Origin of the sequence: Natronorubrum sediminis, assembly GCF_900108095.1 — an archaeon.
GTDB lineage: Archaea > Halobacteriota > Halobacteria > Halobacteriales > Natrialbaceae > Natronorubrum > Natronorubrum sediminis.
On the sequence record NZ_FNWL01000005.1, the window covers coordinates 57,672 to 115,342 of the forward strand.

Genomic DNA, 57,671 nt, shown 5'->3' on the forward strand with positions numbered 1-57,671 from the left:
TCGTCCTCTACTGTTTCGAGGACCTGATCGACGCGCTGAAGGCCGTTCCCGAGGCCCTCGAGTTCGATCCCAGCGCTGTCGAGTTGATGGACGACGAGGTGTTCAGACTCGCGCGCGAATCCGAGCAATTCTCCCGGTACGAGGAACCGATCCCCGACGAGACGAACGCGGCGTTGATGGTGGAGTACGATTCTGAACTCCACGACGATTTCACGGAAGCGATCGAACGGACGACCACCCACTTCGTCGATGACGGCGATGCGTTCGACGCGATCGAAGCGTACAGCGAGGACGATCAGGAGGACATCTGGAAGCTTCGGAAGGCAGCGATTCCGCTGTTGATGGGCCTCGAGGGCGATCCGAAGCCCTACCCGTTTATCGAGGACGCGACGGTTCCGCCGTCGGAACTCGCAGCGTACGTCGAGACGTTCATGGAGGTCCTCGACGACCACGAAACGTCGGCCGCTTACTTCGCCCACGCGGGCAGCGGGACGCTTCACATTCGACCGATCCTCAATCTCAAGGAAGACGACGGTATCCAGACGATGCAGTCGATCACCGAGGACGTGACCGACCTCGTTTTAGCGCACGAAGGGTCGTTTTCGGGCGAACACGGGGACGGGCTCGCGAGAACGGCGTTCAACCCGAAGATGTACGGCGAAGACCTCTGGAGTGCGTTTCAGGGCGTCAAATCGGCCTTCGACCCCGACTGGCGGATGAATCCGGGGAAGGTCGTCTACACCGACGACAATCCCACTGATATGCGAGAAAGCCTCCGGTACGGGGAGGGATACAGCTCGATCGAGCCACAGACGAAATTGGATTTCTCGGACGAGGGCGGGTTCTCGCACCTGGTCGAGTTGTGTAACGGCTGTGGCACCTGTCGCCAGACCGATGACGTGATGTGTCCCACGTACCGGGGGATGAAAGACGAGATTGCGACGACCCGTGGTCGCGCGAACATGCTTCGCGCCGCGATTTCCGGTGATCTTCCCGAGGAAGAGCTGTATTCGAAGCGCTTCCAGGAGGAAGTACTGGATCTCTGTGTCGGCTGTAAAGGCTGCAAAAACGACTGTCCGACCGGCGTCGACGTCGCGAAACTCAAAGCCGAGACGAAGTATCAGTATCACGAACGCGAAGGGATCGGGCTGCGAGAGCGGCTGTTCGGCAACATCGATACGCTCTCGAGACTCGGGAGCTCGGTCGCGCCGCTCACAAACGTCGGCCAGAAGATTCCAGGGAGCCGGCTGGTAATGGAGAAGGTAGCCGGGATTGCACCAGAACGCGAACTCCCCTCCTTCCAGCGGGAAACGCTCCAGAAATGGTACGCTAAACGCGGGTCGCGCGTGAGCGCGGCGGAAGCCGATCGAAAGGTGGTGTTGTTCCCCGATACGTATACGAATTACAGCTCCCCTCGAGCCGGAAAAGCCACCATCGCGGTACTCGAGTCCGCAGGCGTCCACGTCGACATACCGCGAGATATCGCCCCGAGTGCGCGCGCAGCGTACTCGGTGGGCATGCTCGACGCGGCCGAAGAGCGGGCCCGACAGAACGTCGACGTGTTTTCTGCGTACATAGAGGAGGGGTACGACATCGTCGCTATCGAACCGTCCGACGCCGTCGCGTTTCAGGACGAGTACCTCGATTTGCTACCCACAGCGGACGCGAAAACGGTTGCAACGCACGCCTACGGCATCAGTGAGTACCTGGATACCTACCGACTCGTCGAGCAATTACCGCTCGAGGAGACGGACGAGACGCTCTCCTACCACGGGCACTGCCACCAGAAGGCGACCGGAAAAGATCACCACGCCGTCGGCGTCCTCCGGCGTGCCGGCTACGAAGTCGACCCGATCGAGTCCAGTTGCTGTGGAATGGCCGGATCGTTCGGGTACGAAGCCGAACACTACGATCTCTCGAAAGCGATCGGTGAACGGCTCTACGAGAAATTAGACGAGAGTGGCGGCACCCCGGTCGCCCCAGGTGCATCCTGTCGGAGCCAGATACGCGATCGGGAGACTCGAGCGGAAACGCCCCCGCACCCGATCGAAAAGGTACACGAACGGCTCTCTTGAACGGACAGCGACCTCGGCGGGCAAGGAGCCGACAGTTCGAACGTTCACGGTGACGAATCGTCCGTCGGTACCCGGTAGAATTTTCTACACACATAATCAACCGCCAATATTTGACGATCACGACGAGAGTTCTGTCGGGAATCGTAATCTATCCTCGAGAAGATTCAGTAGAACGTTCAACAGAGCCGTACGAGCGTCGGTGCGTACACAACGTCGATACACGGACTAAGACAGTCGGACGGGGAGTCGTTCGATGACGAGCGACCGATAACCGGTTCGAGTGTCTCACCGTCGGCGAATCGCTCGAGCACGCCGTACTGGTGCTCAGCACTCTAAGAGAGTATAGACATCGTCAGAAGCAGAAAAAAGCGTTCGGAGGAACTGTTGCTTATTCCCTCGAGAATGCTGACACCGGCGCGTCGGCCAGAATACCACCGAGTCGCTACTACGAATTTGAGTGATTAGTTCTAATGGTCATTGCTGGATCGAGCGCGCGTTTTCGGACGTAGACAGCGTTGAAAACACACACCTCGCTCGGCCACCCGTCTCTGTACACCCTCACCCGACTCTGAACCCCACCTTCGGTAGTCGTATTTCCACCGTGATGAAATATGTGCGAAAAAAGCGGCTGGCGATGCTATCGGCCGGTGTACTCTCGACTCCGGCGATCCTCGAGCCCCGAACGAGCCGTTGTTATCGGAGTTCGATCTCCCCGCCGACCGGAGCCTCGAGCACCACCGTCTCCCCGGCCGTCATCGAATCGCCCACCTCAACGGCGACGTCCTCGAGTTCCACCGAAGGCGGAAACAGGACATCCACTCGACTGCCGAAGGCGATGTGGCCGATTCGGTCGCCTCGCTCGAGTTCGTCGTCGCGCTCGGCGTAGGGGTGAATGCGACGAGCGAACGCCCCCGCGATCATCGTCACCGTCGCGTCGCTCCCCGATTCGTCGAGTTGTGCGTGTGAGTCGGCGTCGCCAGAACGTGTCGATGTCGATGCGCTCGAACTCGAGTCACTGGCCGTCTCGAGGTCGGCGTCCGTCTCCAGTCGGATGTGGACGCGTTCGTTCCGATCCGACTCCTTCGAGAACGCCGGACGGTTCGCGCCGGAGACGTGTTCGACGTCGGTCACGGTCCCATCGAAGGGGGCTCGGACGACGTGGACGTGCCAGACGTTCATGAAGATGCCGAGGCGGACGCGCTCACCTTCCTCGCGGAGGACGGAGACATTGCCATCGGCCGGCGAGACGACGCCCGTCGGCGGTGGCGTCCGGTCAGGATCGCGAAAGAACGCGAGCGTCCCGACACCGACGGCGAGCGCGACGAGACTCGCACTCACGCTAATGAGAAACGCGAACGGCGCAGCGAGGAGGGGCACCAGCGCGTACTTCCAGGCACCCGGCGCGAAGTTCATACCGAAACCCACGCGGTCGATTCGTATGTCCGTTACGGAGACACGTCCCGACCCAGCGCAGAAAGCAGGAACCAGTCGGCGACCTCGAGTGGCGTCCGACCCCGCTGCTTACGCCTCCGTCGACGCTGGCGGGAGCGTGAACGAAAACGTCGCCCCATCGCCGAGTTCGGACTCTGCCCAGATTTTCCCACCGTGGCGTTCGACGATCCGCCGACAGAGTGCGAGTCCGATTCCCGTTCCGTCGAACTCGTCGCGGCTGTGGAGTCGCTGAAACACCCGAAAGATGCGGTCGGTGTCCGTTGTCTCCATGCCGATACCCTCGTCGTGAACCGACAGTTTCCACCGACTGCCATGACACTCGACATCGATGTGGATACGCGGCGGTGACTCGCCGCGGTACTCGATCGCATTCGAGAGCAAATTCTGAAACAGTTGCCGAAGCTGTCTCGGGTCTCCTCGGACCGCTGGCAGTGGCGTCGCCGTAATCTCGGCGTCGTGTTGGTCGATTTGTACCTGTAGATCTGTCAGAACATCCGCGAGAACGTCCTCGAGATCGACGGGTTCGAAGGGTTCTCCTTGCGAGTCGATGCGCGAGTACTCGAGGAGGCCGTCGATCATCTCGCGCATTCGATCCGCACCGTCGACGGCGTACTCGATGAACTCCGTCGCGTCCTCGTCGAGCGCGTCCGCGTAGCGTCGTTCGAGTAACTGGAGGTAACTCGAGACCATCCGCAACGGTTCCTGTAAGTCGTGACTCGCCGCGTACGCGAACTGCTCGAGGCGTTCGTTCGATTCCTCAAGATCCGCGACTGTTTCGCTGAGTCGGTGTTCGTAGCGTTGGCGCTCGATCGCGCTCGCGATGACCGTCGCGACGCTCTCGAGGAAGTCGACGTCGTGATTTGCAAACTCCTGTGGCGAGGACCCGTAGACGGTGAGAGCGCCCCACGGGTCGTCAAACCGACCGATTGTGACACCGACCCCGCTTTCGATATCAGCCGCTGCCAGCCCCGTCGAGTCGGTGAATCTGTCGTCCATCTCGAGGTGTTCGACGACGACAGGCTCGCGGGCCGTGACCGCTGCCGCCGTCAACGAGTCGGCGTCGTCCGTGGATTGCTGACTGCGTTCTGCGTCTATCAGCCGCTCAGAACAGCCGGTGTACGAGCGGACGGTAAACGGTTCGTCTGCGTTCCCCTCCTCGTGTTCGAAGATCGCACAGCAATCGACACCCAGCGCCGTCGCAATCAGGTCGCTCGCCTTCTCGAGGAGCGCGTCGATATCCGCGTTCTCAAGGGCGTGTCGGCCGAGATAGGAGACCGTCTCGAGTTGTGAGACCTTCGTCGTCAGCGTCTGTTCAGCCTCCTTTCGTGGTGAGATATCGCGAAAGAGGCCGACGAAGTAGCGATCACCGTCGTACGTGAAGTCGTTGAGCGACACGCCGAGTGGAACCTCGTGGCCCGCCGCGTGTTGTCCCGGCAGTTCGACGTACGTCCAGTTCAAGTGGCGTTCGCCCGTCTCGAGATAGCGCTTCAAGGCTTCGAGATGATCCGCTCGAAGCCGCGGCGGAATGATCGTGACTTTGCTCGAGCCGACCAGGTCGTCGGGTGAAAAGCCCAGGATCCGCTCGATGGCCGGGTTCGCGTACTGGATCGTGCTCTCCTCGTCGAGAACGATGATTCCGTCGGGGAGGGAACCGGCCAACGCTTCGAACGTGCGGCCGTACGTGAGCGAAGACGCCGAGACGGACCCGGCCGGTGTCGTAGGCCGATCGAGGATACCGACAATCTCCGCGGAAGAGTCATCAGCCACCGACGCGACGTGGAGTGTCGCCGAGAGCGACGTCCCGGAGTTAGTTCGAAGGGTGATCGTCGTCGAGACCGGGAGGTCACCATCGTCGACGATGGATTCGAACGTGGGTGTCTCGTCCTCGAGAAGGGTTGAAAACGGTTTCTCGAGGAGTGCTGTGCGACTGTATTCACTCACCGACGTGAAGCGTTCGTTGACGTCGATAATCCTGCCGTCGGCGTCGAGTCGGAAACTGGCCATATCGGCGGCCGTGAGAAGTGACGCCAACCCGGAGTCGCGAGAGAGATTTGAGTGGTCCGCGTGTCCGTCAGCTGGCGAAGAAGGCGGACCGGATTCCATTGTCAGGAACTAACGATTCATCGTAATAAGAACTGTGTTACTGGTCGAAATAACTGTCAGGGAGTACTAGTTACTATCGTGCCACCCGTCGAACGAAAAACGAAATCGTCGCACGTCCTAATCCCAAAACGCCTGCGTGCGGGCGTATTCGCGCTCTTTCGAGAGAATATCGCGATAGAACTCGCTTTCGTTTTCTCGCAATTTATTGATGATTCTCGCCGCGTTGTGAGGACCGACGCCTCGAGCGGCCATCGCGATGACGGCCTGTCTGCCGTGACTCTGGACGAGGCCGGCGCTTCGAAACGCCCGTTCGGTCATCGATTCCTGTTCCTCGTCTTTTTCGTTCGCACGCACGGCCTGGACGACCTCGTCTGCCCACGGATTGAGTGAGGCGATCCGCGTCGAACCACACTCCGGGCACGTCGGCTGATCCGACACGCGCCTCACTTTCGTCGTGACCTTCCAGTCGGTGCAGTGGGTACACAGGAGGATAATCCGGTCGTCCTGAATTCGTTCTTTGACCGTGTTGATGACGCTCGCATCCGCGTTCTCGGGTGCCAACAATTCCTTCCCACCGGACGACCGACCACCCTGTCCGATCGGCGTTCGGCCGCGGTAGGTGTCGACCTCGATCTCACCAGCCTGAATACCCCCGAGAACGGCACTCGCCCCCGCCGCATCCAGATCCTCGTGAAACACCTCTCGGAGCGACTCCTCGTACATCGGCGTCTCCTCGAGTGCGGCGAGTAGTCGGTCGTTCGAGAGACGGCCCGAACCGTTCCCTTGCCAGCGTTTGAGCGCGCCGAACTTCGCCGACACCTGCGCGAGCCGAAACGCGAGCGCGTCCGAGTTCTTCAGCCCGAGTTCGACGATGGTCTCGACGTGATCTGGGTCCGTCTCCTCGAGGAGTGATAGCACGTCACTCGTCGCGACCGAACTCGGAACCTCGAGTTCGATTCGATAGGGATCCGTCTCGAGGCCGACCGACGACCCCGCCTGCTGGCCCAGCAACGACGAGAGCACGCGGCCGAGCGTCTCGTTGACCGTGTGGCCGTAGGGTGCGTTCACCACGACGGTCCGTCCCTGGCGCTCGAGGACCAGCCGATCCGCCGTCGGCATCGGTGCTTCTGTCTCGATCTGGCGCTCGAGTTGCTCGCAGGCCTCCGTGAGCGTGTACGCATCGGCAGGGTAGCGACTCTCGAGTTCGCGGCCGACCGCGCTCGCGTCCGCACCACCCGATAACTGGGGTTCCGCAACGCCGCGAATCTCCCCGACTTCGCCCGCGACTGGAGCCGGGACGGGAATTTCCTGGCCGATCCAGGAGGGTACCTCGCCGGCGGGGTCTTCGATCGGACTGACCTTGACACGGGCCTCCTCGTCGTCGATCTCGGCAATTCGCCACATCTCCCCGCGCTGGATGAACACTTCGCCTGGCTGGGCGAAGTTGACGACGAAGCGCTCGTCGAGCGTTCCAATCTGGCTCCCCGAGGCGATGTCGTGGACCTCGTACGTCGCCTCGTCGGGGATCATCGAGAGGTTCGAGTAGACGTACTGCCAGGTGCCGCCGGTCGTCTCCAGTCGATCCGCCGACTCGTCGAACCAGACGATACGGTTTCGATGCAGTTCCGAGACGACCTCCCGGAGCGTCTCTACTGGAAGATCGCGGAACGGGTACGCCCGCGAGACCGTCTCGTAGGCGTCTTCGACGTGGATCGCGTCGCGACTCTGGACGATACCGGGAAGCTGGTTCGCGACCACGTCCAGGCTCCCGTCGTGGATCGCCGCCGGTTCGACCTCACCGTCTCGCGCCCGTCGAGCGATCGCCAGCGCTTCGAACGTGTCGTCGGGACGGGTCGTCACGATGGTCCCGCTCGAGACCTCGTCCTGTCGGTGGCCCGCGCGACCGATTCGCTGGAGCAAGCGCGCGACCTGCCGCGGACTTTTGTACTGGACGACGTGATCGACGCGGCCGACGTCGATGCCGAGTTCCATCGACGACGTACAGAGGAGACCGTCCAGTTCGCCCGCTTTGAACCGATCTTCGACGTCGATTCGGGCCTCCTTCGAGAGCGAGCCGTGGTGGACGCCGATCGGGAGGTCGAGTTCGGTGAACCTCGAGCCGAGTGCTTCGGCCGTCTGGCGCGTGTTGACGAACACGAGCGTCGACTCGTTTTCCGCGACGATATCGCGGATGAGACGAACGTGACTGGCCGTGTCCGCCTCGGTCATCAGTTCGCCCGCGAGTCGCTCGTCCTCGTCGGTAATTTTGGGCTGGCGAACGGTCACGTCGACGTTGCTCCCCACGTCGATTTCGCGGATCTCGCAGGGACGACCGCCGGTGAGGAAGTGTCCGACCTCCCCAGGGTCACCGACCGTCGCCGAGAGGCCGATCCGCTGGACGCCCGACGCGAGGTCTTCGAGGCGTTCGAGGCCGACGGCGAGTTGTGCGCCCCGTTTCGAGGCGGCGAGTTCGTGAACCTCGTCGATGACGACGTGAGAAACGTCGGCGAGAGCCTCCCGAAGTCGCTCTCCCGTCAACATCGCCTGCAACGTCTCCGGCGTCGTCACGAGCACGTCCGGCGGGTTTTTGGCCTGTTTCCCCCGTTGGTACTGGGTCGTGTCGCCGTGGCGAACGTCCACCTCGAGACCGAGGTACTCGCCCCACCACTCGAGGCGTTCGCGCATGTCACGGTTGAGCGCTCGCAGCGGCGTGACGTACAACACTCCGAAGCCCTCGGGTGGGCCATCGTCCGCGAGGAGGTGATCGAAGACGGGCAACATGGCAGTCTCGGTCTTGCCACTCCCCGTTGGCGCGATCACGAGCGTGTGCTCGCCGGCCGACAACGGCGGAATAGCCACTCGCTGTGGTGCCGTCGGCGTCGAAAAGCCGCGTTCGGAAAGCGCCCCCCGAACCGTCTCCCCGAGGTGCGTAAACGCCGCAACGTCGCCCTCACTCATCTTTTCCGGGTTAGGGGCGAGAGCCGCATAAGCGACACGTTCTACGCTCACGTTCACTCGAAACACTCGACTCGTGAATCCCAGTTTCCACTCGCAGATCCCGATTGTGACGGATGAAACACTCCTCGCGAACCTCGATTGTGACGCGTGAAACACTCTCGAGAAGGCTGGTAGGAACTCATTATATTCTGGTATCCGTGTCATATAAAAATCGGTGACTATCGCTTGTTGAGGAGATGACACAGGAGAGCCACCGATGGACACATCGGCTCGGACAGGCACTAAGACGGCGCGAACAGGGATGGAGACAGCGCGAGCAGGGATTGAGACGGTGCGAGCAGGGACTAAGACGGCTCGAACAGGCACTGAGATGGGCAGCGTCGGCGCCTCACTCGAGCAGTCAGCGGCGTCGGCCGGATCAGACCACCGGAGGACGGTAGCGATGCATCGAGGCATTGCAGTCCTCGCCTTCACGCTGACCGGACTCGTCTTCATCGGCGTCGTCGGCCTCGCGGCCCCCGGCGGAATCGGTGCCGATAGCGCCACGATCACCGCGTCTGCGAGTACCATCGAATCCGACGTGAGCGAGGCGAACGGCTCCGTCTCCGAGGACGCCTACGTCGAACCGGCACCCGAAGAGGGCGAATTGTACTACGAGGCGGGCGACGACGACTGGGTGAGTTACATCAACCCGCGTGACGAGTACCGCTCGCCGTATCTCGGCGACGGCTCCGGAAAGATCGGCGTGACGTTACTCAACGAAGCCGGCGAGCCGATCGTCGGCGAAAGCGTTCCAGACACGACGGTCACCATCGAGACCGGTGAGAAACTGGACTGGCACTCCGAAGCCAACCCCGTGACCGTCCAGTACCCGCTCACGGATCACTACGACCGACCGCTCGATAGCGACCAGTTCGGAACGACCGACGACCTCGTCCAGGGCGACGGCTACATGGACACCCACAGCATCGAGATGCACGGCCTCGAGGAGAACGCGACGATCGAGTACGGCGAGGTCCAGATCGAAGGCGAACACGCCGACAAGATAGACGTCGTCGGCTACATCGAACAGCCAAACGAGGCGTGGGACACCGACGTCGACGCAATCGAAGACGCAGAATCCTACGAGGAAGTCGGCGGCGAGTGGACGTACACCCCAGACGGCTCACACGGACAGGTCGTCGTCGTCTTACAACTCGATGGCGACGAAACCGGCGTCGACGGTGTGGAAAACGATCACAGTGGCACACCAGTCGTCAGCGAAACGGGCAGTGCTGAGGGCAGTAGCGACGACGGTGACGAAAGCGACGATAGCGCCGATGGGGAGCGTGACGATGGCGAAAGCGATGACGGTGACGACACCGACGATGCCGACGTGATCCCCGGCTTCGGCGTTCCGGCGGTGATCGTCGCACTCGCGCTCGTCGCACTCGCGCTCACTCGACGTCAGTCGGGATGATCGCCTGCGGGCGACGGTCGGCACGAAATCGTCACGCAACCGCTGCGTGAACATTCACAACCAGTGAAGCTTTGTCACTTCGCTCGAGAGAAATACCCGATGACAGCCGCCAACGAGGACGAACCCCGCGTTCCGATCGTCTGCGCTGAGTGTGAGACGACCTCCCGTATTCCCCTCTCAGACGTTGCCGAGACGGTCGAGCGGCACAACGAACAGTTACACGGTGGGAACGACGTTGCAACCGTCGACCCTGATATCGTCGACACCATTGCCGACCTCGTTGCAACTGATCTCGGATTACTCGAGGACGCCGAGTAACCGACCGTTTACGAGTTATATCGACGACTCGGACCGCTAGCTGCTGTGCTATCGCCACCGAGACAGCCTCACAGTCGGTTCCGTACTGTGTAATCTATTGTCAGCATATCGACTGGCGGTGCTGAGTCCGTTTGTCAGCGAGAACGTGGAACAATTCGTCGAGGAATGTTTGGTCGTGTTCCGGATCAGCGTCCGTCACGAGCCCAAATCCGTCGGATGCTACGACACCCACTTCCGCGCGGAACTCCTCGAGGACACCGAGAACGAATTCCTCCGGAGTTTTGAGGACTCGTTCCCCTGAGACGCTGTGTAGATGCGAAACTCCATCGGTGAATTACCGAATTTTGCTTGCATCAGTCACATTTCTGTCAGTATGGGGTCTAACCCATCTGATGCTCAGACAAGTATCTGTGAACGAGAAGCAACGACTTCTCACCTAGACAGTATCGCCCAGTTGATAGTAGTTTCAGGTTACCAGTAATAAGAGCACATATTACGAATATGTGACATGCAGAGAGACAGATATGGTTGGTATTTCAGGCCAAACGACGGCGACAGACGCCGAAGCCGAGTCGTTCCGGAAATCCCTAGATCCGTTGACCCATATGGATCGGTACGAGGCCACAGTAATGCTCAATTCGAGCGAATACTCCCTCGGGGTGACCGCATACCCGGAGTATCCAACCGCCATATACGAGAACGAAACGTACTGGGTCTATCTCGAGGGACGGATTTACGACGAGGGGAAGGTCGAACGTAATCACGATGGCGAAAACAAAATTACCCCCGAGAAGGGACACGATGGTGCTGATTCTGGGGACGAACACGGCTTACTGTCACTCGCCGAAACCGTATTCGAGCACGGTGACAACGAACGAGTCGAAGACTGGGTGACCGAGACTGATGGTGAGTTTCTCCTCGTCGCATACGAGAAGGACTCCGGACGACTCGCGTTGCTCAATGACGCTCTTGGGCGACTTCCCGTCTATTATGCTCAAGACGGTGGTACGTTCGTATTCTCTCGGGAGTTACGATACCTCGTCAGTGAATTCGGGGATTCGTTCGATCAGATGGGGATCGCACAGTGCCTACTGCTTGGTCACACACTGGGTGAGCGAACACTCCTCGAGGGAGTCAACCGGATGAGACCGGCGAGCCTGCTCGTTTTTGACCCCGACCACGGCCTGACGACGGAGACGACGGTACAGACGTTCGCGTTCGACGAGAGCGAACACGCAGACCGATCTGCAGAACGAAACGCCACCGAACTAGTGTCGTTGTTCGAACGTGCGTGTCGACAGCGATCGAGTTCGAAGGGAACTGATGTCGTCTCGCTTAGTGGCGGTCTTGACTCCCGTTCCGTGCTTGCCGGCTATCAGATTGAGGAGCAGTCTCCGGTCGCTGCGACGATGGAATCGTCGGAATACGTTCCACAATCCGACGTCGAGATCGCTCAGGTGATTGCTGAGGAGTTCGACGTCGAGTGGCAAACCTATCAGGTGTCCCATCCAGTGGGGAGAGACCTCGAGACCCTCATCAAAACAAAGAATGGACAAGTAGGACTTCTGACATCATTTATCCTCGGATTCTTCCGAAAAATCCGCGAGGAGTACGGGTCCTCGCTTTCGTACATTACCGGTGACGGCGGTGACATGGTCCTCCCAGATTTGACCCCTGCTCGTTCGCTGACGATGGACGAACTCGTTGATCAGGTGATCCAACAGTACGGTATCTTCCCGATCGAAGACGTCGCGGAGATCATCGGCCTTTCCGAGTCAGCGATCCGCGATAGCATTCGCAGTCGTTTCGAGGAGTACCCAGAAACGGACCCTAACGCCCTATATGTTCACTTTCGTATCTACGAACGCGCAGTCAACTTCCTCTTTGAGGGTGAGGACCGAAATCGGTTCTTCTTCTGGAGTACAACTCCCTTCTACTCGCTGCCATTTTTCACATATGCAATGAACTGCCCATCCGAACAAAAAGTGCAGTACAGCCTATATCGGACGTTCCTCACGGAACTGTCACCCGAAGCAGCCCGGATTCGCCATCCAAACTACCGCGCTCCGGTCGCGTCCTCGAGACACGCGATGGTGGCCATGATCGATGACCTCCTCTCGCGATATCCTCGACTCATGGAGTCCATAAAACCGGTCATCAAATCGGTCAACGACCTCGATACGGAGGCGTCACTCCAGCCGGATACCATCGAATGTATCCGATCTCAGGTCAACCAGTGTGGAGCAGTTAGTGACGTCTTCTCATCTGAAGATGTGCATCAATTCCTCGACTCGCACGCGGATTACGGACGAGTTTCGATTTACCGGATCTTCGCACTGACATCGTTCATCGACGATATCAACTCGAATCAGCCCGTCCTTAACACATATCGAAATAACACGTTCGTCTGAATTACACTTCGTCGCTCGAGTTCGTTTTAGCGGCCGAGTAGTGGTGAAGAGCGTCAATTGAACAGCTGGTGCCGTGAGTATCCAGTCACGATTATCAGTATGTTACTAGCTGAGGACAGTATTGAAATCAGTAGATAACAAAGATCGAACCACTAGTTAAGACAGTTGATGATTGGACAAGACGGACAGAATCAGTTGTTTCAGCCAACAACACAGGCTAGCATTCGATTCTGGATTGCATCACAGTTGGTGGAGGTGAAGCGATGAAAACAGTTATTCTTGGCTTTGATGGCCTTGATATGCGGTACCTCGACCGCTTTGCCCCCTCACTTCCAAACTTTTCTGCCCTCCGTGATCGTGGCGTGGAAGCGCCCCTTACGTCGACCCATCCACCGTGGACCGGGAGCGCCTGGCCCTCGATGTATACCGGGACTGACCCGAGCCACCACGGCGTGTACGGCTTCTTCGACTACGACGGCTATCCAGACGAGGGAACACTTGTTTCACGGCACGATGTTCACCAACCGGCGCTCTGGGATTACCTATCAAACGAAGGAGAGACATCAATAGTGGTCAATGTTCCAATTACACATCCTGCAGATCCGATCAATGGTGTCCTCCTACCCGGGTATCTCGCCGTCGAAGATGAACCCGGCCATCCAGCCGACATCCGAACAGAGTTGGATAACAGCCTCGGCGAGGAGTATACGATCTACTCCCGCAACGAAATCAGTGAGCACTCTGAAGAGAAATTCGCGGGCTATCTCGACCAAATCGATCTACGCCGACGAGCAAGCCGACAGTTACTCCAAGAGCATGACTGGAAATTGGCCGTGTTGCAAGTCCAGAAGACCGACGCAGTCTTCCACAATTTCACGTCGGATGACAAATTCCGGCAGGTGTACGAGGCAGCCGACCAGATGCTCGGGGACGTCCTCGAGACGGTCGACGACGACGTAACCGTAATCGTCTGTTCGGATCACGGCATCGGACCTGTCGACGGGTATAAAATCCACGTGAACGAGATTCTCCGAAAGCACGGTTACGTCGAGACCGCCGAAGTGACTGATCGACCGACACTTTCGACCGAAAAAGCATCGCTGACCGAGACAGGAGCGACAAACGGAGAAGACGGTAGCGAAACGCAGGACGCTCCGACGGCGCTCAACCGAGCACTGCTCGCCACTCAGCGAACACTCGAGCAAATCGGCATCGAGCCAAAAGACGTCTACGCGGTCGCCGAACGAATGGGGATCGAACAAAAACTCATCCGACACATACCGGACTCATTACGGGAGGCAGTAGGCAAGGGTGTCGACTGGAGCCAGTCACGCGCATACTGTCCCGATGGAACACGAATGGGCATCCGGGTCAACCTCGAGGGCCGCGAACCGAACGGAGTCGTCCCACAGTCGGAGTACGAAGCAGTCCGCACCGACCTAATTGAGATCCTTCAGGGACTCGAGACACCCGACGGAGAGCCAGCCTTCGACTTCGTCTGTCGGCGCGAAGCGGTATATGACGGCCCGTTCACCGAGGACGCACCAGATATACTCTTCCTACCGACAGAGATGAAACACCAGGTCTCGGCAACGTTATACGGCCGTACATTCATCTCTGTCGACAGTTTTGATCACAAACGTGATGGGACGTTCATCGGTGCTGGACCGGCCATTTCTGGCCCATCGCCGTCGCGGCTCTCACTGACTGATGTTGCCCCAATTACGATGGCCACCCTGGGCTGGTCGGTTCCGGAGACAATGACCGGGAGTGTCCCCGATGGGCTCGTTTCCGATCTTCTAGAGCCTGTTCGAGTAGACTACAGCGAACCAAGCTACGCCAGCGGAACCACAAGCGTTGCTGATCCGACAGCCAGCGACAACAAAGTTACTGACCGACTCGAGGATCTCGGGTACCTCTAATGGCTGACCGGGAGCGCGAACTGTCGACACTGCTTTCGAGTGCGATCCTCGTTATGGCTGGTGGGATCATCGGGTCGGCAGCAAAACTGGGCGAGCGAGTCGTTATCGGTCGACTGCTCACTCCCGACGCCTATGGAGAGGTGAGTATTGGGTTAGCGTTTTTCACATTTACGATAACACTCGCTTTGGTCGGGTGCACACAGGGTGTCTCCCGGTTTATTCCGCGGTACGACAGTCTCGAGGATCGCCGTGGTCTATTGGTGAGTGGAATGGCCATCACCACGGTGCTGTCGCTTGTGTTTGCCATTGGGATGTTCATCGGTGCTGGATGGCTTTCAGCGATGTTTTTCGAGACTGAGGCAGCGGTCGTATTCATCCAGGTGCTTGCAGTGACACTCCCATTCGCTGTCGGCTTCCGAATGCTCATTGCGGCTATTCGAGGCTGCGAGAACACGCTATACCGGACAATTGTGAACGATCTCGTTGATCCGGGGCTTCGCATTGGCCTGATCGGCGGCTTGCTTCTCGCGGGGATGGGCATCGTTGCAGCCGGTATTGCCTACCTCATTGCTGCAATTGTGGCGTTTCTCGTCGCACTCGTATTCCTTCACCGACTCATGCCGCTGTTCGGAGCCTACCGAACGCATACCAGAGAGCTCTTTATATTCTCCGCTCCGCTGGCTGTTTCGACGGTCATCGGCACGCTGCTTACCCAGACTGACACGCTCATGCTCGGCCATTTTCGCAGCTCCTACGAAGTCGGGATGTACAATGCCGCCTACCCGCTTGCTGGGGGATTGCTCGTCGTACTGTCGGCCTTCGGATTTCTCTACTTGCCGATCATCTCGCGCCTCGATTCTGAGGGCGAGCGCGGCGCCGTAAACGACATCTACGCGACGACGACGAAGTGGGTATACATCATCACGTTCCCAGCCTTTCTCCTGTTCGTGGTCTTCCCGGAAGGAGTGATTCATACCTTCTTCGGGCAGAATTACACCGACGCTGCAACAGCGTTACCGATCCTTGCACTCGGCTTCTTCGCCAGCGCTACCGTCGGTCGCGACAGAGAGACACTCTCTGCACTTGGGTCGACTTCCTGGATTGCGATCGGGAACATCGTCGGACTCGTAGTGAACGTCGTTATCAATCTCGTCTTGATCCCTCGCTACGGCTTCATCGGTGCCAGTATCGCCTCAGTCATCTCGTTGCTTGGGGTTCACGCCGTGATCTGCGGAGTGCTTGCGATTCAGTACGATATCACCCCGCTCTCGCCGGAATCGACGCGGACGTTTCTCTCCCTTCCCCTCGTACTACTCCCCGCGGGTGCAATCGTTTCACCGTGGATTTCGATTTCGATGGTAACGGTGTTACCCTTCCTTGTCGTGACCGGGCTGTGCTCGATAGCAGTCGTTGGTCTCGTAGACGCGTTCGAAGCTGACGACATCGTTATCATAGACCTCATCGAAGACGCAGCTGGCTTCTCGATTCCGCTCGTTCGACGATGGATCCCCGACTCGAATACGGAAACAGGCTTGTCAGCCGATTAAATAGGTTGGTCGTTATCGATTGGATCTACAACCGGTGACGATCTCGAAAGTTGATCACGGGATTGCGTCGTTGTAATAATCACGAGACTGCGTCGTTGTAATATGGTTGATGGTAGCTGACGAGGCGTTTTGCGTCTCGTTCACACACCAGAAATCGAAGATTTACCGAGAACGTCCACAGAAGCGCCGAGCGTCTGTACTGGTTGCACAAGAGCGACGCACTTGTGAACGCTGTGTCCCCTCCCTGTTCGCTTCGCTCGCTGAGGATAGCGCGGGCCCGACGGTCCCGTCGACTGGCGAACAGCGGAGTCGTGAGCAGAAGGGGTCTGGACGCCTCAATTCAGATAATCCGATCGTACGACACTGAAACACGTCGAAACGTACAGCCTGCTAACGATATGGTTAGTATAACTAACCGGATTTCCCGACTACGGATACGGCATGTCTCAATCAAACTACTCGAGTATGCGTATCGGCTGTCCGGAATGTGAGGCAAGCGTCAGTGCGTCCGTGCCCCCGGGGCCGGGGATTCACCAGGAGCAATCCTCGAACCGACTCCAGGGAACTGAAACGGTGTGTCGAAACTGCGGGCACGAACTCGAACTGTATTACTACTAACTCGACGGTACCGATGTACTCCATCGACGGTGTCGGTTTGCTTCGCCGATGGTGTCGGTTTGCTTCGCCAATGATGTCAGTTTGCTTCGCCAATGATGTCGGTTCGCCTCGAGGATGGCGTTAAAATATCCACGAAAGTCGTTGTGTCCGTCCTATCAATGAAGTGAACGAGGTGGGTGGAAGGCGAGCCACGATGTTATAACCCTCCACTCGCAATAGCTTGTAATGGCTCCAGACAGCAAGAGTGAGGATAAGCGGGTCGATATTCTCTTAGTCGAACCCAACCCAGGCGATACACGGCTCTTCACGGAATCCTTCAAAGACGCAAAACTGAAAAACGAACTCTACACCGTATCCGACGGTGACGATGCACTCGATATGATTACTCAGCGTGGGGCGTATGCAGAAACCCCACAGCCAGATCTCATCCTACTCGAGCCGAAGTTGCCCGGAAAAAACGGGATGGACGTGTTGTCCGAGTTGAACAACGAGTCAGCACTCGAGGGGATTCCTGTCGTCGTGCTCACGAGTTCGGACATGGGCGAAGATATCGTCAAGTCTCACGAACTCGATGCAGATCAGTACCTGCAAAAACCGGTCGAGCCAGAAGACTTCATTCGATTCGTACAAGAAATTGAGGATCTGTGGTTTGCGATCGTCCAAGAGACACCGGCTGAAAACTAAACGTTCGCTGAGGAGTATATTCTCTCGAAGGCTGGCGGGAAGAGTGTATTCTCTCGGAGGGTCGCGTTCCTCGAAGAGAGTTCGTCTCCAGAACCGATCTGAGTGATTTCTCGTGCAGAATTTTCACCTGAACGCGTTCGATGATGCTATCGGAAAGGAGGGCAAAAATAGTGGGGAGGGAAAGACCGGATACCCACACCGAGTTTCCGGTGAAATAGAGGTTGTGAACAGAGGTGGAAAACAGAGAGTCTCCGGACTACTGCTAAAGTGAATGAGCATCCGAGAGGTAATTGGTTGGCAAGATTCCCTCGAGATACTGAAAGTAGTCGTTCCTTACCACACCACGTTTCCGGTGAAAACGGGAGGGGAGCGGATATTGATGGGGTTCAGTGTGTGAAGTTTAGTGCGCGCACACACCGGGTTTCCGGTGAAATGGGTGAGTTGGTGAGGGAGAGATGTGGGTTTTAGGTGGGCTGTGGATTTTGGGTGGGTGTGGATTTTGGGTGGGTGTGGGTTTTACCTGGGATATGAGCTTTGCGTAAGATGTGAGTTGCACGGACGATGTGAGTTGCACGGACGATATGAGTTTTGCGTGAGGTTCTGCGTAAATCAAACGAAAAGTAAGCGTATCTACCGTTTTGCAAATCACGACGAGGTCACGACGAGGTCACGACGATATCGCGACGAGTCCAATCGATGAGTGACCGAACACAGGCACACCACGTTTCCGGTGAATGAGGGCGGAGACCCCATACCGAGACTACCACTCGCAGTCACACTTCTTTATCTTCTCTATATAGACTGTCCCATATATATAAGTAGCTATAGCCTAAATAGTCCACTGATTAGAAAAATAGAAACAGCATGACAAGCTGTTTCAGCTTTCGCTTTCATCGGAAACATCGTTTTCATCGGAAATGTTGTATCCGTCTGTGCATACTCCTCCTCTATCGTCGGTCACTGGATTGGATTTGGTCATTCCCTTACTTGAGTCACGTAATTATTGCCGACTCGAATTACGCAATTTTGGAGTGCTATTGGGCATTTGCCGGCGATCTCGGTCGCGGCGCTAGCCCGGGGCTTCCTCACCCTCACACCACGTTTCCGGTAAACTCACACCCCCGCTTCAACTGCACCCCTCCCCCCTCTCACCCCATTTCACCGGAAACCCGGTGTGCGCGCCCTCACTATTCAACAATCTTACACACCTTCACCCGTCAATCACTCGATCGGCGTGTACTCCGGTAAAACAGCCGTTTCTCGCAATCGGATGGTAATGAGTCCAAACAGTAAAGACATTTCACCGGAAACGTGGTGTCTATACCTATGTCGAGTTCCGGCGACGATCTCTTCACCCGTGACGACCCGATTTTCGAGAACAAAGAGTTACTCGAGATCAACCATTTGCCCGAGGAAGGACGTATCGTCGGGCGGGACGACGAGATCGCCGAACTCGCGAACGCTGTCAACCCGGCTATCTTCGGTCAGAGTCCGAGCAATCTCCTCATTTATGGCAAGACGGGGACCGGAAAGTCCCTCTGTGCGAAACACATCTCCGAACGACTCGTCCGCGTCGCGAAAGAAGAAGGGGTCACCGCGGAGTTCGCCTACGTCGATTGTGCTCAAGACAGCACGGAGACCCAGGCCGTTCAAACGATTGCTCACTCGCTGAACGACTCTTCGATTACCGACATCAAAATCCCGGATAAGGGGTTGAGCACGTCGACGTACTACAAACGACTCTGGCAGGTTCTCGACACCCAATACGAGGTCGTGCTCATCATCCTCGACGAGGTCGACAAACTCGACGACGACGACATTCTTATGCAACTCTCGCGCGCGGGCGAGGCTGGAAAACTCGAGTCCTGCAAAATCGGTGTGATTGGCATCAGTAACAAGATCAAGTACAAAGACCGGATGGACGAACGCGTCAAATCCAGTCTCTGTGAACGCGAGTTCGTCTTTCCACCGTACGATGCGAATCAGCTTCGAGACATCATGCAGGCTCGCAGCGACTCGTTCAAAGACGGCATTCTCGACGCCTCCGTGATCCCGCGGGCAGCGGCCCTCGCGGCTCGAGAGCACGGAGATGCGCGGAAAGCGATCGACATTCTCCGGTACGCTGGTGAGATCGCACAGTCCAACGGCAGTGAAACGGTTCGCGAGGAGTTCGTCGTCCAGGCGCGTGAACGGGCCGAAACGGATCGCTTTCGCGAGCTCATCCGTGGTTCGACCCCTCACTCACGGTACGTCCTGCAGGCACTCGCGGTGCTCTCGATTAATTCGCCGGACGAGGGTGGCTTTCGAACGACGCGAATTTTCGACGTATACGAGGAGGTATGCCGTCAGGAGGGGTCTGACACGCTCTCGTTGCGACGCGTTCGCGACCTGCTGAAAGAACACGCGTTCCTCGATATCATCGAACAAACCCGACAGAGCGGCGGGAGTGCCGAAGGAAGCTACACCGAACATCAGCTACTCGAGGACCCTGACGTTGTCCAGAAGGTGCTCGTCGAGACCGACGAAGCGTACAACAACGGACAATAATCCCAGTGAGAGACGCGGCCGACAATTTCACCGGGATACGTCGCCAGTTTCCCACCCTCGAGGAGAGTCGTTCAGGCGTTCGGCACCGGTTTCGGTGACGACGACGAGGTCCTCGATTCGGACGCCAAACTTTCCGTCGAGATAGATGCCGGGTTCGATGCTGTGAACCATCCCTGGCTCGAGTTCGCGATCGTTCCCGCCGACGATGTACGGCGGTTCGTGGACCTCGAGACCGACGCCGTGGCCGGTTCGGTGGGTGAAGGCGTCTCCGTAGCCGGCGTGTTCGATCACCGACCGCGCTGTCTCGTCGACAGCCGAAGCGGTGACTCCCGGTTCGACGGCTTCGACAGCGGCTTGCTGTGCCTTCTGGACGATCTCGTGGACTCGTTTGTACTCCTCGGTCGGTTCGCCGGGCACGATCGTTCGGGTCTGGTCGCCGGGGTATCGACCCGTTCCACCCTCGAGTTCTGCGTCGACGAACGCGCCGAAGTCCAGCACGATCGGCTCGCCGCGTTCGATCTCGTGATCGCTGCTGTGGTGGTGTGGTTGCGCCCCGTTCGCCCCGGCCGCGACGATGGTCGAAAATGCCGGCTTGCCGGCTCCTTTCGCTTCGAGTAACGCTTCGATTTCGCTGGCGAGATCCGATTCGGTCGTTCCGATCAATTCCTCGCCGCGCGAGCGGATCTCGAGCGAGACGCGATCTGCGATCGCCCCGGCACGGCGGAGTGCCTCGAGTTCGACGTCGTCCTTTTGGATGCGTTGAGACTCGAGGACGTCGCTCGCGAGGCCGAACGTCGCGTCGGGGGCGCACGCGCGAAGATCCTGACTGAGGGTGGCCCACATTCGATCGTCGACGAGAATCGAGGCGTCGCCGGGTGTACGATTGTCGTTGTTTGCGCGATCGTCGCCGTCGATCTCTGTAATCGTCTCCGTACTCGTCTCCCCAAATTCGAGACCCTCGCGGGTCTCGAACGTCTCGAGGACAGTCCGAATCAACTCCAGGGGATCCTCGTCGTCGTCCCAAGTTCGGACCTCGAGCGGTGGCTCGTCGATCGGAAGGGTCGCAAGTTGCTGTTCGTACATCTTCGGAGCGACGAGAGCTGGCGTACCGATTCGTGGCACGAACAACAATAGATGGCGTTCGGAGGGCGATTCCTCGAAGCCGGTGAGATAGGTGAGATTCGGGCTCGGGAAACAGACGAGGAGGTCGGTAGCACTTCGCTCGAGCCTGCGTCGGCAGTTCGTGAGTCGCCGTTCGAACATCGAAGCCATAGTTCCGGATTCGGTTGAGACTGGAAAGAACGTTTGGACTGCGTGAGGGATGAGACCGGAAAGAACGTTTGAACTGCGTGAGTGCTGTGGTGTTCACACTGTATTCGACTCGAATGTGTTTGCACAGTCGGTTCAGACACGTGACTGTACAGTCTGGCGAATTTGCCTCGTAGCCGATAGCATTAGACGCCCATGCGGATGCAGGCCACGAATCAACCAGCGACGAAGCGCTGTATCTTCAGCGAATGCGATTTACCGACGAGCGATCCCCGTCGACGAAACCGACGAGTGGACAGCATCGATCCGACGGAGAGCGTCGGTCGACCGACGAGACAGGAGCGACCAATGCCACGCGAGACGAGGACGTGCCGTCATCGACGGACGACGAATCGGTCTGTCCCGATTCGTTGATCGTCGTCTCGAATCGACAACCGTACCGACACGAGTTCGAGACGGACGCCGACGAAGCGAATGTGGATACGTCCGAGACGGACGCCGAAGAAGCGAACGCGGATACGAGCGCAGCAGATGCGGACACGACCGAAAACAAAACGAACACCGAATCTGGACCAGCTCATAGCCCGATCGAAGTCGACGAACCGACGGGTGGGCTAACGGCTGGACTCGACCCCGTCTTGCAAAACGCGGAAGGAACGTGGATTGCTTGGGGCGACGGCGGTGCCGACTTCGAAGTCGCGGACGACGACCACTGTGTCTCAGTCCCACCGGACGACGAATCGTACACGCTTCGCCGAATCGACCTCTCGTCGGAGGCGGTCGAATCGTATTACTACGGCTTCAGTAACCGTGTGCTCTGGCCGCTCTGTCACGGTTTCACTGATCTCATCGACAATCGCTCGAGCGATTTCGAGTGGTATCGATCGGTCAACGAACGATTCGCTGACGCTGTCGGTGAGCACGCGAGTGGCGAGTCGGTCGTGTGGCTTCAGGACTATCACTTCGCACTCGCACCGCGAATGATTCGGGAGTCGACGCCGAGTTCGACGACGGTCGCGCAGTTCTGGCACATTCCGTGGCCGTCGGCGTCGACGTTTCGGGCGTGTCCGAACGGTCGACAACTTCTCGAGGGGCTGCTCGGAAACGATCTGCTCGGATTTCACGTCGATCGATACGCCGAGCAGTTCCTGGCGTGCGCCGAGCGATACGTACCGGACGCCGAGGTCGACCGCTCTCGCGGAACGGTTCACTACGCCGGCCACACGACTCGCGTCGTCGCGACACCGATGGGGGTCGACGCGGAGTCGTACGGCGAAGCGGCTCAGTCGGTCTCGGCGAGCGATCTGACGACGGTTCTCGATCGATACGACATTCCGAACGAGAACTACATCGCCCTCGGAGTCGACCGACTCGACTACTCGAAGGGCATTCCAGAACGACTCGCGGCGATCGAACGGTTCCTCGAGGAAAACCCCTCCTGGCACGGCGAGTTTACGTTCGTCCAGTCGGCCTCGCTCTCGCGGACGGACATTCCGGCGTACGAACGCCACAACGAAGGGGTTCGCGAGGAGGTCTCTCGCATCAACGAGCGATTCGGGACGGACGAGTGGCAACCGATCGTCTACACCGAAGACTACCTCTCGACGACCGACCTCTGTGCCCTCTATCGGCGGGCGGATCTGTTGGTCGTGAGTTCGATCGTCGACGGAATGAACCTCGTCGCCCAGGAGTACGTCGCAGCGAGCGTCGATTGTGACGGTTCGTTGCTGTTGAGCGATCAAACTGGTGCACACGAGACGCTCGGTTCGCAGGCGCTCACGATCGATCCGACCGACCCAGACGACGTCGTCGAGGCACTCGAGCGTGCCGTCTCGATGGTCCCACAGGAACGCCGACGTCGAATGAGCGCACTACGCGATCAGGTGTTCGGGACGGACCTCGAGTGGTGGATGGACGCTCAGTTCGGCTGGATGTCACGAATCCACGCAGACGGAGCGTCGCCGCCGGCAGATTCGAAGGACGATTCACCACCGTCTGACTCGGGTGGCGACGCCGATTCGGAGTCGACCTCCGAATCTGATTCGAGCACCGATCTCTCCGAATACACCTACACTGCGTAATCGATGACAGCTGAGTTACCACCACAGCCACTCGCTGAGCGACGTGAGCACATCCGCTCGAAACTCGCCGGCGCTGCTCACGTGTTGTGTTGTCTCGATTTCGACGGGACGCTCGCGCCCATCGTCGAGAATCCCGACGCCGCGACACCGATCCCGGCCGCCACGAGCGCACTCGAGGACCTCGTCGCTGCTCCGGCCGTATCGACGGCGATCGTGAGCGGTCGCGCTCTGTCCGACGTTCGAACGCGGATCGATGGCCCGGCCGCGTACGCCGGAAACCACGGTCTCGAACTCGGTCGAGACGGGTCCGTTGCGATTCACCCGGTAGCTCGCAAACGCGCTGCCCAGATCGACCGCGTCTGCCACACGCTCGAGACGGTTCTCGATTCGGTACCGAACGCCCGCGTCGAGAACAAACGACTGACCGGGACCGTCCATCTCAGATCCGTCCCGTCCGCTGGGCACCCGGTGGTCGAACGACAGACGAGGGCCGTCGTCGATGCACTTGGAGCCGATTCACTCGAGATTTCGCCCGGCAGAAAAATCCTCGAAATCGGTCCCGCGATTCCGTGGGGGAAAGGAAACGCCGTCGCCTTGCTCGACGCCGAAATGCCGCCAGAAACGGTCCCGCTGTACATCGGCGACGACGTGACCGACGAGTCGGCGTTTCGTGCCGTCGAACCGGAGGGGATCGGTGTTCGCGTCGGCGAGACAAGACCGTCCGCCGCGTCGGCTTCCGTCGACTCACCCGACGAGGTGGCGTCGTTTCTCGAGTGGCTCGGTTCGAGCGCACTCGAGGAACTCGATCGACCCGCTCGAGGACCGAACGTGCCGCCACGGTCGACGCGATCAGCGCCGGCCACCGTCGCCTCTCGCCTCGAGTGATCGTTCGCCGGTACCCGGAACGATCCGATTGCGCCAGTCGAAACTGCAACGCTCGAATTGAGTCCGCGTTCACTCAATTTGCCGAACTGTCGCGTTTGAGAACCTCTTCTCCTTTCGAGATTATTGGTTGTAGAACCCACTGCTCACGAAGTCGAAAGTATTAGTTACAACTGGAAATATGGTGGCGCACGAGAGTGAACGATAGTGAAATTGCGCCAGCCAACTGACTTTCTGATCCTCGGATCACTCGAGGAGACGGGCCGAAACGTCGCGACGAATCTCGCGTCGCATACGGGGAAGAGCCGGAAAAATATAAACACCAGATTGCCGGTGTTAGCCGATTACGGCCTCGTTCGAAAGATTGGCCCGGCCGAACGCTCCGGTCTCTACGAAATTACGTCGGCAGGCGAGTCGGCGCTCGCCTACCGCGACCAGTACGACGAAACCGACGACTTCGAATCGCTCATCTCGGGTCCGTCTGCGACGGCCACCCGACGTGGTGAGACACGAACGACCATCGTACGGAACGAAACCGATAGCGACACCGACGAGTAGCCAGTTCTTGCGGGCCGGGTGGAACGCCGTTGTTCACGCTAGCGAGTAGCGCCGAGACCGCCGTTGCCCGTCTCGAGTTCGGATCGTGCACACGAAGAAAACGAGAGTTGCAGTTTTCGACTCGAGCCAGTGGGATCTGGATGGGTCGTTCCACACTGTGAGTGCTCACCGATGTAGGCTGGCGACCAGGCGTAACTGCTGAGCATCGGCGTGGCGACGATTGCGTCGTGTTCGTCGACACGATACGAGAGGCCGTGTTCGTGTCCCAACCCGAGTGCGTGTCCGACTTCGTGAATTAGAACCTGCATCGTTCGCGTCGCGTCTTCGTCGGGGACGACCCACTGCTCGGTGGCTTCGGTCGCCGATCCACCGAGTTCCTCGACCGACTCGAGCGCTGCGATGTGTCTGGCGCCGCCGACCGACGCCACGTTCGAGAATCCGTAGCCGGTCGGGGCTTCCTGCATTTGCCCGTCGGTGACGAGCAAATTGACGTCCGCGACCGACGAGGATCCGTTCGGACTGACTCTCCCGGCGACGAGTCGTGCCGGCCACTCACCGCGTCTGGTCACTTGGCCGCCGTCTTCGGTCGAGACGTCGACGGTTCCACCGTGTGAGACCTCGAGCGTCCAATACTCGAACGCGAGAACGACTTCGAGAAATTCACGGACCCGCCTCGAGACGCCACGATACTCGGCTGCTTGCACAGAGAGCCAGAACCGCACCTCGAGCGCGCCCGTCGGTTGTCGGGTCGTGTAGGCGAGGGTACCAGTCGAGAGGATCGCACCCGCCGATCCGAGAAACAGACGCCGATTCACGATCGCTGAGAGACAGGGTCACTCCCAGTTCGTGTTGGTTCACATGTGTCGTTATTACGGTCGTCTGCGGGTGGGTGGAAGGAACAGGGGGTGGCGAAAATTGAGAACGCTCACTCTGGAAGCGGAACTCGCGTATCGACGAGCTGCGCCCCGTCTCTCGAAATTCGAATCTCGATCCACGGCGGGGGATGTGAGACGACTCTTACCAGCAGCAGGTTTCCCTCACGCGTTTCAACCAGTCGCCGCGCTGGATTTCGTTGTCTGAGACAGGGCGTCCAGCAACCAGAATGGAGATTTCGCTCGAGTTGACGTTCGGTGTAGTAGTTTCCGTTCGACCCAGCGTACACACGTCCGAAGGACGATTCGCTCATCGCGGACTCCCGCACCATTCCCGGCTTCCATCTGGCCCAGAATTTCTCGTAACAGAGATTGTCATTTTCCCGCGATAGTCGACTCGAGACACCCGTATCTACGCTGGGGTGTACATAGCCGCCATTTATCAAGTCGCCTCCGCCGCGTTCGCATTCGCCGGCCGGATCGAAGCCGCAGGTTCGGGTCGAGTTACGGATTCGGGTCAAGTTACGGGGTCGGATCGACGTTGCTGTTCGGGCTTCCTTCATGCTCGAGGGTCGATAATCGAGGATGGACACACCGTATTTCCGGTGAAGACGGCAGGTTCTGCGTCGTGCTGGAGCAATTGCAGCGGTGTGGTAACGGCTGTGGGTGTGATGTAATGTGGTAACGACTGCGGGTGTGGTGTGGTGACGTCCGTGGGCGTGTCTCAGTCGACGCCACCTGCGGTTTCGAAGAATTCGGCGAGCACCGTCTGGAGCCCTTTTCTGAGGTGTTGGTGCATCGTCGGGGGAGAGACGTCCATCGCTTCGGCGATTTCCTCGCCGGTGCTTTCGCGAGGCCAATCGAAAAAGCCGCTGTAGTAGGCCAGGCGCAACGTCGTGAGTTGTCGGTCCGTGAGTTGATCGAGGATGCGATTCCGACGCTCGGCGGCCGTTTGGACCGAGCGATCGACTTCACGTCTGGCGACCAGTTCGGTATTTTCGTAGATTACGGTGAGCGCATCTGCGATCTCTCGAACGTCCGCATTCTGTGAGATTTCGATGACGCAGGTTCCAACGCCGTCTTCGACGGTTACGTCTCGTATCGTCGCACCGTGATTCGCAAGTGCTCGGACACCCGACTCGGTAAGTCGAATCTCGAGCGTGCAGTTGTCTCCACCGTCGTGAATGAGTCTGGAGCGTTCGATCGAGTGGTGGTCGTCCGCGGCTTCGAGTACGGTCTCGCCGCTGATGCCGTCTATCGTCACGTACTGGACAGTGCGCCCGCTCGAGGTCGTGCCGGCCCACTCGAGTGAGCACGTACAGTCGTACGATTCCGAGAGGTCGAACGAGAACGTGTTGCCACCATCGATCTGAAACTCGAGTTCGACGACGGTATCGGCGAACAGTAGCTGTCGGTTTTTGACGGCCATGATCGTGAATCCGATCGTTTCGCCGAGTAACACGAACGCGGCGAGTTCGTCGTTGGTGAACGCCTCGTCGCGTCTCGATAGCACCGTCAGGACGCCGTAGCTCGACTCGTTGTGAGTGACGGGAACGGTTATTGCCGAGTTGACGTCGTCTTCACGAGCACTCTGGCGTAGTGGCTCGGGGACCGAGTCGTTCGATTGCATGTCGGTGACGGTGTGAATGCTCTCCGTCTGAATTGCTTGCTGGCCGATCCACTCGGGGCCGGTCGTGAGTTCGCTTCGTGTCTCGAGGACCGATTCTGCACTACCGGAGCCGGTTCGATACGAGAGTGATCCATCACCCGCCCGTTCGGCGATCCACGACCCACAGTACAGTTCGGAATCGACGAGGTGGGCACAGACATCGCGTTCGATCGTGTCTCGCGAGGGCGCTTCGACTAACGTGTCGATTACCTGCCCCACGACGGTGCTGATTCGACTGATCGTCTCGAGTTGGTCCTGTCGGGATCGCAGTTCCCGTTCACGACGCACCCGTTCAGTGACATCTCTGGCGAGCCAAATGACGGCTCGTTGCTCTTCGATCCGTTCGTCGATCGGGACCACTCGTGCTTCGTAGCGACGCTCTCCCTGGTGCGTTCGTGCTGGATACTCGATGGTTCGGATGTCACCGCTCTCGAGTGTGTCCTGTAAACACTGACCGAGTCGTTCGGCCGTCTCCTCTGGAAAGACATCATCGAGGCTGGACCCGACTAACTCTTCGGGAGGGACGGAGTACAACGCTGCAGCGTCCTCGTGGATCTTCGCTTCGAGATACGTCTGGTCTTCACTGATGACGAACGCCTCGTCGGGGAGTTCGTTCGCGAGAATTCGGTGGTAGTGGTCTTCGAGTGACCGGTCTCCATATGCCGTTTCGACGGCGTCGAGAAGCAACTCGAGTGGATCCTCGTCTGCGTCGGCTGGAATGTACTCGGTTGCGTTCGCTCGCAAAGCGGTAACTGCGTGTGCTTCGTTTTGGCATTCCGGGACGACGACCGTCGGAATAGTTGGTGCAACTCGCTGGCAACGCTCGAGGATCGATGCGGTCTCAGAGGGAGTGACGTGTTCGAGGACGAATGCGAGGACGGTGTCGTCTGTGTCGCCCCTATCCTCGTCCTCGACCTCGACCCCCTCCCTGTTCGGCGAACTGAATTCGACCTCTGGAGTGAGAGTCGACTCGAGTGCCGACGACGGGGTCGTCACTCGAACGCTGTAGGGGGTCTTCTCCCGGAGTCGAGACTGCAACGAACTCGACTGGGTCGTCGTCACGTGGATGATCGATCCGACTCGATTCTCGTCGGGCATGTACTATCAGCTATGTTCGCGGTTACTCGGCCGGTGCCGCCTTTCTGAGCAAATGGTGCATCAGAATAAAAGCCTACTGGTCCATACTCTCTCCAACACCGACACTGCTGGTGAATTTTCGCCCGGCGGTAGCTAACAGTATGTATGGTCGATATGTGACAACTACTCTTGTCTGAAGTGGTGTATAAATCCCAGGTGACACGATCTCGTCATCTCCCCCGTGGTGTGTTACGTGACGCACCGTCTCCGCATTCTACACCGTTCCACTTCTCACACATTCCACACTGTGTACAATGTGTGACGGTAGATCGGCCGCCTGAGTGCCAGGGACGACACTCGCGACTCCCTGCAGTGAACCCCCTTCTCCACAGTCAAAATATCGTTTCTCGGGTCCGAATCGGTGCGAGCACGTAGCTGGTCGTACTCACGGCAAGTACCTCGAACTCGAGGTGTTGTTCCAAGTGGCGACCGTCCCCGCTAAAACCGGTGTCGGATCGTGGTGTGGCGGCGTCGCCGCCGAACTACAGTTCGCCCTGTTCTTTGAGGTCCTCGATGATGTCGTCGACGAACGACTCGGCGTCGTCGTACGGGAATTCACCGCCCGAGGTCTTCGTGTTCAGTTCCATCGCAGTCATCGAGAAATCTCCCGACTCGAATTTCGTCCCTGGGCCGTTCGGCAGGGCCGGGACGAGGTCCATTGGACTCGAGATTGGGTAATCAGCTTCTTCGAATGCATCGACCATTTGCTCGCGGATTTCGGATTCGTCTGCCATTGCGCATGGTAGTAGCTCCTGATAAATAATAAATTTGCAGGTAGTTCTTTCCAGCTCACCCGGTGTTGTATTACGGGTAACACATTCGGGAGCCAGAGATCGGAGTAGCGCTTCGAATTCGACGATCGTTACTGTTGAAGGTGGATCGTTACTGTTGGAGGGGGTAGAGTCACTGTCAGAGGGACAGAGCCGCTGTCAGAGGGGATAGAGCCACTGTTGGTGGGGTAGAGCGTGCTCGACCGCTCTTGGGTTACCGATCGAACGGTTCGCCGAGTGCCTCGAGGTCGATGTGTTCTTCCACGAGTGTCGCAGCCTGGCCGTAAGGTGTCGACCCGTTCGTGCCAGCCGAATCTCCACCGGATTCGTCGTCGGCAGCCATCCTCATCTGCCGGTCGATACCGGCGTCCTCGGCCACCGCCGAAAGGAATGCCGATCGAACCGACTCGTTGTCGAAGAGACCGTGGAGATACGTGCCGAGAACCGATCCCTGCGCGGCACTCGAGTCGCCGATCGGTTGGCCCACGGGTGCTGTTACGCGCGTCCGTCCGGCGTGGATCTCGTACCCCAATGCCGGCCCGTCGACGCCGTCGAGAAGCCTTGATCCGTCGCCGTCGACGGTGAGAGCCGTTTGCTCGAGGTGTTTTCCCGCCTCGAATTCAGTCTCGACTGGAAGTAGCCCGAACCCGTCGACGACGTCGGCCGTCCCGGTGCCCTCGAGCGATGCGTTCGTGATCCGTTCGCCGAGCATTTGGTAGCCCCCACAGAGACCGACGATCGGCCCGTCGAAACGCTCGAGTGCGACTCCGAATTCCACGTCGTGGAGTCTGTGAAGGTCGTCGACGGTATTTTTCGACCCTGGCAACACGACGGCGTCGGCGTCTGCGAGTTCGTCCTCGACTGCACGCTCCTCGAGCGGCACGAACGCGACGGAAACGCCCGGTTCGTCGGCCAGCGCCTCGAGGTCCGTCGCGTTGGAAATCCGGGGAAGGCGAGGGACAGCGACTCTGAGCCGTCGGTCCGCCGGAACGCCGTCGTCGTCGCCGAGCAAACCGCGTTCGTCCGTCGCTGGAAGCCCGACGCTGTCTTCTTCTGGCAGGCCCGGATCGTCGTAAGGAACGACGCCCAAAATTGGCACGCCGGTTTTCGCTTCGATTTCCTCGATTCCGGGCTCGAGCAGCGATGGATCGCCTCTGAATTTGGTGATGACCGCGCCGACGACCCGCTCGCGAAGCGAGTCGGGCAGGAGTTCGATGGTGCCATAGAGGCTGGCGAACGCCCCGCCGCGTTCGATGTCGACGAGCAGGAGAATATCGGCGTCGGCAAACTGCGCCGTCTCGACGTTCGCGAGGTCGCGATCGTGGAGATTGATCTCGCCGATGCTCCCAGCTCCTTCCGCGATCACGACCTCGTGTTCGCTCGCGAGGCGGCGATAGGAGCGTTCGGCCGCGGCGCGCGCGTCTTCCCAGTAGTCGTCGTAGTAGGTGCCGGCCGGGACGTGCTCGTGGGCCACCCCCTGTACGACGAGTTGACTTTCGCCGTCGCCGCGAGGTTTGAGCAACACCGGGTTGCAGTCCGTCGTGGGCGTCATCCGGGCCGCTCGAGCCTGAACGAATTGCGAAACGCCGATCTCTCCCCACTGGTCACGCTGAGCCTGCGTTCCACCCTGTCCCTGCTGGCCCTGCTGTTCCCGCTGTGGCTGCTGTCTCTGCTGTGGCTGCTGTTCTCGTTGTCCCTGCTGTGACTGCTGGCCCTGCTGTGTCTCGACGGGCCGACTAGCGGTCTCGTCCGACGCGCCTTCGGCTCGAACGACGACGCGGGCGTTGTTGCTCATGTTCTGTCCCTTGAAGGGGGCGACCGAGACGCCTCGATCGGCGAGCAATCGACAGAGACCGGCGGCGATTGTAGACTTGCCGACGTGGCTCGCCGTCCCGGCGACGAGAAGGGTTCGTGACATCCGCGTGGACGATACTCACCCGTGATGTGGTATCGTCCTATCGGTTCCGCTCGAGCGAGCCTCGTTTAGGACCTCGAAATGTCGTTTCGATCTCGACGTATCGTTGGGGCCTCGCCCCACCGATCACTCCTCGTTCTATTCGTCGTATTCGTCGTATTCGTCGTCAGCGTCGGGTTCCGGCGGCTGTCCGTCTTCGAACTCGAGTCGCTCGCCGTCGTGTGGTTCGATGTGGCTCAGAATGTCGTGTGGGACGTAGCCGATGTTGTACCCTTCTTCGTTGTGGAGGACGACGCCCTGTTCGTACTCTCGAAAGTCGAAGCAGTTGATCTCCTCGTAGGTGTTACCTGGTTTGTAGACAACCTTCATACGGAACAGATCATCAGTTTGGCTCGTTTCGATACGGCTTGCAGGTGAAGGCAGCTTTCGAACGCGAGCGACCGACGTCGGTCGATTCAACCCGTACGCGCGGCCTCACTCGCCGACTCGAGTCCGTTTCTCCCATCGCGGTCCGGCGCGACTCGAGAGCATGATACCGACTGCGCCGAACCCGACGCCCGCGACTCCCAACACGAGCGCGACGGATCCAGTCGGCGGAACGACGACGAACCCGGCGACGAGTGTCGGGACGAGCGCGATGCCGACGCCGAGGGTAAACAGCGAGAAGCGAACGGCGTCGAAGAGGAACTCGTTCGGATCGAAGCCGGCGATATAGACCGTCAGGCCGTAGTAGTACAGCGCGTAGCCTGCGAGCAAAATCGAACCGACGACGGCGTCGACGAGCGTCGCGTCGAACCAGAGTACGGCCGCGAGGTACGGCACGGCGACGGTCGGCGCGCCGACGACGACGAACGCGATTCGCTTCGCCCGGAACACGTCCGAGATCGAGACGGGGTAGGCGAGGTACGCCTCGAGCGAGTCGAACTGGGTTAGCCAGTTGTAGGTCGTAAAGGCCGTCAGTCCGAGCACGCCGCCGAAGAAGATACCGGGTGCGGGGGCGATGCCGGTGATCGAGTCGACGACGCCGACGAGCGCGGCGACGAGCGCGAGGAGGATGGTCGCCGAGACGAACGGCTTCGCGACGCCGCCGGACGACCGGGCCAGGTCGAGCAGCGTCTTCGAGACGAGCGCCCGCGTGTTGTCGGCGCGCAACGGCAACGCGTCGCTTAGGCGTGCGAACCGATCACCGGCGGTTCTCGAGGGCCGTCCGTAGGTCGGATCGTACAGCGCGAGCGAACCGACGCTGACGAGGACGACACCCGCGGCGAGACCGCCGGCACCGAGCAGCGTGCCCTCGAGTGGCACGAACACGTTCCAGACGGTACCACTGAGTCCACCGGCCCAGAGACCGACGACGCCGAGGATCCCAGCGCCGCCGATCGCCCACGTCGGCACGCCCTGCGTTCGAACGGCGATCATCGCGACGGTCAGGGCCATGCCGGCCGCAAACGTGAGCGTGAGCGAGAGCCACATCGCGGCCACGGCGAGGGGCGCTTCGCCGGGAGTACCGACCAGCACGGCGTTGCTGAGCGCCATCGGCAGCACGAACGCGACCGCGTAGAACAATCCGTCTTTGAGGAGGAAGATGCCGAGCAGTCGTCGCCGCGAAAGAGGAAGCGTCGTCGACGTCGATAACACGAGCGAGAGCCGTCCGAACACGTTCTCGAGCATGTCCGAACCGGCGAAGCCGGCGGTCCCGCTGTAGAGCCCGAAGCCGAGTGCGAGCACGTGGAGGCCGGTGACGACCGTCCCGGCTGCGGTGCCCGTCTCGAGTAGCGCGATCGTCGCACTGACGGCGAGAACGCCGATGACGGCCGGAAAGAGCGCGAAGCGCCAGCCGCCAAACAGCTGGGTGTGGAGTCGCCACTCCTCCCTGAGAAGCGTCGCGAACAGTCGCCACGCGGTCGTTCCGCGTCGGGAGGTCGCCTCGCGTCGGGCGATCTGCTGCTGTGGGGGTCCCGTCATCTTTTGGCGGGCGCTTCGAGTCCCTCGAGCGACGGTGCGTCGCGAACGTCCTCGCCCTCGACGCGCTCGAGGAAGACGTCCAGGAGCGAGTCGTCGCCGAGTGGCTCGCAGTCAACGCTGTCAGCGCTCGAATCGCCCTCGAGCGAGCGTTCGGTGACGATGCGGCCGTCGGTGACGATGCCGACGCGCGTGCAGATTTCTTCCGCGACGTCGATGTTGTGCGTCGAGACGAAGACGGCGTTGTCGCCGGCCGCGTAGGAGACGAGGAACCGTTTGACCTGTTCCTGGACGAGTGGATCGAGATTCGCGAGGGGTTCGTCGATGAAGACGACGTCGGGTTCGTGGAGGAACGCCTGCGAGATCATCACCTTCTGTTGTTGCCCCCGCGAGAGGTCCGTGTGGAGCGTGTCGAGTTTGCTCTCGAACCCGAGTCGCTCGGCCCAGCGAGCCGTTTGTTCGGCGACTCTGTCGGGCTCGAGTCCGCGCACGTCGCCGACGAACTCGAGGAACTCCCGTGGCGTCAGGAAACTCGGCGGGGAGCCCTGTTCGGGGAGGATGCCGACCCGGTGTCGGGTTTCGATCGGTTCTGCAGTGGGGTCGGTTCCGAGCACGCTGACCGTCCCCGAATCCGGCTGAATCTGGCCCGTGAGCACGCGAATTGTCGTCGTCTTTCCGGCCCCGTTTGGTCCGAGAAAGCCGTAGAGTTCGCCCCGCTCGACGGCGAACGCCATTTCGTCTACCGCATCGACAGTTCCGTAGGACTTCGCCAACCCGTCGACCTGTATCACACTCATCGATTTTCCGAACATTCGCCACGGCTGGTAATAATTGTGCTGGCATGGGATTCTCCGACGATCGATCCCTCGATATCCCCCGAAGCGTCGGCACGGGTCGTCTCTCGAGTCTGCACTCAGCCTGTAAGCAACATGACCGGGAGCATGATCACGACGCCGAGGACGACGCCGACCAGTAACTCTCGGCGACCGTTTCCGGGCAGATCCTCGCCGTAGGCGAGCCCCTCCGGGAAGATGTCGTGGAGCACGAGGTAGATCATCGCCCCCGCGGCGAATCCGAAGCCGAACGGCAAGAAATCCCGCGCGACGGTGACGAAGACGTACGCGATTCCCGCTGCGACGGGTTGGGGGAGACTCGAGAAGACGGCCCAGCCGAAGAGCTTCCAGTTGGGGAGACCGTAGCTGTGTAAGGGAATCGCGACGGCGAGGCCTTCGGGGATGTTCTGGATCGAAATCGCGACCGTGATAAAGACGGCGAGGCCCGGCACGGCGAGTCCGGCGAGGACGAGGTCGCCGTCGACCCCCAGATCGGCGAACGCGACACCGAGGGCGACGCCCTCCGGAAAGCTGTGAACTGTTAACACGCCGACGATGAGGACGAGCTTTTTGAAGTCGGCGTCAGGCATGTCTCGTGGTTCGAACTCGTGATTCGCGATAACTCGATCGGCGACGATGACGAGGCCGATGCCGACGGCGAGGCCAGCACCGACCTGCACGAGCGATCCCTCCTCGAGACCTTCGACGACGAAGCCGAACAGCGACGCGAACAGCATGATACCGCCCGCGAGTCCCCAGAGAACGACGGTCACCCTGTCGCTGATCTCGTCGACGACGAAAAACGGGAGCGTTCCGACTCCACAGACGACAGCCGTGAAGAGCCCTGCAACGATAACAAGTCCAATGCCTTCGACGGCCATGTAACAGTGTATCGGAGTAGCGTCGCTTCAGTCGCGGGATAATCTCTCCATTCCCCCTCACACGTGGGGACTTCCTCTCATACGTAGGGAAGGCCGTGCGTGTGAGGTGTCGACCGGCCTGTCTATCTGACGACCGTCACCGGTACCGGCGAGCGACGAACGACTTGCTCGGCGACGCTCCCCAGGAGAACGCGAGAGACGCCGGAACGGCCGTGGCTACCGATCACAATCTGGTCGACAGCCTCCTCCTCGGCGAACTCGACGATACGTCTCGCCGGAGTGCCCCGGACGGTTTCGGTCGAAATCGTCGCGTCGCGCTCCTCGGCGACCGACCGAGCGCTTTCGAGGAGGTTCTCGGCGTTTTCCTCTTCTAACTCGAGCACTCGTTCGATGTTGTACGCTGCGTCGCCGCCGTACATCGACGCCGAGGGGTTGACGACGTTCAGCGCGGTGATTTCAGCGTCCGGAAACATCGTTACGGCGTGCTCGAGCGCGTCCTGTGCCGGTTCGGAGTCGTCCATCGGAACCAAGAGGTGCATGGACGAACATTCGGTCAGCAACCGTATATATGGTGGGTGAAGTTCCCACTCCGGTAGAGGGAGATGCGGGATAGCAGAGGGGGAGATGCGGAGTACTCGAGCGCCATACCCGGACACTGAGCCACCGACTGGGCACCGCGAATTGAAAGGAGTGCCTAAAACTCGGTCCCCTGTCGTGCACGCTGGCCGTCGTCGATCGGGTGTTTCACCTTTCTGACGTTGGTGACCAGATCGGCGCGCTCCGTCAGGTAGGTTGGTTCGCTGTGGCTTCCGGAGAGGACGAGCTCGAGGCCGTCCGGCTTCGCGTCGAGCAGGTCGTGGACGTCCGCCTCGCTGAGCAGGTCACGGTCGACGGCGTAGAGAATTTCGTCTAAAATCAGCATGTGAGCACCCGTTTCGGGTGGTGCGTCGAGGTCGAGTGGTTCGGAGAGATCCGCTTCGGTCGCCCCCTCGAGCAACTCGAGGGCACGCTCGAAGCCGGCTCGAGCCTCTCGTTCGTGGTCTGCTTCATCGCTGCCGTCGGCCATTCCGTGCCAGCCGTAGTGACCGAGGTTCTCGTAGCTGATGCCGGGCAGGGCCTCGATGGCGTTATACTCGCCGCGGACGGCCTCGACGCTCGAGGCGCCGCCTTTCATGAACTGAAGGACGTGAACTCGATAACCGTGTCCGGCGGCGCGGACACCCATACCGAGTGTGGCCGTCGTCTTTCCTTTGCCGTCGCCCCACCAGACTTGCACGAGGCCGAACTCGTCGGGTGCGTCGGGTTCGATCGATTCAGCTTCGGGTGTTCGCCCCTGGCCCGGCGTCTGGTCGATCACCGAATCAGCAGACTGTTCGTCGCTCATAGTCGGACAGTTGCGTCCAGTGTATTTGTAGGTGGCCACATCGTCATACTGGCAAACACGTTGACAATTCGAACACGCCTGCTGGCGCTACCGACCAAACGAATCTTAGGGCTTCGATCCTAACGTGCTCGCAGTAAATGTCACTCGAGTACTCCGCGTCCGGCGAGACACCCGACACCGAGCGGGTTATCGGCGTCCTCGACGACGCCGACTGCCGGGCGATCATCGCGATACTCGAGGAGCCAAAGACAGCCTCCGAGATTGCAGACGAAGCCGAGTTGCCGCTCTCGACGGCGTATCGAAAATTGGATCGGTTGACAGATGCCGAGTTGGTGAGCGAAACGGCTGGCGTGCGACGTGGTCGCCACCAGACGGCGCGGTACGTGGCGACGTTCGACCGAATCGCGATCACGCTCGACGACGATCGGGAGTTCCGCGTCGACGTCGAACACTCGAGGGCCCACTCGCTCGGTCTCTGGTCGACGCTCACGCAGGTGTTCTGAGGAATTTGGGTTCCAGGAGATACCGTTCTCTCGCTTACCGATTCGACGCCTGGTCGTCGGCCTCCTCGACGTCGGGTTCGGGTTCGATCTCCGTCGCCGATGCCGCTGGCTCTGCGTCGCCCATATCTTCGCCTTCTTTGATCGCCTGTGCTTCCTCTTCCATCGCCTCGACGTCGATTTCGGTCTCTTCGATCTCGCCGACGATTTCGGCGATGTCGTTGAGCCCGATCAGTTCGCGCGTCTCCTCGTCGAACTCGAGACTCTCGAGTTCTGTGCCGGCCTCCTGGACGTCGCTGCCCGCGAGGTGCTTGCCGTAGCGCCCGAGCATCGACGACAGCTCCTGTGGCAAGACGAACGTCGTGGACTCGCTGGCTCCGATCTCTTCGAGGGTCTGCATACCCTGGTCGATGATCGCGCGTTCGCCCATCGATTCGGCGGACCGTGCGCGAAGCACGGTCGAGATCGAGTCACCCTGGGCTTCGAGGATCTGGCTCTGTTTTTCACCCTGTGCGCGGATGATCTCACTCTGTTTGTCACCTTCCGCCTTTTCGACGGCGCTGCGGCGTTCACCCTGTGCCTCGAGGATCATCGCCCGTCGGCGTCGCTCGGCGGAGGTCTGTTCTTCCATCGCGCCTTTGACGCCCTGGGACGGCGTCACTTCGCGGACCTCGACGCTCTCGACGCGGATCCCCCACTCGTCGGTGGGTTCGTCGAGTTCCTGCCGGATTCGCTCGTTGATTCGTTCGCGGCGACTGAGCGTGTCGTCGAGTTCCATGTCCCCAATGACTGCACGCAGGGTCGTCTGTGAGAGATTCGAGACGGCTCGTTTGTAGTCGTCGACCTCGAGGAACGCGCGTTTCGCGTCCATCACTCTGATGTAGACGACGGCGTCAGCCGTGACGGGCGAGTTGTCGCGCGTAATTGCCTCTTGACTGGGGACGTCGATCGTCTGCGTTCGCATATCGAACGTATGCACTCGCGAGACGAACGGCGGGACGATGTTCAATCCCGGCTCGAGCAACTTTCTGTACTCTCCGAAAACCGTCAGCGCACCCCGGTTGTACGCGTCGACGATCTCGACCATCTGCCAGATGGTGATGACGACGAGTGCGAGCACGAGTGAGCCACCGACGAACAGCGGGTCCTCGAGTTGGAGGGGTGTGAGTGCCAGCACGTTCATTGTCGTACCCAGGGCTGGCAGCCCAATAACCATTGGGTTGCGTTATCGTGTATGCCACCGTCTAGGTGAGGGTTGCCATCGAATCTTTCTACGGTTCTTTTTGCATGGAACATCGTTATAGTCCTACGAAGGGGCCATACTGTGGAGGGACAGACTATGAGCAGTGACTTGCCTAACCCAGAAGACGTAGAGGTAGACGACCTACGGAACCTAATCGAAAACCTTCCCGAAGAGAAAAGGCAGGAGTTATTCTCACAACTCGATATTGGCAACATAGACGATCTTGGTGGAGGAGATATTGGACTCTAACGTAGCCAATGACGTGTTCGATACGACATCTGATTTTGGAATAGCACACTCATCATCTGGAGATACTATTCATATTTATCTATCGAGTGATGTGATTGTTCACATTTGTCTAAATAACGATTTCAAAATGACAAATCGGCACTTTGATTGGGGAGTCATTATAAAAGGCGTCTATGATAGACCTTCTGATACTCCAGTCTGGAGTTCCAACAAGTGGTAGCGAGTTCGTAGATCAGTACGGACCGGCCCTCATCAGTGCAGCAACAACCGTACTGTTGTTCGTTCTGATGTTTGCTATAACGTATTATCTCGGCAAAAAGGTACTCGTCAGAGCAACAGAACAATCGCTCCAATCACGTGGGCTGAAAACGGGGCTTGTCAGCCTTGCAGTCAGTGTTGTCAGTACGCTGGTCTTAGTTGCAGCGATCGCAGTAGCGGCCACCGTCGCCGGCTTCGGTGCCATTTTGACTGCCTTTGCGACACTCGCTGGTGCGTTAGCACTCGGACTCAGTTTCGCTGCACAGGATTTAATCAGCAACTTTGTTTCTGGTGTCTTCATTATCAAAGACGAACCATTCAAAGTAGGCGACTGGATCGAGTGGGACGGAAACGAGGGAATCGTCAAAAAGATCAACCTCCGTGTGACACAGGTTGAGACGTTCGATAACGAACTCGTGACGGTTCCAAACAACCAACTCGCTACGTCCGTCGTTACGAATCCCGTTGCCAACGAGACGCTTCGTGTCTCCTGTGACTTCGGAATTAGCTACGATGACGATATCACAACCGCACGTGGAGCGGTCATCGATACGGCTTCGAGTATCGAGGGTGTTCTTGCTGATCCCGAACCTGCAGCCCCAGTCACAGAATTGGGTGATTCAGCTGTTGTGCTTACTGGTCGTGTGTGGATCGAGCCTCGCAAACACAGCGCTGCCGCAATCGAAGCTGCGTTTCGTGAAGCAGTAAAGCAGCGCTTCGATGCTGAAGGAATTGATATGCCGTACGCTCATACGACTCTCACTGGTGGTATCGAACTCGAGACGAATCAAGAAGCCAGCGTGGTCAGTTCCTCCACAGAGTAGCTTTCACCTGATACTGTATTGGGGTTCGTCTCTGCGTACGAACGCTCTCACGGACGAACGCGGACGGGCCATTAGACCAGCAGCTGAATATCGGATTCGGCCATATGCTGTAACGCGGTGGCCGCACCGACGCCCGTCGTGACGCCGTCGTAGAAGTCCTCCTCGTCGTAGTCCATCAGTTCGATCGTCATCTGGCACGCCTGAAGGTCGACGCCGCTCTCGAGTGAGAGGTCGATGAGTTCCTCGATGGTGGCCGTGCCGTTCTCGTCGATCTTTTTTTCCATCATTCGCGTGGCCATGCGGTCCATGCCGGGAATCGCGGCGAGCGCGTTCGGAACCGGCATGTTCGGGTTGCCGACGGCACTCAGTTTGAGGTTCTTCGATTTCTCCTCGTGGAGAATGTCGAGTCCCCAGAACGTGTGGAAGACGATGACCTCCCAGCCGAACGCGGCGGCCGTGCTCCCGAGGATCAACGGCGGGTACGCCATATCGAAACTTCCCTGCGTGGCGACGATGACCATCTTCTTCTGTCCGTCACCGTCGTCTCTGTCGGCCATCGACGCCTCGAGTTCGTCGACTCGTTCGCGAAGTTCCGCTAACTCGGCGGGGTCGAGCTCTGCGCCGGTCTCGGTCTCGTCGGTCGTCGTCACCGGTTCGTCCGTACTCATGTTACGGTGCCTTCTCGACGTAGTGGATGTAGAGGTCTCCGTCCTCGACCTGCTCGAGGAGTTCGACTCCGTCGGTGCCGTCGGCCCAGCCCTGAATGTCGCTCATGCTGCCCGAATCGGTTGACAGTACCTCGAGAACAGCGCCGCCCTCGAGATCGTCGATCGCTTGTTTGGTTTTGACGATGGGCATTGGGCACGACTGTCCTTTCACGTCGAGCGTCTCCGTGGTCTCGTATTCTGAACTCATGGGTTGTTTCTCTGCTCTGTATTGGAGCTACTACACAATATTGCGGCCGACCATAAAAGGATGTCGCTATTGCACAGTGAACAATCATCTGTGTCCGGTTGGATATCCCCTGGCTTGCCAAATTGCGCTTCTTATGGCTCTGATTGTACACTATACCGATTTGCGATCCCAAGGGTATTGTGCAATAGGTGGGATACCTTGCAAACTCTTAAGTGCTCGCGGACGGTACTCTGTCGTGAACAACATGGACGATATGGACTTTCCAGTGGCGGATGTCGACGTCGAATCGGTGACGGCATCCGAGCTCAAAGGGCGCATCGACGCGGGTGAGGACGTAACGCTTCTCGACGCTCGAATGGAGTCGGACTACGAGGAGTGGCGCATCGACGGCGAGACAGTTTCGTCGATTAACGTCCCATACTTCCACTTTTTGGACGAAGAGGTCGACGACGAGATTCTTGCACGAGTTCCGGACGACCGTGAAATCACGGTCCTCTGTGCGAAAGGCGGCGCCAGCGAATTCGTCGCCGGTTCGCTCAAAGAAGCAGGCTACGACGTCAACCACCTCGAGGAGGGGATGAACGGCTGGGCGCGCATCTACGAGGCCGTCGAGGTCGAACGCTACGACGGCGCGGGGACGCTCTATCAGTACCAGCGTCCCTCCTCGGGTTGTCTCGGCTACTTCGTCCACGACGGCGACGAAGCGGCCGTCATCGACCCGCTGCGCGCGTTTACCGACCGCTATCTCGAGGACGCCGACGACCTCGACGTCGACCTGAAATACGCGATCGACACGCACATCCACGCGGATCACATCTCGGGTGTTCGAAACCTCGCCGAGGAGGGCGTCGAGGGCGTCATTCCCGCGGCCGCAGCCGACCGCGGCGTCACCTACGCCGACGACGTGACGGTGACCAACGACGGCGACGAGTTCCAGGTCGGCGACGCCACCATCGAGACGGTTTACACGCCCGGTCACACGTCCGGGATGACCTCGTATCTGATCGACGACTCGCTGCTCGCGACCGGCGACGGCCTGTTCGTCGAGAGCGTCGCCCGCCCCGACCTCGAAGAGGGTGACGAGGGCGCCGAAGACGCCGCCAAACAGCTCTACGAGTCCCTGCAGGAGCGCGTGCTTTCGCTGCCCGACGAAACGCTCGTCGGCGGCGCTCACTTCAGCGACGCGGCCGCTCCCGCCGAAGACGGCACGTACACGGCGCAGATCGGTCAGCTCGAGGATGACATGGCCGCTCTGACGATGGACGAAGACGAGTTCGTCGAGTTGATCCTCTCGGACATGCCGCCCCGTCCGGCCAACTACGAAGAGATCATCGCGACGAACCTCGGCCAGCAAGAGACCGGCGACGAGGAAGCGTTCGAACTCGAACTCGGCCCGAACAACTGCGCCGCCAGCCAGGAGTCGCTGGCCGGTGACTAACACCACCTTCCACCAGTCGAATGGTAACTGAACTCTTCGCACCCGCGCTGTACGAGACGCTGTTCCCCGTCGGGATCAGTCGCTACGCTGTCGGGGGAGTGCTCGTCGGCCTCGGTGCCGTCGTCATCTACCTCGGCACGGGCATTACGGCCGGCGCGAGCACGTTCCTCGAGTCGACGCTGTCGTACGTCTCGGACCAATCGCGCTTCCAGCGTTATCGCGCCTCGCGTGACTGGCGGATCGTCTTTACGCTCGGTATCATCGCGGGCGCGTTCGTCTACGCGCTGACGTTCCAGTCCGGAGTGGTCTCGAGTGGGCTCTACGAGTCCGGCACGACCGGCCAGTTGCACGAAGTCGGCGGGATCACCGTCTGGCTGACCGACGTGCAGCCGTGGCGGCTGTTCCTCGGGGGAATCCTCGTCGGAATCGGCACCCGAATCGGAAAGGGCTGTACGTCGGGCCACGGCGTCTGTGGCGTCGGCTCGGCCTCGAAGACGTCGATCGTCGGCGTGATGACGTTCCTGATCGTGGCGATTGGGACGGCACAGATCGTGATGGCACTGGGGGTGAGTCCATAACCATGGCGGACCGACACCCGCTGTTCATGCCGTTGATCTTCGTCGGCGGCCTGATCTTCGGCTTTGGCCTCGGTTTCAGTCACATGGCCCGCCCCGAGGTCGTCCTGAACTTCCTGCAGTTCGAGGACTTCGGACTGCTGTTCGTCATGGGTGGCGCGGCGGTCATCACCGGCATCGCCTTCGCGCTGGTGCCGCGGTTGTTCGACCGCGCGCCCCTGACGGGCGACACCTACGGCCGACGACTGAAGTCGTTCGACCGCAACGTCCTAATCGGCGGCGCGATTTTCGGCGTCGGCTGGGGGCTGTCGGGCATCTGTCCCGGCGCGGCCTACGCCAGCCTCGGCGTCGGTAACGTCACGATCCTCTGGGCGCTGGCCGGCATGTTCGTCGGCGCGTACCTTCAGGGGTACTGGCGCAGTCAGCGCGCTGCGTCCGAGACGACTCCTGCGGGCGCAGATTGATTCGTTCTCGACCGTCGACTGGATCGACGCACCCGCCGGACGACCGACCGCCGCGACCCCTCGCGTCGTCGTCTTCCGCTGAACCCGTCGTCACTCGAGACGGTTTCTGTCGGCAACCAGTGCCCTGTAGCTTGACGGCCGTGCTCGACGACGACGCTAGTACGATGAACTTCGACGAGTTCACCGGCGAAATACAGCACCGACTCGAACTACCGGATACCGGGCGAACCGTCCGCGCGATCCGTGCGACGCTCATGACGCTCGGCGAGCGGATTCCCGACGGCGCGGCCCGGGACCTCGCGGCGTCGTTGCCGATCGAGATCAAGTGGTACATGACCGGTGCAGTGGTCGAACACGGGCAGCGATTCGACTGGCAGGAGTTCCTCTCGAGGGTGAGCGACCGCGAGGGCGATCGAACCGACAAATCGGAAGCCGCCTATCACTCGCGGATTATCGTGGACTTCGTCGCGTCGCAGGTGCCGCCGTCAGATTTCGACCAGCTGCGAAATCAACTCCCCGAGAGCGGCGATGACGAGAACTGGGGGAAACTGTTCGAAGTGGTCGACAGCGGCGGCTGGGGCGACGCACAGGAGGCACAGACCGGCGGCGGACCACAGCCGGCGGCCGGGCCGCGGACGGACTCCGAATCGACTGGTGTGGACGGCGAAACCGAGGAGTGACGGCCGGGTCCCCGTTGTCGGCTGTCGGCTGTCGGCTGTCGGCTGTCGGCTGTCGGCTGTCGGCTGTCGGCCGTCGTTCGTCGCCTCTGTTCCCACCGGCTCTCCGTTTCGCCCCACGATTCCCGAGACGTTCCTGTTCACCGACGTATTTGTAGGCTCCGTTCGAATACCTCTCACATGGATCGTCCACCGATCGAGTACGCGGCCCGGCGGACGCGATGAAGGGCTACTACCTGCGGTATTTCCAGGTCCTCGTTCGATTCTTCCCGGTCGCGCTCGCGTTGCTCAGAGATCGACGTCGGTTCCTGCTGTTCGGGTCCACTCGAGTAGTCTCGACGGCGACCCACCGAAATCGCGCCGAACGAATCACCGAAACGATGCTCGACCTCGGCCCCGCGTTCATCAAAGTCGGGCAGGTACTCTCGACGCGGCCGGATATCGTCCCCCCGACGTACGTCGAGCAGTTCGCGACGCTTCAGGATCAGGTGCCAGAAAACACCGGTGGCGACCCGATGTCCGTCCTCGAGGCGGAACTGGGCGACGAACTCGACCTCGAGACGGTCGAACCGGTTGCTGGCGGCTCGCTCGCGTTCGTCTACACCGCGGCATACGAGGGCAGTGACGAGCGAATCGCACTCAAGGTTCGCCGGCCGAGACTCGCCGCACAGATCGAACGCGACTTGCGCGTCATCAGGGGGCTCGTCCCGCTGCTCGCGACGTTCGCCGACGAGCGCCAGCGCTACTCACTCGAGAACGTCGCGGACGACTTCGAGGCGATCATCCTCGAGGAACTCGATTTCGAACGCGAGGCGGAGATCATGGACGCGATCGGATCGAACTTCGCGGAGGACGATCGAATCGTCGTCCCGGCGACGTACGACGAACTGTGTTCCGAGCGGGTGATCGCGATGGAGTACGTCGAGGGCCGAAAGATTACGGACGACGCGGCCGTCGAACGCGCCGAGACCGACCGGACGGAACTGGCGACGCTGATCGCTCGGACGTACCTGAAGATGGGACTCGTCGACGGCGTGTTCCACGCGGATCCCCACCCCGGAAACCTCGCCGTAACGGACGAGGGGCGGGTCGTGATCTACGATTACGGGATGAGCCAGCGGCTCACCCAACAGGAACAAGACGATCTGACGAATCTGTACCGCTCGCTGGTCCGTCGGGACGTCGACGCGCTGTTGAACACGCTCATCGCCCTCGAGCTCCTCGACCCGACCGTCGACCGAGTCGCCGTCCGGCAGGTCCTCGAGCTCGTGATCGAGAACCTCGAGGGCCGTTCGGACATTACCTGGCGGCTGATCATCACAGAATTGCTCTCGATGCTCCACGACTTTCCGTTTCGGATTCCGCCAAACGTGATGTTGCTCATCCGGGTCGGCACCGTCGGCGAAGGGCTCTGTCGCAGTCTCGATCCGGAGTTCGACTTTATCGGTGTCACGCGGTCGTTTCTGGTCGACCACGGATTCCTCGAGAGCGAGTTCCGGACGTTGCTCGAGGACGTCGGAGACGACCTTCGCGAATCGGGTCCCGTCATTGCCCGCGCGCCGGCACGCTTCGACGCGGTCTTCGGCCAACTCGAGCGCGGTGAACTCGTGGTCAAAACTCAGCCTTTAGACGACTCGCCCGATGGCGATCCAGCGTCCGGGTACGCCGTCGTTTCCGGCGCGCTCGTCGTGGCGACGGCCGTGTTGACGTTTCACGACCAGCCGTACGAACTCGTGGCGCTCCTCGGTGCACTCGGGTGTTTCCTCCAGTACGTTCGCATCCGTCGTGCTCACGCCTCGAGCCGATAAGCGGGAAAACGGTGTTTGCACCGCTCGAATCATCGCTCGAGGTGCGGGACCGTGGTACCTGCCGCGGTGAGTAGCCTCCCTTCGCGTGAGGCGGAGGGGATTCGGGTTACGATAGCGGTGAATTCCGGCTCCGTGGCATTCGACACAAACGCTTAGCCGATACAGATCACACATCCCGGTAATGAACGAAGCAGTGCGTTCCGTGTCGGCCACCGCCGAACGGCAGGGGCCGACGGAACGACTCGTCGTTCGACGGCAGGGGATATTCGTCGCGCTCACGTTCGTCGGGATGGTGGGCGGCCTTCTTGGCAGTTGGTTCGACGCCCCACCGTGGTTCGTCTGGGGCTGTTACGCGGGTGCCTACGTGTTCGGCGGCTGGTACGGACTCAAAGAATCCATCGCAGCACTTCGAGAGCCAGCGGTCGAGATCGACCTCTTGATGATTATCGCGGCCCTCGGTGCACTCTACATCGGCGCGCCGTTCGAAGGGGCGATGTTACTGTTTCTCTTCTCGCTGTCGGGGGTCCTCGAGGAGTACGCGATCGGTCGCTCGCGAACGGCGATCAAGTCGCTCATCGAAATGCGCCCGGAGTCGGCACGGATACTCCGCGACGGCGTCGAAGAGACGATCCAACTCGAGGACGTCGAAATCGGTGACGTGTTCGTCGTTCGTCCGGGTGACCGACTGCCCCTCGACGGCGTCGTCGAGAGCGGCCAGAGCACGGTCGATCAGTCGTCGCTCACCGGCGAGTCGGTTCCCGTGGCGAAAGAACCGGGTGACGAGGTGTTCAGCGGTACGATAAACGAGACGGGCAGCCTCGAGGTGCGGGTGACCCGTCACGCGCAGGAATCGGCTATCTCCCGGCTCATTCACATGGTCGAACGGGCACAGAGCAAGAAGGCCCCTACCCAGCAACTCATCGATCGATTCGAACAGCCCTACGTGCTGGGCGTCTTCGCGATGACTGCGGTCGCCATCGCGCTCCCGATCGTCCTCCTGAATCACGCCTTCGAGCCGACGTTCTACCGAGCCATGACGCTCATGGTCGCCGCCTCGCCCTGTGCGGTGATCATCTCGACGCCGGCGGCGGTCCTCTCGGCCATCTCCGCCGGCGGCCGACAGGGCGTCCTGTTCAAGGGCGGCGAACATATCGAAACGGCGGGCACCGTCGACGCCATCGCGTTCGACAAGACGGGGACGCTGACGGAGGGCAACACCCGTCTGACCGACGTGAACGCCCGCGACCGCCTCTCGACCGACGGTGGACTCGTCGCCGACGAACTGCTCGAGGACGGCTCGCTCACCGACGATCGACTGCTGACGGTCGCGGCCGCCGTCCAGTCGCGTTCCGAACACCACCTCGCGGAGGCCACCGTCGAGGCCGCTGCGGAGTGTGACCTCGAGACTCCTGTCGCGACCGAGTTCGAAGCCGTCGTCGGGAAAGGCGTTCACGCGACGGTTCAGGGGCGGACGATCCACATCGGGAACCCCCGCTACGTCGAGACCGTACTGGACGATCGACCAATCGACGGCCTCGCGGACGGACTCGAGGCCGTTCGGGATCTCGAGTCGGCGGGCAAGACGAGCGTGCTCGTCGTCAGCGAAACCGACGAGCGCCGCTGCGTCCTCGGGTGGCTCGCGTTCACCGACACGATACGCCCCGACGCGGCCGAGATGATCGACAACCTTCGCGAACGAGGTATCGACCAGATCGTCATGCTCACGGGTGACAACGAACGAGTCGCCCGATACATCGCCGACGAACTCGGCATCGACGAGGTGTACGCCGAGTTGCTCCCCGAGGAGAAGGTTACGCACATCGAACGCATGCAAGAACGCCACGAGGCCGTTGCGATGGTCGGCGACGGGGTGAACGACGCCCCCGCACTCGCGACGGCTGACATCAGCGTCGGCATGGGGGGTGCCGGAACTGACGTGGCACTCGAGACGGCCGATATCGTCCTCATGTCCGACAAACTCGATCGGCTCCCGTACGCTTTCGCGCTCAGCCGAGAGACCAGTCGCACCCTCTACATCAACTTCGCGATCGCCTTCGGCGCGATCGCGATCATGGTCGTCGCGATTCTCACGGCAGGAATCCCCCTCCCGGTCGCGGTAGTCGGTCACGAGGGATCGACCGTCCTTGTCAGCCTGATTGGCCTTCGACTGCTGCGCTTCGACGACTGAGATCGATTTGTGGCCCGATTTCCGGCCACCTCTCCTGAGACGAATTTCTCGCACCGAACGCCACGATTCGCACAACGGGAGGCAACGACCGAACTCGAAAGCGCACACTCTTGTGCTTTCCGCCCAAAAGTGTACTCATGGGATTTCACACGTTCCCCGTCGAGCGCGCCGACAAACTCGAGGACCCGTCTCGCTACCGCTTTTGTTCGCGCGAGGAACTGATCGAGATGCTCGGCCTCGAGGCCGGGACCAACGCCGACGCCGACGCTGACGCTGACGCTGACCTTGTCGTCGCCGATTTGGGATCGGGAACGGGTTTTTACTCGCGAGACGTCGCTCCGTTCGTCGACACGCTCTACGGCGTCGACATTCAAGCGGAGATGCACGAGCGCCACCGCGAGGAGGGCGTCCCAGAAACCGTCGAATTAGTCACGGCGGGCATCGACTCGCTGCCCTTCGACGACGGCGAACTGGATGGGGCCTTCTCGACGATGACTCACCACGAGTACGCCACGGCCGAGACGATGGCCGAACTCGCTCGCGTAATCCGCACGGACGGCCGACTCGTCACCGTCGATTGGTCCGCGACGGGAACGGGCGACGAGGGCCCCTCGATGGACGAACGCTTCGGCCCGGACGAGGTCTCGAGGCAACTCGAGGACGCAGGCTTCAGCGTCGAGCGCGTTCACGACCGCCCGGAGACGTTCGCCATCGTCGCCGAACGGTAATCCGATCGAGATCGTCGCTTCTCGTTGCCAGCGGTGAAAGGGTAATAGAGTACGGTGGTGTCGAGAGCGTATGGACGCTGGAGTTTCGGAGTTCGACCTTCTCGTCATTGGCTCTGGATCGGGGCTCGACGTCGCGAGCGCCGCCGCTCGCCGCGGCCAGTCGGTCGCGGTCGTCGAGCGGGGGCCGCTGGGAGGCACCTGCCTCAACCGCGGGTGTATCCCCTCGAAGAAGCTGCTGTACCACGCGGAGGTGTTGCAGACTCTCGAACGCGCCGACGAGTTTGGAATCGACGCCGACATCGCCGGTGTCGACTTCGCCGGTATCGTTCGCGAGGTCACCACTGACGTTTCCGAGAGCGCCGACTCGATCCACCACGGGTTGCAGACCTCGAGCCAGCACACGCTGCTCGAGGGCGAGGGGCGATTCGTCGACGACAGGACGATCGAAATCGTCGACGGTCCCGACACGGGCAAGCGCGCTCGAGCGGAGACTGTCCTCATCGCGGCCGGAACGCGGCCGGCGATTCCGTCGATCGACGGCCTCGAGGCCGTCGACTACCTCACGAGCACGGAGGCGTTACAACTCGAGGAGCCACCCGACGAACTCGTGATCGTCGGCGGGGGGTACATCGCCGCCGAACTCGCGCACTTCTTTGGCACCTTCGGGAGCGACGTTTCGATCGTCGGGCGACGCCGGACCCTCCTCCCGGAGGCGGACGAGGAGGTCGGTGCGGCGTTCACCGACCGCTACGCCGACCGGTTCGATGTCCACGCGGGGTACGAAGCCGTCGGCGTCTCGGAGTCCGACGGCACCCTCTCGATCGAGGCCCGCCCGTATCCACCCGCGTGGGACGAACCGGACGAGGCCGAGCGCGACCCCGTGACCGTCACTGGCGACACGCTACTGGTTGCGGCAGGCAGACGGCCAAACACCGATCTGTTGAACCTCGAGGCGACGGGTGTCGAAACTGACGAACGCGGCTTCGTCGAGACCGACGCGTCCCTTCGCACCACGGCCGAGGGTATCTGGGCACTCGGGGATATCGTCGGCGAGTACCTGCTCAAACACAACGCGAACCACGAGGCCCAGACTGTTGTCCGGAACCTGTTCGGTGACGACCTCGAGCGAGTCGACTACACGGCAATTCCCTTCGCCGTCTTCGGATCGCCCGAGGTAGCCGGCGTCGGCGCTCGAGAGCAAGATCTACGGGACGACGGCCGAGAGTACGCGTCGCGTACGTATCGCTACGAGGACACCGCTCGTGGAAGCGCGATGAAGGCGGAGGGATTCGTGAAAGTGATCATCGAACCGCACGGGGAGATTCTGGGCTGTCACATCCTCGGACCCGAGGCGTCGAACCTCCTCGAGGAGGTCGTCGTCGCGATGACCGCGGGGACGGGGACCGTCTGGGACATCCGCGAGTCGGTTCACATCCATCCCGCGCTCTCGGAGGTCGTCGACCGCGCGTTTGCCGGGCAGTTCGTCCGTCGCGGAGGCGGTTCTCACGAACACGACCACACTCACGACGGCGAACGTCACCACGAGCACGACGACGATCAAAGCCACAGCCACGATGGATACGACCACACTCACGACGGACACGACCACGACACTCGTTCTCGCGAGTGAACGACGCTCGGTTAGTGTGGGACGGGTTCGCCGGTCCTTCGTGCATAAACGGGCCTCCAGTCGAAATTCCGAAAATTCAGCGATTCGCCGTCGTACCTATTTAGCGTCATTCGTGCTACGACCCGGTATGAATCCGAAAGTCCACCGTCGGTGTTACGTGTTGTTCGGTCTCTCGCTCCTAGTCTTGACCGTCGGAATCGGGTACTGCGTCATCGTTGGGACGTGTCTGGCGGACTTTCTGGTCGTGATCGCTGGCCTCGCTCTCGGCTGGGTGGCGCTGTTTTACTGCCTTGGGTCGGCCGCTCTCGGTGAGTAACTGACGCCGAGATGGGTTTCTCCCTTTCCGTACATTACACGAATATCGGATAGTCAGTTGCGTTCTGAACGGCCATTTATTTTTGAGGCCGGTGTTCTGTCACCAATGGTCAAACGATCATCGCGTCGAATGGTAGTACGAACCGCTGGTGCGCTCGGTCTGACGGCGCTTGCGGGGTGTGGGGGACCGGGAGAGGAAACGGAGAACGGAGACGACCCCGAAAACGGAAACGACGACGAAAACGGTGCAGACAACGGCGACTGGGAAGACGTCGAGGAGTTTTACTTCGAAGGACGTGTCGAGGCGTGGACCGGCGTCGAACCCGACATCATCGACGGCGAAGATAACCCGACTATCACGCTGATCGAAGACAACGAGTACGACTTTACGTGGATCAACGAGGACGGCGTCACGCACAACCTCGAGATCCGGGACGAAAACGACGACATCGTCGAAGACTATCAGAGCGACGACGGCGAAGAAGAGGGTGAGGAAACGACGCTCGAGGGCGTCGTCGCCTCCGAGGAGATGGCCGTCTACATCTGTACGTATCACGAATCGACACAGGTCGGAGATATCGAGATTGAATCGGACTGAACCAGCGATTCGACGTCTCATTTTCGAGCGTTCTGTCGCCCATTCCGCGCTCTCGACGCACCGAGTATTTTATTGTATTGTGGATATAAAACACTACTATGGAGTCAACCGCTTCGGATTCATCGGTCGACAGCATTGGAATCGTTCTCGAGACGGCGGACCCCGAACGAGCGTGGAACGCACTTCGACTCGGGATTACGGCGCTCGAGGACGGCCACGACGTTTCGGCGTTCCTGCTCGGGGAGGGTGTCGAAGCCGAGGAGATCACCGACGAGCAATTCGACGTTCGCGACCGAATGGAAGCGTTCGTCGATGCCGGAGGCGACCTACAGGCGTGTGGAACGTGTCTGGAAATTCGCAATAGCGAGGAGAGCGAGTACTGTCCGATGTCGACGATGACGGATCTCCTCGAGGTCGTCACGTCGGCAGATCGCGTCCTGACGATCGGGTAATCGAGGGACCCAACTCCACACGTTCGTTGGCCTCGAACGCTCGAACGCTCGGGACGTTACGCCGGGGGAACGAGCATCACATTTCCGTTCGCACGAGCGACGAGATCCTCCGAAACGCTGCCGAGTAAGAGCCTGCGAAGTCGGCTGTGTCCTCGTGAGCCGACGAGGATCGTCGTCGGATCGACGGCGTCTTCGACGGCGAGAATTTCGTCGGCCGGATCGCCCTGTCGAACCTCGATTCGCGTCTCGATATCCCATTCCTCGAGTTTCGCTGCGAGTTCGGATAGCCGGGCGTCGGAGTCGTTGTCCGCCGTCGGCTCCGGGTCCTTCGGCGTCTCGACGTGAACGAGCGTCGCTTCCTGTGTCGCGTGACGCAGGTACGAGAACGTCTCGAACGCGTCTCGGGCGTTTTCGGAGAAATCGGTCGCGTAAAGCATTCGCTGGAAGAGGTGCTGTCTAACGACGGACGGCTCGTCGGCCTCGCGCTCGATTCGATTGACGATCAGGGGCGTCTCCGTCGTCCGCGCGAGATTTCGGGCCGTTGACCCGATGACCCGGTTCTCGAGTGGACTCTTTCCTCGCGAGCCGACGACTGTGAGGCTGGCACCGATCGTCTCGGCGATGCCCCGGATCCGTCTGTGTGGCGTTCCGCGAACGACGTGTACCTCGACGTCGAAGCCGGCGGCTTCGATGACGCGCTCGTACTTCCGGATCGACTTCCGACGTCGCTTTTCGAAGTCGATGCCCGGCATTCCGGCGTGGACGTTCGACGGAACGACCGTCACCAGATGGATCTCCTCGATCCCGATTCGGCTGAGACACTTGAGGCAGGTCTCGTTCTCGATTGTCGCCTCGCTGGCGGCCGAGAGGTCAGTGGCGAGTACCGCTTTCATACCGTCCGTAGGGATTCGCGGTATAATATTGTTTGGGGAACCCAATATCGGTTAGTCTCTAACTCCTGCGGAATGATTGAAGGTAATAATACTTGGTCCGCCGCGTTCGTTCGAATGCCCGTCCAATGCCTGCGTACAGCCCTATTCGGTGGGTGTTCGTTCTCGATACATGTACGCCCGTATTTTTGCCACCGGTTGCTGACGGATTTATCCCGCGCGCACCACGTCGAACGAGCACGAATCGTACCGACGTTCGCAGCGCTATATCTCCATAACGTACGCAGATATTCTCGTTGGATAGCAGTGGCATATCCTGCAGTAATATTGTATGGCAGTCCCAAAAGCGTTATACGGTCACTCCGGGTAGTAAGAACCGAGTAGCATTCCATGATCCGCACACTATCGAACGCGAACGGAGGGCGAGACGCGTGATCGAAGCCGGCGCGCTCTCAGCACCCGTACAGGCAACGCTCCTCGTGGGAATCATCCTCGTTCAGGCGGTCGCCCTCTACGCCGGCTACGGGGCCCTCGAGCGAGTTGCAACGCCACTGATCGACACGATCACCAACGCACGATAGATGGAGTTCCTGGGACTCAGTTTAGCGCTGATAGTGTTGTTCGTGAGCTTCGGCTTCATGGTCGGGGTTCTCTTCGGCTTCTTCGGGATGGGCGGGTCCTTCCTGATCACGCCGACGCTGTTGATCCTCGATTACCCCGCTTCGGTCGCGATCGGCAGCGGATTGGCGTTTTACTTTGGCACCTCCGTGATCGCCGTGTTGAAACACTACGACGTCGGTCAGGTGGACTACAAACTCGGTGCGATCTTGTTCGTCGTCCTCTCGATCGGGATCGAACTCGGGAGTCGACTCGTCTTCGGGTTAGAGGCGATCGGAATTGCCAACGTCGTCACGGGAATTGCCTACGTCGTCCTGCTGGCGGGAATCGGCGCGCTGTTTCTGCGCCGCGCCGCCAAACTCGACGACGGTGACGACGATGACAACGAGAACGACGCAAGCGACGACGAGATCCCGGCAATCGGCCAGCAAATCCAGTCGTACAACGTGCCACCGATGATCTCTCTCACCTCCGGGGGTCGGGCCTCCGTGTGGACGATCACGGGCGCCGGCGGCAGCGTCGGCCTCGTCTCCGGGCTCATCGGCGTCGGTGGCGGCTTCATCCGTATGCCGGCGATCTACTACCTGATCGGGACGCCACTGACGGCCGCCGTCGGGACCAGCCTGTTCGCCGGGCTGTTCTCTGGTGCCTTCGGGACGTTCACGTACGGAATGTCGGGCGGCGTCGACCTGACGGTCGTCTCGCTGTTGCTGGTCGGCAGCGCCCTCGGTGCCCGAATCGGCTCGGCGGCGACGACGATTGTCGACGAGGACGATGTGATCGTTTACTTCGGACTCATGATGGTCCTCGCCAGCGTCGGAATCGCGCTCAGCGAACTCGCGAACTGGCTCGGGACGGACGCCCTCGACCTTGTGAGCGTCCTCTTGCTCGTCGGCTCGTCGTTCGTCGTCGCATCGATGATCCTCTACAAGGTCGTTCAGTCGACCGGATCGAACGACTCGAGCGCGCAGGCGAATCCCGACGGAGGTGACTAATGTCGTCGACGAACCGTACGTCCGGAGCCGAGACGGACGTTCGATCGGTCGGTTCGTTCGCGCGTAACCGACCGTGAATCTCGTCGCGCTCGTCGCGCTCGTCCTGTCTCTCGGCGTCGCGTCTCGCGTTCTCGCGGACCGGCTGCGGATTCCGAGCGTTCTCTTCTTGATCTTCGCGGGTATCGCGATCGGCCCCGAGGTGTTCGGACTCGTCTCCCAGGAGACGTTCGGTGACGGCCTCTCTGCGATGGTCGGTGTTAGCGTCGCGATCATCCTCTTCGAGGGCGGTTACCACCTCCGCCTCGAGAAACTCCGCGAGAGTCCGACGGCACTCGCACGCCTCATCACCGTCGGCGCGGCGATCACCTGGCTCGGGACGGCCGCTGCCGTCGTCACGTTCCTCGATACCGGTCTCGAGGTCGGTCTCCTCGTCGGCGCGCTGTTGATCGCGACCGGGCCGACGGTCGTCGGTCCGATCCTGCAGGTCGTCACCGTCCGGGATCACGTTGCGGCCGTCCTCGAGGGCGAAGGTGTGATCAACGACGTAACTGCGGCGATTCTCGTAGTCGTGGTCTTCGAGGTCCTCGTCGCCGGTGACGGGAGTCCGAGCCACCTCGTAGTCGAGTTCGCTGGACGGCTGTTCGTCGGGTTAGCGTTCGGCGCACTCGTCGCCGGCGGCGTTTGGTTGGTCCTCACTCGAGGGAAGTTCAGGCCGAGCACCGCCGCCCTACACGCGCGCTTGATCGTGCTCGCCGGCGTCGTCGTCGCCTACGCCGGTTCCGAGGTGCTCGCAAGCGAGACGGGGATCGCCGCCGCTGCAATGGCAGGGTTCGCCCTCGGCAACGTCGAGTTGCCCTACCACGAGGAGGTGATCGACTTCCTCGACGATCTCTCGGTCGTCGTGCTCTCGTTCGTCTTCGTGGCACTGGCGGCACTGATCGATTTCGCGGACATCCGTGCGCTCGGCCTGGCCGGTCTCGCCATCGTCGTCGCGATCGCGCTGGTGCTCCGGCCGGCCGTGATCTACCTATCGACGACGAACGACCGATTCACGCACAACGAACGGCTCTTTCTCAGCGCTGTCGGCCCGCGCGGGATCATCCCCGCTAGCGTCGCCACGCTGTTCGCCGTCGAGTTACAGGCACTCGGCCGGCCCCAGGAGGCCCAACTGCTCGGAGGGACCGTCTTCTTGATCATCTTCGCGACGGTCGTCCTCCAGGCTGGCCTCGCACCACAGATCGCGAACACACTCGAGGTTTCACCGATGCGCACCATCATCGTCGGCGGGGGCCGAGTCGGCCTCTCGCTCGCAGAACGACTCGAACAGGACGGAGAGAACGTACTACTGATCGACGAGGATCCCACCGCAGTCGAGACGGCTCGCGAACGCGGACTCCGGGCGCTCGAGGGTGACGGCACCGATTCCGATGTGCTCGAGCAGGCAGGCGCACACGACGCCGAGGCGGTTATCGCGACCACGCCCGACGACGACGTCAACTTGCTCGTCTGCCAGCTCGCGAAGACCACATTCGACGTCGAACGAGTCGCCTCGCGGGTCAACCAGCCGGACGCAGTCGACGCATTCGAATCGCTCGGCGTTCGCGCGATCGACCTCTCGATGGCGACTGCGTGGTCGCTCGAGAACGTCCTCGAGCGCCCGTCCCTGTCGAAGTGGATGAACGAACTCGGACGAACCGGCGACGTCCAAGAAATCGAGGTTACGGCGGCGGATCTCGTCGGGAAGTCGATCGCGACGGTCAACGCCGAAATTCCGGACGGCTGTATCGTCGGACTGCTCACGCACGAAGACGGGTCGACGGAGGTGCCAACGGGCGACCACCAACTCCGTGAGGGTGACCGAGTTACGTTTATCGGCCAGACCGATGCGGTCGATCGTGCCGTCAAGCGATTCCACCCTCACGATTGAGGAGGTTCGACGGCCTGTCTCGTCACGACTGAGGAGGTTCGACGGCTCGTTGTGGATCGACCACTGTTGTACAATACCCACAACTTCGATCGCAGTCGGTCGACCAGCACGCTCCAGGAATTGACCTCCGAGGTAACTGTGGGTGCTCCCACGTGTACTGACTGACGCCCCCATCGTGCTCGTAAGCGACGTGAAACACCGCTCGAGTCCGCACTTCCGGACGTCCGTCGCCTCCCTCGAGTACGTCGCGACGGCTATCGGCGGACCTCCCGTGTTCGCCGACTGTTCAGCAAGCGCCTTTGCACTCGAAGCACAAAGTCACAAATTCACAAAAACGATTCTTTCGCATTCGCGTCGGTGGAGGCGGACGAAAGTGACTCTCTGAACCTCTCTAAACTGGTTTTGAAGTCGTCGTGGTTCTCACGAATCTCCTCCTCGGAATTATATTGCACAATATTGTGGGAACTATGCAAAGCATTAAGTCGGTATGGTCCCAACGCCAAACTACGATGACCGAACACGTCTCCAAGACGAACGCAGCACAGCCGTCCGCTCCGCGTGAGTACGTGAATAAGCTCCTGGGAGCGTTCCTCGCTATCGCGGTGGTTGGCTGGGGAGCCAGCATCTTCCTCACTGCGGTGCACTTCTGGGCACTTCCGCTCCCGTCTGAGATCACGCCCGAGGGAAGCATGGCCGTCATCACGAGCACGTGGGCCTACATCGGCCCCGTTCCACTGGCGTTGCTCGGTGCCGGCTACTACGCGACGATGATCGTCCTCGGCGGCCTCTGGCTCGAGACGAAACACGAACTGCTCGAGCGCGGAATCTTCCTGATCACGGTCGGTGGACTCGCCGCGTCGGCGTACTTCGTCTACCTCCAACTCGGCGTGATCGGGGAAATCTGTCCGTTCTGTATGGTCTCCGCGGCCGCGACGACGAGCCTGTTCGCGATCGAAGTGATTGTGAAGTACGCAGGCGGCGGGAGTATCGCGCCAGCCGTCTCGAGTACGCGTATCTGGCCGCCGCTGGTGGTCGCCACGATCGCCGTGACAGTCGCTGCAATGTACGGAATCACGCTCGCACCGATTCCGGGCGTCTAAGCGGCCTCCTTCGTTTCGAAGGGGGGATGCGTTTCTCACGCTCGAATTCGCCTCCCTTCACTCGTGATTTTCAGTCAAAGCCCGTCACAAACGCGATGAGACGCCGGCGCATCGAAATTGCGCAATATTCACATAACCCTTATGCCCTCTCGTCCCCTGACCATCTACATGGCGAATTCGATGGCAGAACAACTCCAGCAAGATATGGAGTGCGAAGGACTGCTGGAGTGTATTCACGGCCTCAAACAACTCGATAAAGATTGCTTTCGCGCGATGGTCGAAAGCGAAGAGCCGTTGACGATCGACGAGGTCGCAGAACGCGTCGACCGCGAGCGCTCGACGGCCTATCGCTCGATCCAGCGACTGCTCCAGAGCGGTTTCATCCAGAAAGAGCAGATCAACTACGACCAGGGCGGGTACTACCACGTCTACCACCCAACCGACCCGTCACAGATCGCAGACGACATGCAGCGAATGTTGAACGACTGGTACGCGAAGATGGGTCAGCTTATCCACGAGTTCGAAGACAAGTACGAACAGACCGAAGCCGACGTTCCCGCACAGGGCTAACGTCCACTTTTCACGCTGTACTTGCGCTCTCACTGATCGCCGATATGGGCACACTGGGGGTCGCGACCTGTTCTCGACATTGACCGTCCGAAATCACTATCTGATTCGGGCTGTGTTGGTACTGTATGAGTTCGGACGCGGCGTCACGCCGGTCGTTGCTCGGTCTCGCCGGCGTTGCGAGTCTCTGCTGTCTCGCACCAGGTGCAGCGGCCGTCTCCGGCGGCGTCGCTGCCGGTGGTCTCGGTGCTGGCCTCGGACAGATCGCTGTGACCGTCCTCACGCTCGGCGTCATCGGTTCCGTCCTCAGGTGGCGACGCAACTGCTCGAGGTGTGAGGCGTAGGTGAACGAAACCAGACCCGCTTGTTCGACCTGATCGCGGTCACTTTGTGACAAATCGCTTG

At 60.2% G+C, this 57,671-nt stretch carries 50 protein-coding genes (2 of these 50 cut by a window edge); 31 read left to right on the plus strand and 19 right to left on the minus strand.

The features are described 5' to 3' along the window. A protein-coding gene (locus tag BLW62_RS16660) for an FAD-binding and (Fe-S)-binding domain-containing protein (RefSeq protein ID WP_090508170.1) crosses the window boundary here: on the plus strand, positions 1 to 2,075 show its 3' portion. It extends 910 nt beyond the left edge of the window; the window shows 2,075 of its 2,985 coding nt (coding positions 911-2,985); the start codon falls outside the window, past its left edge; its stop codon occupies positions 2,073 to 2,075. Between the two features lie 693 nt (positions 2,076 to 2,768). Here the strand turns inward: BLW62_RS16660 and BLW62_RS16665 are convergent. The 3 genes from BLW62_RS16665 to BLW62_RS16675 form a co-directional block, all read right to left on the minus strand. Continuing rightward, a complete protein-coding gene (locus tag BLW62_RS16665) occupies positions 2,769 to 3,488 on the minus strand; it encodes a protein sorting system archaetidylserine decarboxylase (RefSeq protein WP_090508171.1) in 720 nt (239 codons plus the stop codon). Positions 3,489 to 3,596: 108 nt separating this feature from the next. After that, on the minus strand, positions 3,597 to 5,630 hold the full coding sequence (locus BLW62_RS16670) for a PAS domain-containing sensor histidine kinase (protein ID WP_090508172.1): 2,034 nt from the start codon (positions 5,628 to 5,630) through the stop codon (positions 3,597 to 3,599). 117 nt (positions 5,631 to 5,747) lie between these two features. Continuing rightward, positions 5,748 to 8,588 carry a DEAD/DEAH box helicase gene (locus BLW62_RS16675; RefSeq protein WP_090508173.1) on the minus strand — a complete coding sequence of 947 codons (2,841 nt, stop codon included), beginning with the start codon at positions 8,586 to 8,588 and terminating at the stop codon, positions 5,748 to 5,750. Positions 8,589 to 9,030: 442 nt separating this feature from the next. Here BLW62_RS16675 and BLW62_RS16680 point away from each other — a divergent pair, with 442 nt between their 5' ends. The 7 genes from BLW62_RS16680 to BLW62_RS16715 all read left to right on the plus strand — a co-directional run bounded on the left by BLW62_RS16680 (position 9,031) and on the right by BLW62_RS16715 (position 20,094). Continuing rightward, on the plus strand, positions 9,031 to 10,047 hold the full coding sequence (locus BLW62_RS16680; protein ID WP_090508314.1) for a PGF-CTERM sorting domain-containing protein: 1,017 nt from the start codon (positions 9,031 to 9,033) through the stop codon (positions 10,045 to 10,047). A 99-nt stretch (positions 10,048 to 10,146) separates the two neighbouring features. After that, entirely contained in the window at positions 10,147 to 10,365 is a 219-nt protein-coding gene (locus BLW62_RS16685) for a DUF8149 family protein (protein ID WP_090508174.1), read from the plus strand. A gap of 524 nt (positions 10,366 to 10,889) precedes the next feature. Next, positions 10,890 to 12,776, plus strand: coding sequence for an asparagine synthase-related protein (locus BLW62_RS16695; RefSeq protein ID WP_090508176.1), 1,887 nt, complete (start codon positions 10,890 to 10,892; stop codon positions 12,774 to 12,776). Between the two features lie 263 nt (positions 12,777 to 13,039). Further along, entirely contained in the window at positions 13,040 to 14,698 is a 1,659-nt protein-coding gene (locus BLW62_RS16700) for an alkaline phosphatase family protein (RefSeq protein WP_090508177.1), read from the plus strand. Continuing rightward, a complete protein-coding gene (locus BLW62_RS16705; RefSeq protein WP_090508178.1) occupies positions 14,698 to 16,245 on the plus strand; it encodes a flippase in 1,548 nt (515 codons plus the stop codon). Before BLW62_RS16700 ends, BLW62_RS16705 begins: the two co-directional genes overlap by 1 nt. 843 nt (positions 16,246 to 17,088) lie before the next feature. Next, positions 17,089 to 17,547, plus strand: coding sequence for a response regulator (locus BLW62_RS16710; RefSeq protein WP_090508179.1), 459 nt, complete (start codon positions 17,089 to 17,091; stop codon positions 17,545 to 17,547). A 1,326-nt stretch (positions 17,548 to 18,873) separates the two neighbouring features. Continuing rightward, positions 18,874 to 20,094 carry an orc1/cdc6 family replication initiation protein gene (locus BLW62_RS16715; protein ID WP_076583599.1) on the plus strand — a complete coding sequence of 407 codons (1,221 nt, stop codon included), beginning with the start codon at positions 18,874 to 18,876 and terminating at the stop codon, positions 20,092 to 20,094. 27 nt (positions 20,095 to 20,121) lie between these two features. Here the strand turns inward: BLW62_RS16715 and BLW62_RS16720 are convergent, their stop codons facing one another. Then, positions 20,122 to 21,366 (minus strand): M24 family metallopeptidase, encoded by a 1,245-nt coding sequence (locus BLW62_RS16720; RefSeq protein ID WP_090508180.1) that lies wholly within the window; start codon positions 21,364 to 21,366, stop codon positions 20,122 to 20,124. A 245-nt stretch (positions 21,367 to 21,611) separates the two neighbouring features. On the opposite strand from BLW62_RS16720, the gene BLW62_RS16725 reads away from it, so the two are divergent. The 3 genes from BLW62_RS16725 to BLW62_RS16735 all read left to right on the plus strand — a co-directional run bounded on the left by BLW62_RS16725 (position 21,612) and on the right by BLW62_RS16735 (position 24,884). Then, complete coding sequence (locus BLW62_RS16725; protein WP_090508181.1) at positions 21,612 to 23,444, plus strand: alpha,alpha-trehalose-phosphate synthase (UDP-forming); 1,833 nt, start codon at positions 21,612 to 21,614, stop codon at positions 23,442 to 23,444. A gap of 3 nt (positions 23,445 to 23,447) precedes the next feature. Beyond that, complete coding sequence (gene otsB / locus BLW62_RS16730; protein WP_090508182.1) at positions 23,448 to 24,329, plus strand: trehalose-phosphatase; 882 nt, start codon at positions 23,448 to 23,450, stop codon at positions 24,327 to 24,329. Between the two features lie 204 nt (positions 24,330 to 24,533). Then, positions 24,534 to 24,884: a winged helix-turn-helix transcriptional regulator gene (locus BLW62_RS16735; protein ID WP_090508183.1), complete on the plus strand. Its 351-nt coding sequence runs from the start codon at positions 24,534 to 24,536 to the stop codon at positions 24,882 to 24,884. A 38-nt stretch (positions 24,885 to 24,922) separates the two neighbouring features. On the opposite strand, the gene BLW62_RS16740 is transcribed toward BLW62_RS16735, so the two are convergent. The 10 genes from BLW62_RS16740 to BLW62_RS16790 form a co-directional block, all read right to left on the minus strand. Continuing rightward, positions 24,923 to 25,699, minus strand: a complete 777-nt coding sequence (locus BLW62_RS16740; RefSeq protein WP_090508184.1) for a matrixin family metalloprotease — start codon at positions 25,697 to 25,699, stop codon at positions 24,923 to 24,925. Positions 25,700 to 26,480: 781 nt separating this feature from the next. Beyond that, the gene (locus BLW62_RS16750) at positions 26,481 to 28,523 is read right to left on the minus strand and encodes a bacterio-opsin activator domain-containing protein (RefSeq protein WP_090508185.1); all 2,043 of its coding nucleotides are present in this window, start codon (positions 28,521 to 28,523) and stop codon (positions 26,481 to 26,483) included. Positions 28,524 to 29,044: 521 nt separating this feature from the next. Continuing rightward, positions 29,045 to 29,296: an MTH865 family protein gene (locus BLW62_RS16755; protein ID WP_090508186.1), complete on the minus strand. Its 252-nt coding sequence runs from the start codon at positions 29,294 to 29,296 to the stop codon at positions 29,045 to 29,047. Positions 29,297 to 29,546: 250 nt separating this feature from the next. Next, a complete protein-coding gene (locus BLW62_RS16760) occupies positions 29,547 to 31,250 on the minus strand; it encodes a cobyric acid synthase (protein WP_090508187.1) in 1,704 nt (567 codons plus the stop codon). Between the two features lie 135 nt (positions 31,251 to 31,385). Beyond that, positions 31,386 to 31,616 carry a hypothetical protein gene (locus BLW62_RS16765; protein ID WP_090508188.1) on the minus strand — a complete coding sequence of 77 codons (231 nt, stop codon included), beginning with the start codon at positions 31,614 to 31,616 and terminating at the stop codon, positions 31,386 to 31,388. 105 nt (positions 31,617 to 31,721) lie between these two features. Next, the gene (locus BLW62_RS16770) at positions 31,722 to 33,212 is read right to left on the minus strand and encodes a hypothetical protein (protein ID WP_090508189.1); all 1,491 of its coding nucleotides are present in this window, start codon (positions 33,210 to 33,212) and stop codon (positions 31,722 to 31,724) included. Next, on the minus strand, positions 33,209 to 34,006 hold the full coding sequence (locus BLW62_RS16775; protein WP_090508316.1) for an ABC transporter ATP-binding protein: 798 nt from the start codon (positions 34,004 to 34,006) through the stop codon (positions 33,209 to 33,211). The genes BLW62_RS16770 and BLW62_RS16775 overlap by 4 nt, the downstream gene beginning before the upstream one ends. 116 nt (positions 34,007 to 34,122) lie before the next feature. Then, entirely contained in the window at positions 34,123 to 34,923 is an 801-nt protein-coding gene (locus BLW62_RS16780; protein ID WP_090508190.1) for a ZIP family metal transporter, read from the minus strand. Positions 34,924 to 35,045: 122 nt separating this feature from the next. Continuing rightward, the gene (locus tag BLW62_RS16785) at positions 35,046 to 35,462 is read right to left on the minus strand and encodes a universal stress protein (protein WP_090508191.1); all 417 of its coding nucleotides are present in this window, start codon (positions 35,460 to 35,462) and stop codon (positions 35,046 to 35,048) included. 155 nt (positions 35,463 to 35,617) lie between these two features. Beyond that, positions 35,618 to 36,307, minus strand: coding sequence for a cob(I)yrinic acid a,c-diamide adenosyltransferase (locus BLW62_RS16790; protein ID WP_090508192.1), 690 nt, complete (start codon positions 36,305 to 36,307; stop codon positions 35,618 to 35,620). Positions 36,308 to 36,444: 137 nt separating this feature from the next. On the opposite strand from BLW62_RS16790, the gene BLW62_RS16795 reads away from it, so the two are divergent. After that, positions 36,445 to 36,810: a winged helix-turn-helix domain-containing protein gene (locus BLW62_RS16795; protein ID WP_090508193.1), complete on the plus strand. Its 366-nt coding sequence runs from the start codon at positions 36,445 to 36,447 to the stop codon at positions 36,808 to 36,810. A gap of 34 nt (positions 36,811 to 36,844) precedes the next feature. On the opposite strand, the gene BLW62_RS16800 is transcribed toward BLW62_RS16795, so the two are convergent. Further along, positions 36,845 to 37,990, minus strand: a complete 1,146-nt coding sequence (locus tag BLW62_RS16800; protein ID WP_090508194.1) for an SPFH domain-containing protein — start codon at positions 37,988 to 37,990, stop codon at positions 36,845 to 36,847. 156 nt (positions 37,991 to 38,146) lie between these two features. Between BLW62_RS16800 and BLW62_RS18835 the strand changes: the two genes are divergently transcribed. Both BLW62_RS18835 and BLW62_RS16805 read left to right on the plus strand, forming a co-directional pair. Continuing rightward, positions 38,147 to 38,299 (plus strand): hypothetical protein, encoded by a 153-nt coding sequence (locus BLW62_RS18835; protein ID WP_175459785.1) that lies wholly within the window; start codon positions 38,147 to 38,149, stop codon positions 38,297 to 38,299. 173 nt (positions 38,300 to 38,472) lie between these two features. Beyond that, positions 38,473 to 39,381 carry a mechanosensitive ion channel family protein gene (locus tag BLW62_RS16805; protein WP_090508195.1) on the plus strand — a complete coding sequence of 303 codons (909 nt, stop codon included), beginning with the start codon at positions 38,473 to 38,475 and terminating at the stop codon, positions 39,379 to 39,381. 71 nt (positions 39,382 to 39,452) lie between these two features. Here the strand turns inward: BLW62_RS16805 and BLW62_RS16810 are convergent, their stop codons facing one another. Together BLW62_RS16810 and BLW62_RS16815 are read right to left on the minus strand one after the other, a co-directional pair. Then, on the minus strand, positions 39,453 to 40,049 hold the full coding sequence (locus tag BLW62_RS16810; protein WP_090508196.1) for a DsrE/DsrF/DrsH-like family protein: 597 nt from the start codon (positions 40,047 to 40,049) through the stop codon (positions 39,453 to 39,455). 1 nt (position 40,050) lies between these two features. Then, positions 40,051 to 40,296: a sulfurtransferase TusA family protein gene (locus tag BLW62_RS16815; RefSeq protein ID WP_090508197.1), complete on the minus strand. Its 246-nt coding sequence runs from the start codon at positions 40,294 to 40,296 to the stop codon at positions 40,051 to 40,053. Between the two features lie 244 nt (positions 40,297 to 40,540). On the opposite strand from BLW62_RS16815, the gene BLW62_RS16820 reads away from it, so the two are divergent. The 11 genes from BLW62_RS16820 (at position 40,541) to BLW62_RS16870 (ending at position 51,169) form a co-directional block, all read left to right on the plus strand. Then, positions 40,541 to 41,734 carry an MBL fold metallo-hydrolase gene (locus tag BLW62_RS16820; protein ID WP_090508198.1) on the plus strand — a complete coding sequence of 398 codons (1,194 nt, stop codon included), beginning with the start codon at positions 40,541 to 40,543 and terminating at the stop codon, positions 41,732 to 41,734. A 20-nt stretch (positions 41,735 to 41,754) separates the two neighbouring features. Then, positions 41,755 to 42,312 (plus strand): YeeE/YedE family protein, encoded by a 558-nt coding sequence (locus BLW62_RS16825; protein WP_090508199.1) that lies wholly within the window; start codon positions 41,755 to 41,757, stop codon positions 42,310 to 42,312. Positions 42,313 to 42,338: 26 nt separating this feature from the next. Further along, complete coding sequence (locus BLW62_RS16830; RefSeq protein WP_090508317.1) at positions 42,339 to 42,773, plus strand: YeeE/YedE family protein; 435 nt, start codon at positions 42,339 to 42,341, stop codon at positions 42,771 to 42,773. Positions 42,774 to 42,937: 164 nt separating this feature from the next. Continuing rightward, positions 42,938 to 43,453: a DUF2267 domain-containing protein gene (locus tag BLW62_RS16835; protein ID WP_090508318.1), complete on the plus strand. Its 516-nt coding sequence runs from the start codon at positions 42,938 to 42,940 to the stop codon at positions 43,451 to 43,453. A gap of 218 nt (positions 43,454 to 43,671) precedes the next feature. After that, the gene (locus BLW62_RS16840; RefSeq protein ID WP_090508200.1) at positions 43,672 to 45,258 is read left to right on the plus strand and encodes an ABC1 kinase family protein; all 1,587 of its coding nucleotides are present in this window, start codon (positions 43,672 to 43,674) and stop codon (positions 45,256 to 45,258) included. Between the two features lie 181 nt (positions 45,259 to 45,439). Continuing rightward, positions 45,440 to 47,446: a heavy metal translocating P-type ATPase gene (locus tag BLW62_RS16845; protein ID WP_090508201.1), complete on the plus strand. Its 2,007-nt coding sequence runs from the start codon at positions 45,440 to 45,442 to the stop codon at positions 47,444 to 47,446. A 137-nt stretch (positions 47,447 to 47,583) separates the two neighbouring features. After that, entirely contained in the window at positions 47,584 to 48,174 is a 591-nt protein-coding gene (locus BLW62_RS16850; RefSeq protein ID WP_090508202.1) for a class I SAM-dependent methyltransferase, read from the plus strand. 70 nt (positions 48,175 to 48,244) lie between these two features. Then, positions 48,245 to 49,804, plus strand: a complete 1,560-nt coding sequence (locus BLW62_RS16855) for a dihydrolipoyl dehydrogenase (protein ID WP_090508203.1) — start codon at positions 48,245 to 48,247, stop codon at positions 49,802 to 49,804. A gap of 127 nt (positions 49,805 to 49,931) precedes the next feature. Continuing rightward, positions 49,932 to 50,120, plus strand: coding sequence for a hypothetical protein (locus BLW62_RS16860; RefSeq protein ID WP_090508204.1), 189 nt, complete (start codon positions 49,932 to 49,934; stop codon positions 50,118 to 50,120). Between the two features lie 129 nt (positions 50,121 to 50,249). Further along, positions 50,250 to 50,717, plus strand: coding sequence for a PKD domain-containing protein (locus BLW62_RS16865; RefSeq protein ID WP_245726740.1), 468 nt, complete (start codon positions 50,250 to 50,252; stop codon positions 50,715 to 50,717). Positions 50,718 to 50,815: 98 nt separating this feature from the next. Next, positions 50,816 to 51,169 carry a DsrE family protein gene (locus BLW62_RS16870; RefSeq protein WP_175459786.1) on the plus strand — a complete coding sequence of 118 codons (354 nt, stop codon included), beginning with the start codon at positions 50,816 to 50,818 and terminating at the stop codon, positions 51,167 to 51,169. A gap of 56 nt (positions 51,170 to 51,225) precedes the next feature. Here the strand turns inward: BLW62_RS16870 and BLW62_RS16875 are convergent, their stop codons facing one another. Then, entirely contained in the window at positions 51,226 to 52,062 is an 837-nt protein-coding gene (locus BLW62_RS16875) for a universal stress protein (protein WP_090508206.1), read from the minus strand. Positions 52,063 to 52,490: 428 nt separating this feature from the next. Here BLW62_RS16875 and BLW62_RS18840 point away from each other — a divergent pair, with 428 nt between their 5' ends. From BLW62_RS18840 to BLW62_RS16900, 6 genes are all read left to right on the plus strand, one after another. Continuing rightward, on the plus strand, positions 52,491 to 52,640 hold the full coding sequence (locus tag BLW62_RS18840) for a DUF7512 family protein (RefSeq protein WP_175459787.1): 150 nt from the start codon (positions 52,491 to 52,493) through the stop codon (positions 52,638 to 52,640). Next, positions 52,641 to 53,672: a sulfite exporter TauE/SafE family protein gene (locus BLW62_RS16880; protein WP_090508207.1), complete on the plus strand. Its 1,032-nt coding sequence runs from the start codon at positions 52,641 to 52,643 to the stop codon at positions 53,670 to 53,672. A 73-nt stretch (positions 53,673 to 53,745) separates the two neighbouring features. Further along, positions 53,746 to 55,599: a cation:proton antiporter gene (locus BLW62_RS16885; protein ID WP_090508208.1), complete on the plus strand. Its 1,854-nt coding sequence runs from the start codon at positions 53,746 to 53,748 to the stop codon at positions 55,597 to 55,599. Positions 55,600 to 56,108: 509 nt separating this feature from the next. Continuing rightward, positions 56,109 to 56,699, plus strand: coding sequence for a vitamin K epoxide reductase family protein (locus BLW62_RS16890; protein WP_175459788.1), 591 nt, complete (start codon positions 56,109 to 56,111; stop codon positions 56,697 to 56,699). A gap of 168 nt (positions 56,700 to 56,867) precedes the next feature. After that, positions 56,868 to 57,269 carry a helix-turn-helix domain-containing protein gene (locus BLW62_RS16895; protein WP_090508210.1) on the plus strand — a complete coding sequence of 134 codons (402 nt, stop codon included), beginning with the start codon at positions 56,868 to 56,870 and terminating at the stop codon, positions 57,267 to 57,269. Between the two features lie 125 nt (positions 57,270 to 57,394). Next, positions 57,395 to 57,610, plus strand: a complete 216-nt coding sequence (locus BLW62_RS16900; protein ID WP_090508211.1) for a hypothetical protein — start codon at positions 57,395 to 57,397, stop codon at positions 57,608 to 57,610. A gap of 39 nt (positions 57,611 to 57,649) precedes the next feature. Here BLW62_RS16900 and BLW62_RS16905 read toward each other — a convergent pair whose 3' ends face one another. Next, positions 57,650 to 57,671, minus strand: partial view of a potassium channel family protein gene (locus tag BLW62_RS16905; RefSeq protein WP_090508212.1) — the 3' portion only. Its footprint extends 1,604 nt past the window's final position; the window shows 22 of its 1,626 coding nt (coding positions 1,605-1,626); the start codon falls outside the window, past its right edge — the gene reads right to left on this strand; its stop codon occupies positions 57,650 to 57,652.

Excerpts from the sequence above, each read along its gene's own strand:
- BLW62_RS16845 (WP_090508201.1), top strand. The coding sequence starts at position 45,440 with ATGAACGAAGCAGTGCGTTCCGTGTCGGCCACCGCCGAACGGCAGGGG.
- BLW62_RS16770 (WP_090508189.1), bottom strand. The coding sequence starts at position 33,212 with ATGACGGGACCCCCACAGCAGCAGATCGCCCGACGCGAGGCGACCTCC.
- BLW62_RS16850 (WP_090508202.1), top strand. The coding sequence starts at position 47,584 with ATGGGATTTCACACGTTCCCCGTCGAGCGCGCCGACAAACTCGAGGAC.
- BLW62_RS16795 (WP_090508193.1), top strand. The coding sequence starts at position 36,445 with ATGTCACTCGAGTACTCCGCGTCCGGCGAGACACCCGACACCGAGCGG.
- BLW62_RS16895 (WP_090508210.1), top strand. The coding sequence starts at position 56,868 with ATGGCGAATTCGATGGCAGAACAACTCCAGCAAGATATGGAGTGCGAA.
- BLW62_RS16790 (WP_090508192.1), bottom strand. The coding sequence starts at position 36,307 with ATGAGCGACGAACAGTCTGCTGATTCGGTGATCGACCAGACGCCGGGC.
- BLW62_RS16775 (WP_090508316.1), bottom strand. The coding sequence starts at position 34,006 with ATGAGTGTGATACAGGTCGACGGGTTGGCGAAGTCCTACGGAACTGTC.
- BLW62_RS16855 (WP_090508203.1), top strand. The coding sequence starts at position 48,245 with ATGGACGCTGGAGTTTCGGAGTTCGACCTTCTCGTCATTGGCTCTGGA.
- BLW62_RS16785 (WP_090508191.1), bottom strand. The coding sequence starts at position 35,462 with ATGCACCTCTTGGTTCCGATGGACGACTCCGAACCGGCACAGGACGCG.
- BLW62_RS16780 (WP_090508190.1), bottom strand. The coding sequence starts at position 34,923 with ATGGCCGTCGAAGGCATTGGACTTGTTATCGTTGCAGGGCTCTTCACG.
- BLW62_RS16680 (WP_090508314.1), top strand. The coding sequence starts at position 9,031 with ATGCATCGAGGCATTGCAGTCCTCGCCTTCACGCTGACCGGACTCGTC.
- BLW62_RS16685 (WP_090508174.1), top strand. The coding sequence starts at position 10,147 with ATGACAGCCGCCAACGAGGACGAACCCCGCGTTCCGATCGTCTGCGCT.
- BLW62_RS16830 (WP_090508317.1), top strand. The coding sequence starts at position 42,339 with ATGCCGTTGATCTTCGTCGGCGGCCTGATCTTCGGCTTTGGCCTCGGT.
- BLW62_RS16720 (WP_090508180.1), bottom strand. The coding sequence starts at position 21,366 with ATGGCTTCGATGTTCGAACGGCGACTCACGAACTGCCGACGCAGGCTC.
- BLW62_RS16835 (WP_090508318.1), top strand. The coding sequence starts at position 42,938 with ATGAACTTCGACGAGTTCACCGGCGAAATACAGCACCGACTCGAACTA.
- BLW62_RS16715 (WP_076583599.1), top strand. The coding sequence starts at position 18,874 with ATGTCGAGTTCCGGCGACGATCTCTTCACCCGTGACGACCCGATTTTC.
- BLW62_RS16705 (WP_090508178.1), top strand. The coding sequence starts at position 14,698 with ATGGCTGACCGGGAGCGCGAACTGTCGACACTGCTTTCGAGTGCGATC.
- BLW62_RS16750 (WP_090508185.1), bottom strand. The coding sequence starts at position 28,523 with ATGCCCGACGAGAATCGAGTCGGATCGATCATCCACGTGACGACGACC.
- BLW62_RS16725 (WP_090508181.1), top strand. The coding sequence starts at position 21,612 with ATGCGATTTACCGACGAGCGATCCCCGTCGACGAAACCGACGAGTGGA.
- BLW62_RS16820 (WP_090508198.1), top strand. The coding sequence starts at position 40,541 with ATGGACGATATGGACTTTCCAGTGGCGGATGTCGACGTCGAATCGGTG.
- BLW62_RS18835 (WP_175459785.1), top strand. The coding sequence starts at position 38,147 with ATGAGCAGTGACTTGCCTAACCCAGAAGACGTAGAGGTAGACGACCTA.
- BLW62_RS16865 (WP_245726740.1), top strand. The coding sequence starts at position 50,250 with ATGGTAGTACGAACCGCTGGTGCGCTCGGTCTGACGGCGCTTGCGGGG.
- BLW62_RS16840 (WP_090508200.1), top strand. The coding sequence starts at position 43,672 with ATGAAGGGCTACTACCTGCGGTATTTCCAGGTCCTCGTTCGATTCTTC.
- BLW62_RS16825 (WP_090508199.1), top strand. The coding sequence starts at position 41,755 with ATGGTAACTGAACTCTTCGCACCCGCGCTGTACGAGACGCTGTTCCCC.
- BLW62_RS16860 (WP_090508204.1), top strand. The coding sequence starts at position 49,932 with ATGAATCCGAAAGTCCACCGTCGGTGTTACGTGTTGTTCGGTCTCTCG.
- otsB (WP_090508182.1), top strand. The coding sequence starts at position 23,448 with ATGACAGCTGAGTTACCACCACAGCCACTCGCTGAGCGACGTGAGCAC.
- BLW62_RS16710 (WP_090508179.1), top strand. The coding sequence starts at position 17,089 with ATGGCTCCAGACAGCAAGAGTGAGGATAAGCGGGTCGATATTCTCTTA.
- BLW62_RS16880 (WP_090508207.1), top strand. The coding sequence starts at position 52,641 with ATGGAGTTCCTGGGACTCAGTTTAGCGCTGATAGTGTTGTTCGTGAGC.
- BLW62_RS16670 (WP_090508172.1), bottom strand. The coding sequence starts at position 5,630 with ATGGAATCCGGTCCGCCTTCTTCGCCAGCTGACGGACACGCGGACCAC.
- BLW62_RS16700 (WP_090508177.1), top strand. The coding sequence starts at position 13,040 with ATGAAAACAGTTATTCTTGGCTTTGATGGCCTTGATATGCGGTACCTC.
- BLW62_RS16760 (WP_090508187.1), bottom strand. The coding sequence starts at position 31,250 with ATGTCACGAACCCTTCTCGTCGCCGGGACGGCGAGCCACGTCGGCAAG.
- BLW62_RS16755 (WP_090508186.1), bottom strand. The coding sequence starts at position 29,296 with ATGGCAGACGAATCCGAAATCCGCGAGCAAATGGTCGATGCATTCGAA.
- BLW62_RS16805 (WP_090508195.1), top strand. The coding sequence starts at position 38,473 with ATGATAGACCTTCTGATACTCCAGTCTGGAGTTCCAACAAGTGGTAGC.
- BLW62_RS16800 (WP_090508194.1), bottom strand. The coding sequence starts at position 37,990 with ATGAACGTGCTGGCACTCACACCCCTCCAACTCGAGGACCCGCTGTTC.
- BLW62_RS16695 (WP_090508176.1), top strand. The coding sequence starts at position 10,890 with ATGGTTGGTATTTCAGGCCAAACGACGGCGACAGACGCCGAAGCCGAG.
- BLW62_RS16765 (WP_090508188.1), bottom strand. The coding sequence starts at position 31,616 with ATGAAGGTTGTCTACAAACCAGGTAACACCTACGAGGAGATCAACTGC.
- BLW62_RS16890 (WP_175459788.1), top strand. The coding sequence starts at position 56,109 with ATGACCGAACACGTCTCCAAGACGAACGCAGCACAGCCGTCCGCTCCG.
- BLW62_RS16665 (WP_090508171.1), bottom strand. The coding sequence starts at position 3,488 with ATGAACTTCGCGCCGGGTGCCTGGAAGTACGCGCTGGTGCCCCTCCTC.
- BLW62_RS16675 (WP_090508173.1), bottom strand. The coding sequence starts at position 8,588 with ATGAGTGAGGGCGACGTTGCGGCGTTTACGCACCTCGGGGAGACGGTT.
- BLW62_RS16810 (WP_090508196.1), bottom strand. The coding sequence starts at position 40,049 with ATGAGTACGGACGAACCGGTGACGACGACCGACGAGACCGAGACCGGC.
- BLW62_RS16900 (WP_090508211.1), top strand. The coding sequence starts at position 57,395 with ATGAGTTCGGACGCGGCGTCACGCCGGTCGTTGCTCGGTCTCGCCGGC.
- BLW62_RS16870 (WP_175459786.1), top strand. The coding sequence starts at position 50,816 with ATGGAGTCAACCGCTTCGGATTCATCGGTCGACAGCATTGGAATCGTT.
- BLW62_RS16815 (WP_090508197.1), bottom strand. The coding sequence starts at position 40,296 with ATGAGTTCAGAATACGAGACCACGGAGACGCTCGACGTGAAAGGACAG.
- BLW62_RS16875 (WP_090508206.1), bottom strand. The coding sequence starts at position 52,062 with ATGAAAGCGGTACTCGCCACTGACCTCTCGGCCGCCAGCGAGGCGACA.